The organism is Alistipes sp. (genome assembly GCF_048465575.1).
In the GTDB taxonomy this organism is placed as follows: domain Bacteria; phylum Bacteroidota; class Bacteroidia; order Bacteroidales; family Rikenellaceae; genus Alistipes.
Genome location: NZ_DBFWLG010000009.1, coordinates 115,344 through 171,566 on the forward strand (window position 1 = coordinate 115,344; position 56,223 = coordinate 171,566).

General features: G+C 59.2%; 54 protein-coding genes (2 of these 54 running past the window's edge). 23 read left to right on the top strand and 31 right to left on the bottom strand.

All coding sequences use genetic code 11. The features are described 5' to 3' along the window. The 3 genes from uvrA (ACMQ11_RS03200) to ACMQ11_RS03210 all read left to right on the top strand — a co-directional run. Positions 1 to 274 carry the end of an excinuclease ABC subunit UvrA gene (gene uvrA / locus ACMQ11_RS03200; RefSeq protein ID WP_418991226.1) on the top strand. Its footprint begins 2,549 nt before the window's first position, so the window shows 274 of its 2,823 coding nt (coding positions 2,550-2,823); the start codon falls outside the window, past its left edge; its stop codon occupies positions 272 to 274. Positions 275 to 549: 275 nt separating this feature from the next. After that, positions 550 to 1,092 (top strand): DUF4251 domain-containing protein, encoded by a 543-nt coding sequence (locus ACMQ11_RS03205; RefSeq protein ID WP_418991227.1) that lies wholly within the window; start codon positions 550 to 552, stop codon positions 1,090 to 1,092. 11 nt (positions 1,093 to 1,103) lie between these two features. Beyond that, a complete protein-coding gene (locus tag ACMQ11_RS03210; protein ID WP_418991229.1) occupies positions 1,104 to 1,871 on the top strand; it encodes a hypothetical protein in 768 nt (255 codons plus the stop codon). A 137-nt stretch (positions 1,872 to 2,008) separates the two neighbouring features. Here ACMQ11_RS03210 and ispF read toward each other — a convergent pair whose 3' ends face one another. Beyond that, complete coding sequence (gene ispF / locus ACMQ11_RS03215; protein ID WP_418991230.1) at positions 2,009 to 2,503, bottom strand: 2-C-methyl-D-erythritol 2,4-cyclodiphosphate synthase; 495 nt, start codon at positions 2,501 to 2,503, stop codon at positions 2,009 to 2,011. 66 nt (positions 2,504 to 2,569) lie between these two features. Here ispF and ACMQ11_RS03220 point away from each other — a divergent pair, with 66 nt between their 5' ends. Next, positions 2,570 to 4,021 carry an aminoacyl-histidine dipeptidase gene (locus tag ACMQ11_RS03220; RefSeq protein WP_418991231.1) on the top strand — a complete coding sequence of 484 codons (1,452 nt, stop codon included), beginning with the start codon at positions 2,570 to 2,572 and terminating at the stop codon, positions 4,019 to 4,021. A gap of 38 nt (positions 4,022 to 4,059) precedes the next feature. On the opposite strand, the gene ACMQ11_RS03225 is transcribed toward ACMQ11_RS03220, so the two are convergent. Next, on the bottom strand, positions 4,060 to 6,495 hold the full coding sequence (locus ACMQ11_RS03225; protein ID WP_418991232.1) for a TonB-dependent receptor domain-containing protein: 2,436 nt from the start codon (positions 6,493 to 6,495) through the stop codon (positions 4,060 to 4,062). Positions 6,496 to 6,661: 166 nt separating this feature from the next. Here ACMQ11_RS03225 and ACMQ11_RS03230 point away from each other — a divergent pair, with 166 nt between their 5' ends. The 5 genes from ACMQ11_RS03230 (at position 6,662) to obgE (ending at position 12,471) form a co-directional block, all read left to right on the top strand. Next, entirely contained in the window at positions 6,662 to 9,079 is a 2,418-nt protein-coding gene (locus ACMQ11_RS03230; RefSeq protein WP_418991233.1) for a TonB-dependent receptor, read from the top strand. Positions 9,080 to 9,169: 90 nt separating this feature from the next. After that, positions 9,170 to 10,276 (top strand): alanine dehydrogenase, encoded by a 1,107-nt coding sequence (gene ald, locus ACMQ11_RS03235; protein ID WP_418991234.1) that lies wholly within the window; start codon positions 9,170 to 9,172, stop codon positions 10,274 to 10,276. Between the two features lie 68 nt (positions 10,277 to 10,344). Continuing rightward, positions 10,345 to 10,665: a hypothetical protein gene (locus tag ACMQ11_RS03240; protein WP_418991235.1), complete on the top strand. Its 321-nt coding sequence runs from the start codon at positions 10,345 to 10,347 to the stop codon at positions 10,663 to 10,665. Beyond that, entirely contained in the window at positions 10,652 to 11,317 is a 666-nt protein-coding gene (locus ACMQ11_RS03245; protein ID WP_418991236.1) for an ATP-binding cassette domain-containing protein, read from the top strand. Before ACMQ11_RS03240 ends, ACMQ11_RS03245 begins: the two co-directional genes overlap by 14 nt. A 143-nt stretch (positions 11,318 to 11,460) precedes the next feature. Beyond that, a complete protein-coding gene (gene obgE, locus ACMQ11_RS03250) occupies positions 11,461 to 12,471 on the top strand; it encodes a GTPase ObgE (protein WP_418991237.1) in 1,011 nt (336 codons plus the stop codon). Here the strand turns inward: obgE and ACMQ11_RS03255 are convergent. Genes ACMQ11_RS03255 through serB form a run of 3 tightly spaced genes read right to left on the bottom strand, consistent with a single transcriptional unit; the run spans position 12,440 to position 15,200 of the window. Further along, positions 12,440 to 13,234 (bottom strand): DUF5689 domain-containing protein, encoded by a 795-nt coding sequence (locus tag ACMQ11_RS03255; RefSeq protein ID WP_418991239.1) that lies wholly within the window; start codon positions 13,232 to 13,234, stop codon positions 12,440 to 12,442. The two genes, obgE and ACMQ11_RS03255, sit on opposite strands and share 32 nt — an antisense overlap. Continuing rightward, positions 13,212 to 13,976: a DUF5689 domain-containing protein gene (locus ACMQ11_RS03260; protein WP_418991240.1), complete on the bottom strand. Its 765-nt coding sequence runs from the start codon at positions 13,974 to 13,976 to the stop codon at positions 13,212 to 13,214. The genes ACMQ11_RS03255 and ACMQ11_RS03260 overlap by 23 nt, the downstream gene beginning before the upstream one ends. Next, positions 13,977 to 15,200 carry a phosphoserine phosphatase SerB gene (serB, locus tag ACMQ11_RS03265; protein WP_418991241.1) on the bottom strand — a complete coding sequence of 408 codons (1,224 nt, stop codon included), beginning with the start codon at positions 15,198 to 15,200 and terminating at the stop codon, positions 13,977 to 13,979. It abuts the gene before it with no gap. 99 nt (positions 15,201 to 15,299) lie between these two features. Here serB and ACMQ11_RS03270 point away from each other — a divergent pair, with 99 nt between their 5' ends. The 5 genes from ACMQ11_RS03270 to ACMQ11_RS03290 all read left to right on the top strand — a co-directional run bounded on the left by ACMQ11_RS03270 (position 15,300) and on the right by ACMQ11_RS03290 (position 18,456). Then, the gene (locus ACMQ11_RS03270; protein WP_418991242.1) at positions 15,300 to 16,211 is read left to right on the top strand and encodes a mechanosensitive ion channel family protein; all 912 of its coding nucleotides are present in this window, start codon (positions 15,300 to 15,302) and stop codon (positions 16,209 to 16,211) included. A gap of 4 nt (positions 16,212 to 16,215) precedes the next feature. Next, positions 16,216 to 16,962 carry a hypothetical protein gene (locus tag ACMQ11_RS03275; protein ID WP_418991243.1) on the top strand — a complete coding sequence of 249 codons (747 nt, stop codon included), beginning with the start codon at positions 16,216 to 16,218 and terminating at the stop codon, positions 16,960 to 16,962. Between the two features lie 31 nt (positions 16,963 to 16,993). Further along, positions 16,994 to 17,425: a hypothetical protein gene (locus ACMQ11_RS03280; RefSeq protein ID WP_418991244.1), complete on the top strand. Its 432-nt coding sequence runs from the start codon at positions 16,994 to 16,996 to the stop codon at positions 17,423 to 17,425. A 9-nt stretch (positions 17,426 to 17,434) separates the two neighbouring features. Further along, a complete protein-coding gene (locus tag ACMQ11_RS03285) occupies positions 17,435 to 17,839 on the top strand; it encodes a DUF5606 domain-containing protein (protein ID WP_418991245.1) in 405 nt (134 codons plus the stop codon). Positions 17,840 to 17,970: 131 nt separating this feature from the next. Further along, on the top strand, positions 17,971 to 18,456 hold the full coding sequence (locus tag ACMQ11_RS03290) for a methylglyoxal synthase (RefSeq protein WP_418991247.1): 486 nt from the start codon (positions 17,971 to 17,973) through the stop codon (positions 18,454 to 18,456). Between the two features lie 36 nt (positions 18,457 to 18,492). On the opposite strand, the gene dusB is transcribed toward ACMQ11_RS03290, so the two are convergent. After that, positions 18,493 to 19,515 carry a tRNA dihydrouridine synthase DusB gene (dusB, locus tag ACMQ11_RS03295; RefSeq protein WP_418991248.1) on the bottom strand — a complete coding sequence of 341 codons (1,023 nt, stop codon included), beginning with the start codon at positions 19,513 to 19,515 and terminating at the stop codon, positions 18,493 to 18,495. Next, entirely contained in the window at positions 19,512 to 20,780 is a 1,269-nt protein-coding gene (locus tag ACMQ11_RS03300) for a hemolysin family protein (protein WP_418991249.1), read from the bottom strand. Before ACMQ11_RS03300 ends, dusB begins: the two co-directional genes overlap by 4 nt. Before the next feature lie 115 nt (positions 20,781 to 20,895). On the opposite strand from ACMQ11_RS03300, the gene argS reads away from it, so the two are divergent. Next, positions 20,896 to 22,677 carry an arginine--tRNA ligase gene (gene argS / locus ACMQ11_RS03305; protein ID WP_418991250.1) on the top strand — a complete coding sequence of 594 codons (1,782 nt, stop codon included), beginning with the start codon at positions 20,896 to 20,898 and terminating at the stop codon, positions 22,675 to 22,677. A 65-nt stretch (positions 22,678 to 22,742) separates the two neighbouring features. Here argS and ACMQ11_RS03310 read toward each other — a convergent pair whose 3' ends face one another. Then, a complete protein-coding gene (locus ACMQ11_RS03310; RefSeq protein ID WP_418991251.1) occupies positions 22,743 to 23,594 on the bottom strand; it encodes a GIY-YIG nuclease family protein in 852 nt (283 codons plus the stop codon). Positions 23,595 to 23,730: 136 nt separating this feature from the next. On the opposite strand from ACMQ11_RS03310, the gene ACMQ11_RS03315 reads away from it, so the two are divergent. Both ACMQ11_RS03315 and ACMQ11_RS03320 read left to right on the top strand, forming a co-directional pair. Continuing rightward, a complete protein-coding gene (locus ACMQ11_RS03315; protein ID WP_418991252.1) occupies positions 23,731 to 24,750 on the top strand; it encodes a hypothetical protein in 1,020 nt (339 codons plus the stop codon). 134 nt (positions 24,751 to 24,884) lie between these two features. Further along, the gene (locus ACMQ11_RS03320) at positions 24,885 to 25,172 is read left to right on the top strand and encodes a hypothetical protein (RefSeq protein ID WP_418991253.1); all 288 of its coding nucleotides are present in this window, start codon (positions 24,885 to 24,887) and stop codon (positions 25,170 to 25,172) included. Positions 25,173 to 25,282: 110 nt separating this feature from the next. On the opposite strand, the gene ACMQ11_RS03325 is transcribed toward ACMQ11_RS03320, so the two are convergent. The 13 genes from ACMQ11_RS03325 to dnaA all read right to left on the bottom strand — a co-directional run bounded on the left by ACMQ11_RS03325 (position 25,283) and on the right by dnaA (position 37,162). Then, positions 25,283 to 26,053, bottom strand: coding sequence for a metal ABC transporter ATP-binding protein (locus ACMQ11_RS03325; RefSeq protein WP_418991254.1), 771 nt, complete (start codon positions 26,051 to 26,053; stop codon positions 25,283 to 25,285). Next, positions 26,050 to 26,901: a metal ABC transporter solute-binding protein, Zn/Mn family gene (locus tag ACMQ11_RS03330; RefSeq protein ID WP_418991256.1), complete on the bottom strand. Its 852-nt coding sequence runs from the start codon at positions 26,899 to 26,901 to the stop codon at positions 26,050 to 26,052. Before ACMQ11_RS03330 ends, ACMQ11_RS03325 begins: the two co-directional genes overlap by 4 nt. Positions 26,902 to 27,351: 450 nt before the next feature. Continuing rightward, positions 27,352 to 27,807, bottom strand: a complete 456-nt coding sequence (locus tag ACMQ11_RS03335; protein WP_418991258.1) for a helix-turn-helix domain-containing protein — start codon at positions 27,805 to 27,807, stop codon at positions 27,352 to 27,354. Positions 27,808 to 28,461: 654 nt separating this feature from the next. Next, the gene (locus ACMQ11_RS03340; RefSeq protein WP_418991260.1) at positions 28,462 to 28,848 is read right to left on the bottom strand and encodes an HIT family protein; all 387 of its coding nucleotides are present in this window, start codon (positions 28,846 to 28,848) and stop codon (positions 28,462 to 28,464) included. A gap of 227 nt (positions 28,849 to 29,075) precedes the next feature. Then, a complete protein-coding gene (locus tag ACMQ11_RS03345) occupies positions 29,076 to 29,561 on the bottom strand; it encodes a hypothetical protein (protein WP_418991262.1) in 486 nt (161 codons plus the stop codon). A 4-nt stretch (positions 29,562 to 29,565) separates the two neighbouring features. Further along, entirely contained in the window at positions 29,566 to 31,785 is a 2,220-nt protein-coding gene (locus tag ACMQ11_RS03350; protein WP_418991264.1) for a RelA/SpoT family protein, read from the bottom strand. Between the two features lie 3 nt (positions 31,786 to 31,788). Continuing rightward, positions 31,789 to 32,802: a recombinase RecA gene (recA, locus tag ACMQ11_RS03355; RefSeq protein WP_418991266.1), complete on the bottom strand. Its 1,014-nt coding sequence runs from the start codon at positions 32,800 to 32,802 to the stop codon at positions 31,789 to 31,791. A gap of 36 nt (positions 32,803 to 32,838) precedes the next feature. Next, positions 32,839 to 33,285 (bottom strand): hypothetical protein, encoded by a 447-nt coding sequence (locus ACMQ11_RS03360; protein ID WP_418991268.1) that lies wholly within the window; start codon positions 33,283 to 33,285, stop codon positions 32,839 to 32,841. Between the two features lie 3 nt (positions 33,286 to 33,288). Next, positions 33,289 to 33,756, bottom strand: coding sequence for a thioredoxin-dependent thiol peroxidase (gene bcp / locus ACMQ11_RS03365; RefSeq protein WP_418991483.1), 468 nt, complete (start codon positions 33,754 to 33,756; stop codon positions 33,289 to 33,291). A gap of 83 nt (positions 33,757 to 33,839) precedes the next feature. After that, complete coding sequence (locus ACMQ11_RS03370) at positions 33,840 to 34,052, bottom strand: hypothetical protein (protein ID WP_418991270.1); 213 nt, start codon at positions 34,050 to 34,052, stop codon at positions 33,840 to 33,842. A 71-nt stretch (positions 34,053 to 34,123) separates the two neighbouring features. Then, positions 34,124 to 35,017, bottom strand: a complete 894-nt coding sequence (locus ACMQ11_RS03375) for a helix-turn-helix transcriptional regulator (RefSeq protein WP_418991272.1) — start codon at positions 35,015 to 35,017, stop codon at positions 34,124 to 34,126. Between the two features lie 3 nt (positions 35,018 to 35,020). Then, positions 35,021 to 35,566, bottom strand: a complete 546-nt coding sequence (locus tag ACMQ11_RS03380; protein ID WP_418991274.1) for an STM3941 family protein — start codon at positions 35,564 to 35,566, stop codon at positions 35,021 to 35,023. A 186-nt stretch (positions 35,567 to 35,752) separates the two neighbouring features. Beyond that, positions 35,753 to 37,162, bottom strand: a complete 1,410-nt coding sequence (gene dnaA, locus ACMQ11_RS03385) for a chromosomal replication initiator protein DnaA (RefSeq protein ID WP_418991276.1) — start codon at positions 37,160 to 37,162, stop codon at positions 35,753 to 35,755. A gap of 227 nt (positions 37,163 to 37,389) precedes the next feature. On the opposite strand from dnaA, the gene ACMQ11_RS03390 reads away from it, so the two are divergent. Further along, positions 37,390 to 39,132 (top strand): phospho-sugar mutase, encoded by a 1,743-nt coding sequence (locus ACMQ11_RS03390; RefSeq protein WP_418991277.1) that lies wholly within the window; start codon positions 37,390 to 37,392, stop codon positions 39,130 to 39,132. Positions 39,133 to 39,207: 75 nt separating this feature from the next. Here the strand turns inward: ACMQ11_RS03390 and ACMQ11_RS03395 are convergent, their stop codons facing one another. From ACMQ11_RS03395 to dapB, 8 genes are all read right to left on the bottom strand, one after another. Next, positions 39,208 to 39,540 carry a nucleotide pyrophosphohydrolase gene (locus tag ACMQ11_RS03395; protein WP_418991279.1) on the bottom strand — a complete coding sequence of 111 codons (333 nt, stop codon included), beginning with the start codon at positions 39,538 to 39,540 and terminating at the stop codon, positions 39,208 to 39,210. Next, positions 39,541 to 40,188: an O-methyltransferase gene (locus ACMQ11_RS03400; RefSeq protein WP_418991280.1), complete on the bottom strand. Its 648-nt coding sequence runs from the start codon at positions 40,186 to 40,188 to the stop codon at positions 39,541 to 39,543. It abuts the gene before it with no gap. Positions 40,189 to 40,191: 3 nt separating this feature from the next. Next, positions 40,192 to 40,785: a type 1 glutamine amidotransferase family protein gene (locus ACMQ11_RS03405; protein ID WP_418991281.1), complete on the bottom strand. Its 594-nt coding sequence runs from the start codon at positions 40,783 to 40,785 to the stop codon at positions 40,192 to 40,194. A gap of 3 nt (positions 40,786 to 40,788) precedes the next feature. Further along, positions 40,789 to 42,009 (bottom strand): M16 family metallopeptidase, encoded by a 1,221-nt coding sequence (locus ACMQ11_RS03410; protein WP_418991282.1) that lies wholly within the window; start codon positions 42,007 to 42,009, stop codon positions 40,789 to 40,791. Between the two features lie 64 nt (positions 42,010 to 42,073). Next, a complete protein-coding gene (uvrA, locus tag ACMQ11_RS03415) occupies positions 42,074 to 44,866 on the bottom strand; it encodes an excinuclease ABC subunit UvrA (protein ID WP_418991283.1) in 2,793 nt (930 codons plus the stop codon). A gap of 39 nt (positions 44,867 to 44,905) precedes the next feature. Then, positions 44,906 to 45,559: an IMPACT family protein gene (locus ACMQ11_RS03420; protein WP_418991284.1), complete on the bottom strand. Its 654-nt coding sequence runs from the start codon at positions 45,557 to 45,559 to the stop codon at positions 44,906 to 44,908. 1 nt (position 45,560) lies between these two features. Then, positions 45,561 to 46,913: a signal peptidase I gene (gene lepB, locus ACMQ11_RS03425; RefSeq protein ID WP_418991285.1), complete on the bottom strand. Its 1,353-nt coding sequence runs from the start codon at positions 46,911 to 46,913 to the stop codon at positions 45,561 to 45,563. Positions 46,914 to 46,948: 35 nt separating this feature from the next. Then, complete coding sequence (gene dapB / locus ACMQ11_RS03430) at positions 46,949 to 47,713, bottom strand: 4-hydroxy-tetrahydrodipicolinate reductase (RefSeq protein WP_418991287.1); 765 nt, start codon at positions 47,711 to 47,713, stop codon at positions 46,949 to 46,951. A gap of 213 nt (positions 47,714 to 47,926) precedes the next feature. Between dapB and ACMQ11_RS03435 the strand changes: the two genes are divergently transcribed. The 4 genes from ACMQ11_RS03435 (at position 47,927) to ACMQ11_RS03450 (ending at position 52,494) form a co-directional block, all read left to right on the top strand. Next, positions 47,927 to 49,357 carry an aspartate ammonia-lyase gene (locus ACMQ11_RS03435; protein WP_418991289.1) on the top strand — a complete coding sequence of 477 codons (1,431 nt, stop codon included), beginning with the start codon at positions 47,927 to 47,929 and terminating at the stop codon, positions 49,355 to 49,357. A gap of 23 nt (positions 49,358 to 49,380) precedes the next feature. Continuing rightward, positions 49,381 to 50,148: a tRNA pseudouridine(38-40) synthase TruA gene (gene truA / locus ACMQ11_RS03440; RefSeq protein WP_418991290.1), complete on the top strand. Its 768-nt coding sequence runs from the start codon at positions 49,381 to 49,383 to the stop codon at positions 50,146 to 50,148. A gap of 19 nt (positions 50,149 to 50,167) precedes the next feature. Further along, the gene (locus tag ACMQ11_RS03445) at positions 50,168 to 50,356 is read left to right on the top strand and encodes a PLDc N-terminal domain-containing protein (RefSeq protein WP_418991291.1); all 189 of its coding nucleotides are present in this window, start codon (positions 50,168 to 50,170) and stop codon (positions 50,354 to 50,356) included. A 104-nt stretch (positions 50,357 to 50,460) separates the two neighbouring features. Next, entirely contained in the window at positions 50,461 to 52,494 is a 2,034-nt protein-coding gene (locus ACMQ11_RS03450) for an ATP-binding protein (protein ID WP_418991292.1), read from the top strand. Positions 52,495 to 52,582: 88 nt separating this feature from the next. On the opposite strand, the gene lpdA is transcribed toward ACMQ11_RS03450, so the two are convergent. Both lpdA and ACMQ11_RS03460 read right to left on the bottom strand, forming a co-directional pair. Beyond that, positions 52,583 to 53,959 carry a dihydrolipoyl dehydrogenase gene (lpdA, locus tag ACMQ11_RS03455; RefSeq protein ID WP_418991293.1) on the bottom strand — a complete coding sequence of 459 codons (1,377 nt, stop codon included), beginning with the start codon at positions 53,957 to 53,959 and terminating at the stop codon, positions 52,583 to 52,585. A gap of 2 nt (positions 53,960 to 53,961) precedes the next feature. Next, positions 53,962 to 55,623: a C69 family dipeptidase gene (locus ACMQ11_RS03460; RefSeq protein ID WP_418991294.1), complete on the bottom strand. Its 1,662-nt coding sequence runs from the start codon at positions 55,621 to 55,623 to the stop codon at positions 53,962 to 53,964. A gap of 91 nt (positions 55,624 to 55,714) precedes the next feature. Between ACMQ11_RS03460 and ACMQ11_RS03465 the strand changes: the two genes are divergently transcribed. After that, positions 55,715 to 56,223, top strand: the start of a protein-coding gene (locus ACMQ11_RS03465; RefSeq protein WP_418991295.1) for a WD40-like domain containing protein. The gene runs 742 nt beyond the window's last position; only the first 509 of its 1,251 coding nucleotides appear in the window; its start codon is at positions 55,715 to 55,717; its stop codon lies beyond the right edge, outside the window.

Sequence of the window (56,223 nt, forward strand, 5' to 3'; positions counted from 1 at the left end):
GCTCTACATCCTCGACGAACCGACCACGGGGCTTCATTTCGAGGACATCCGCCTGCTTCTGGAGGTGCTCAACAAACTGGCCGATCGTGGCAATACGGTCATCGTCATCGAACACAACCTCGACGTAATCAAGGTCGCCGACCACCTGATCGACATCGGACCCGAGGGCGGTCGTGCGGGCGGCGAGATCGTCGCTACCGGTACGCCCCGCGAGGTGGCCCGCTGCGAACGCAGCTATACGGGGCAGTTTCTCGCAAAATCAGCCGATTTTTAAAACTACACCCCTTAAATCGCAACATGCAGCCGGGAGCGGGATCGCTTTCGATCGCCCCTGAATCCGGCTCTTAGTCAGGAACAGAGAACCGGTTTAGGAGCAGAATTGCGTTCGCCCCTCTCCTGAACCCCGCTCTTATCCGGGAGCGGGGGAGTGTTTGAGGAGCGGGGAACCGGATGAGGAGCGGAATTGCGTTCGACGGCCCCAAACCTGGCTCTTAGCCGGCCGGGCGGCATGGTTCTTGCTTTTCGTAGCCGTAACAAACCTTATGTGCTATGAAAAAAACAGTTATCATTCTTGCGGGGCTGCTCGTGTGTGCCGCCGCCGTTACCGTGATCGGTCAGAAAAAGGTCTTGTCTCCCAAGGAGGAGCGGCGCGAGGTGCGTGAAAAGCGGCGTGCCGAGCGGATCGCCAACTACGAGAAATTCATGGATTCGCTGGTCCTCTCGCGCAATTTCCAGTTCAACCCCCAGACCATGCAGCGTCAGCCGGCAGGTCCCATGCGTCAGATCATGAACCCTGCTTTCAACGTCGGCATCTGGGACGGTACGGCCGACATCACGCTGCCTTATATCAAGGGCTACGTGCCGCCTTACTACGTCACGATCATCAACTATACGGTCTCCGACCTGCAAGGCTATACCACCGAGCAGACGCACGAGGGCTGGATGGTCACTTTCTCCACGTCGCTCTTCTCGGCCTCGACCTACACGTTCACGTTCGAAATTTTCTCCCGCACGGGCGGCGCCAACCTCACGATCACCAATCCGTGGTACAACCCCGTGGAGTATACCGGTTCCATCTCGCAATTATATTAATGATTCAGGATATGAATTCCCACGCTTTCCGGGACCGCACCCCGCGGCACGACGCCGAACCCGCGGCCCAAGTCCTCAATAAAACCCCCGCTTCGGCGGGGGCTTTTGTCCGTCAGCGTGCGGCCGCGCGGATCGCCGCCGCCTGCTGTGCCCTCTTGGTCGCCTGCGCTGCCGTGGCCCAATCTCCGCAGCCGTCCGAGCAGTACGTTCTGGGAACCTCCGGTGCCGACAGCGTGCCGCAGACCACGGTGGTTCCCGTGCAGCAGCAGCCTGTCCAGGTGGTAGAGCACACAACCGTCTACGAGGACCCGACGCGCGGCATGGACCGCCGTGAACGGCGCGCCTACAAGGCTCGCCTCTACGCTGCCAAAATCGACTCGCTGGTGCAGTCGCGCGATTATATGTTCTTCCCCAACTCGATGCAGGAACTGCCCGGCGGGCTGATCCGTTCGATCTATGCCGACTATTTCTTCTTCGGCATGTTCGTGGATCACGTCGAGGTGCACCTGCCCACGGAGCGAGGCGTCACGCAATACGTCGAAATCCTGAATTTCGACTCCATGTCGATCCACGACTACCGCCTTTCGCGCATGCAGTGGGGGTGGTGCGTATCGCTCGACATTGCGGACGGCGACACCTCCTACCACGCCGAACTGGCCGTCTCGACCTCCACGGGCGAGACCGTCCTTACGCTCATCACCCCCAAGCTGACCATGCGCTACGTCGGCTGGCTGTGGAACAAGCGGGTGAACGACCCGCGGTACCACAGAATGAATTAAAAATTAAGAATTAAAAATTAGAATTAGGGCGGAGATGCTGGTTTGCAGACAAATTCTGCATATTGTACTGCCCGTGTGGCAGAATGGTATCGTGTTTGTATCTTGTAGATAGAATTTTTAATTCTTAATTATTCATTTTAATTATTCCCGCCCTCGGGCCGGAAAATCAACGCCACCGCGGAGACCGAAACCCCCTCTTCGCGCCCCTCGAAACCAAGATGCTCTGTGGTCGTAGCTTTGACCGATACCCGGTCATCGCCTACACCCATTGCATCGGCCATCGCCCGGCGCATGGCGTCGATATAAGGTCTTAGCTTGGGCCGCTGCATCCGGATGGTGCAGTCCACATTCCCGATTTCATACCCCCGTTTGCGCACCAACTCCGCCACGCGGCGAAGCAGCCGCCGCGAGTCGACGCCCCGGAACTCGTCCGCCGTGTCGGGAAAATGCAGTCCGATGTCGCCTGCCGCCGCGGCACCTAACAGGGCGTCGCACACGGCGTGGATCGCCACATCGCCGTCCGAGTGGGCCACGAAACCGTGTGTATGAGGTATCTCCACCCCGCCCAATACCAGGGGCAGGCCCTCGGCCAGAGCATGTACGTCGTATCCGTGTCCTATTCTGAAATCCATGATTTGGGGTTGTTTATCTTGCCAAAGTTAGGAAAAAAACGTAACTTTGCAAAAATGCAATAGCCTATGTCAGAGATTACCTCCCTCGAACCCCGCATCGTCTGGGAACAGTTCGATGCCATCACGCGCGTGCCGCGCCCCTCGAAAAAGGAGGGCCGGATCATCGACTTTCTGGTCGAGTTCGCAAAAAAGCACAATATAGAGTACAAGAAAGACGCCATCGGCAACGTGGTGATGCGCAAGCCCGCGACGCCCGGCTTCGAGCAGCGGCCCGCGGTCATCCTCCAATCGCACATGGACATGGTCTGCGAGAAGAACTCCGACGTGGAGTTCGATTTCGACAACGACCCTGTCCGCACGCGCATCGACGGCGAGTGGGTGCGTGCCGAGGGCACCACGCTGGGCGCCGACTGCGGCATCGGCATGGCGGCTGCGCTGGCCGTGCTGATCGACCCGGCGGTGGAGCACGGACCTCTCGAGGCGCTCTTCACGGTCGACGAGGAGACGGGACTGACGGGCGCGTTCGAACTGGGCGAGGGGATGCTCCGGGGCAAATACCTCGTCAACCTTGATTCGGAGGACGAGGGCGAGATCTTCATCGGCTGCGCCGGCGGCATCGACACCATCGCCACGTTCCACTATACGATGGAACCCGCGCCGCGAAACTACTCGTTTTTCCGCGTCGACGTCTCCGACCTCCTGGGCGGTCACTCGGGCGACGACATCGACAAGGGCCGCGTCAATTCGAACAAGACCGTCGCCCGCCTGATCTGGGACGGGATGCAGTCCTTCGAGATGAAGCTGAGCTATTTCTCGGGCGGCAACCTGCGCAACGCCATACCGCGCGAGGCCTACGTCATTTTCGGCGTGCCGACCCGCTTCAAGGAAGAGTTCCTGAAGCGTTACCGCCTTTTCGCCGCCGATCTCGAGGCCGAGTTCCGCTTCCGCGAGCCCAATTTCAAGATCACGCTCAACGAAATGCCCGAGGTGGACGAGGTGCTCGACGTGAAAACGCAGTTCGCGCTGATCTATTCGCTCGTGGGCGTTCCCAACGGGGTGATCGCCATGTCGTTCGCCATGCCGGGGCTGGTCGAGACCTCGACCAACCTGGCGTCGGTCAAATTCGAGGAGGGCAACCGCATCGTCGTCACCTCGTCGCAGCGCTCCTCGGTCGAGAGCGCCAAGACCTACGTGATGCAGATGGTCGAATCGGTCTTCGCCCTGGCCGGGGCCGACGTGGCCCACTCCGACGGCTACCCGGGCTGGGCGCCCGACCCGGCGTCGAAACTGTTGGAAACCACGGTCGAGAGCTACAAGCGGCTGTTCGGCATGGAACCCAAAGTGCGGGCCATCCATGCCGGACTGGAGTGCGGCCTTTTCCTGGAGAAATACCCCGATCTGGAGATGGTCTCGTTCGGACCGACGCTGCGCGGCGTGCATTCGCCCGACGAGCGGCTCGAAATCGCCACGGTGCCCAAGTTCTGGGACCTGCTGCTGGAGTTGCTCAAAACGATCTGATATACCGAAAAGGCCCGCTCTCGATGAGCGGGCCTTATTCAGGGTTGCTGCTGCCCGCCGTTCTGCTTGTCTCCGCCCGCTATGTCGTCGTTTTCGATGGAGCGGGCAGTCTCCTTGACGCGCACGTTCTGTCTGCCGAACCGCCACACGATCCGAAAACCCAGACTGCGGGATGCGTACCTCGAACTGCTCCAACCCTGGTAGGTGGGGGTATCGAAAAGGCTTTTGTGTTCCTGGTATTTGTTCAGCGGATTGCTTACGGAGATGCTCGCGTCCAGTTTCTTGTTGCAGAACTGCTGTTTGAGCCCCATGTAATAGTAATAGTAGTACTGTGTACGGCTTCCGAGCGCACTGCGGCCCGTGCCGTAACTCTCGCCCAGGAGCACGTGGCCCCCGCGCCATACCTGGATGTCGAGATTCAGACTTTCGCTGAACGAAAAGTCGCTGTTGTGGATGCGCATGGCGTCGAAATCGTACCGGGCGTAGTCGCCGCTGCAACTCAGCGAGAGGTTGAACTTTTCGCTCGGACGCCAGGATACGGAGCCGCTGAAGCCGTACGAGCGCGTGCGGACGTCGTTGCTGAAAGTAGTGTTCAGCACGCCCTCCGCATCCGAAAAGCTGTATGCCGACATGTTGTTGTTCGAGAAAAACGATTTCAGCGCCAGCGTCATGCTCCATTTGGCGGCGTAATGACCGTATTGGAGGGAGAGGGTGTGGTAGACGGCCGCCTCCAGGTCGGGATTGCCGTAGGATTTCTTCAGCGGCGAGGTGATGTTCTCGGCGGGAGAGAGCATGCTGAGTCCGGGCCGTTGGAGCCGCTGCGTGTAGGCGAGCGAGAGGTTGTGCGACGGGGCCGGAACGAGGGTCAGGCTGACGTAGGGCACCAGGTTGAACTGGCGGTTGGCGAAAGCGTAGCTGCCGTGCTCCGTGTCGTTCACCTCGGCGTCGTTCCACGTGCGCTCCATGCGTGCGCCCAGGCGTCCCGACCACTTGCCGAATGTGAATCCGTAGCCTGCATAGATGCCCAAGATATGTTGGCGGTAATCCATCCTGGTGAATTCCGCTTCCTCTTCCGCAGAGGGGTGTTGTTCGTTGGTGTCGAGCGACGTACGGTTGTTGCGGTAGATGTGTTTGAGTCCCGCCTCGATATTGTGGTGTTCGTTCAAGGGGTCGACATAATCGATTTGAACGGTGTTGCTCACCACGCGGTTGTCCTCGATCTGCCGGCTGGCGTAGGCGTAATCCTGCTCGTAGACGTGGTTGGTGCGGCCGCGGTCGGGGTCGATCTCCACCTCGTCCGAGAGGGTCAGCGTGTGTCCCTCCTTGCCGAACGTGTGCTCGTAGTTCAGGGCCACGCTCCCGCCGGTGTAGAGCCAGCGCTCCCGGCCGCGGTCGCCGAACCGGAGGACGGGCCGATGATCGGCGTCTTCGACGCTGCTCGTCGACAGCGATTTGAAGGAGCTGCGGCCCGACCACAACCATCCGCTCAGCGTCACCAGGTCGAGCGTGTCGGGCTGGTAGCTCATGTCCACGTTCACTCCGGCATTCCAGCCATCGAACGACTGCGTGCCCGTCGAGCGGTTGTAGCGGTTCTCCGAATCGTAATTCTCCTGCCACGATTCCTGTTCGGAGGGGGTGCGGCCGCGGTCGTACCGGTTGCCGTAGCCCATGACCTGCGCCGCGAATTTCCCGGCCTCGACCGAGATCGTGGCGTTGCCGTAGTAGCCGGTATTTTCCAGGACCTCCACGCCTGCCGATAGGTTTCCGCTGTACCCGTGCCGGTCGCGTTTGCGCTGGGTGATGAAATTGATGATGCCGCCCACGCCCTCGGCTTCGTATTTGGTCGATGGGTTGGTGATGACCTCGATCCGGCTGAACTGCGAAGCCGGCATGCTGCGGACGATCTCCTTGAAATTGCTCGTCAGCGTCGAGGCGCTGCGGCCGTTGACCAGAATTTTGAAATCGCTCTGGCCGTTGAGCCTCAGGTTGCCGTCGCTGTCGAGCGTGAGCTGCGGGACCTTGCGGATGATCTCCTCGAGGGTCGAGGTCGCGGCCTGCGGATCGTCCTCGACCGAGTAGGTCTGCTTCTCGGCGTCGCTTATTACGAGCGGTTTCTGTACCGCCACCACCACGTCCTCGACCTCCACGCCCGGCAGGAGCCGGATCGTGTCCAGTTCCTTTCCGGCGGCCGGAATCTCCACGGTTTCTGCGTGGCGTGCGTAGCCTACCATCGAGACCGATAAGGTATATCGGCCCGCTTGGGCGACCTTCAGTTCGAAGCGGCCGCCGGCGTCGGTCGCTGCGGCATGTACCGCCGTCGAATCCCGCAGGAGAGCCACGGTGGCATAGCCGACCGGAGCGCCCGAAGCGGCGTCCGCGACGCTGCCCGTGAGGAACCCCGGACGTTGGGCCCGGAGGGGTTGTGCGTATAACGTCAATGCCGTCAGCAGCACCGTAAAGGTGAATCGGATCATGGCTCCGGGTTTTATCTTACAAAGTTGTCTTTTATTTCCCGTTTTTCCAAATGCGGAGGCATCGCTCCAAGGAGCGGCTCCGTCAAAACACGAATGATTTTAACCGCCGGGGTATGTGTAAATAACAAAAACAGTTATATTTGTATTCCGAAAAGTTTTCGAACGAATGCGCAAATTCCTCTCCTGTCTGCTGCTTTGGCTGTTTGTCCCGGGCTGTGCCGCAGCGCAGGAACTCGACGAATACTATCCCTATGCCGAACCGGAGGAGCAACTGCCGGTGCTGACTACCGATTCCGCACTCTTCTATCGGGCCGTGCAGCATGCTCCGGACCTCTATTCCGTCCAGACCGCTTTCAACCTGCCGCAAGTTCCCGTCCGCCGCCGCGGGCAGCACTTCCGCGACGAGACGGCCCTGCTGTGGGGCCTGGAGGTGCCGTACCGCACTTTCGCAGCCCTGCGTGGACTGGGCGCCGGGGAACGGCTTTACGCTGGGCCGGTCACGGAGTCGGTCTCTGTGCAAAGACGGGGCGGCATGAGGGAGTTTCGTTTCACGGACGACGTGCCGCTCCAGCCTTACCGGGCTTCGGTGCGTTTCGCGGACCGCAACTACCTCGCCGGCGCTCGATTCTCGGCCGACCTCGAAACCCGCGGCGGATGGCGGCTTGCAGCGACTGCCGATGTCCGCACGGGCCGCGATCTGCATGTCGAGGGCGTCTTCACCAACTCCCTGACCGCGGCGTTCCGCGCGGCCCGACGCTTCGGCGGCAAAAACCGCCTGGCGCTTGTCGCCGTGCTTCCGTTCTCGGTCCGTGGTACGCGCCTCTCCTCGACCGGCGAGGCGTTCACGCTGACAGGCGACCGGCTTTACAACCCCGCCTGGGGTTATCAGAACGGCAAGGTCCGCAACTCGCGGGTGCGGCGTGAAAACACCCCCTTTCTCGCAGCGGCCTATGAACGGAAGCTCTCTTCCGCCACTACCTTTACGGCGGCGCTGGGCGCCGAAACCGGAGTCAGGCGATACAGCGCGCTGGGGTGGTACGATGCCCGGACGCCCATGCCCGACAACTACCGTTACCTGCCGTCGTTTGCGGATGATCCCGAGACGGAACTGGCCTGGCGCACCGACGACACCCGCTTCACCCAGATCGACTGGGACGAGCTGATCGCCCAGAACCGCATGGCGGGCGGCCGGGCTGTCTACGCCCTCGAAGAGCGCTCGGAGCGCCTTTTCGACCTCGGATTCGATGCGTCGTTCACGACGCGGCTTGGCCCGTACCTGACACTCGGCTACGGGTTTTTCTGCCGCCGTGAGGATTCGCGCTGCTACAAGCGGATGCGCGACCTGCTGGGAGCCGATCATACGGTGGACATCGACCAGTACCTGGTGGACGACGACACCTATGGCACCTTGTTGCAGAACGACCTGCGCCATCCCGACCGGATCATTCGCCGTGGCGATCGTTTCGGATACGACTATTCGCTCGTGCGCCGTCAAGCGGGCGTGCGGCTGGATGCGCTCTGGCAGGCCGACCGGCTGCGGGCCGGGGTCGGAATTTCGCTGCGCGATGCAGTCGTGTTCCGCCGCGGGCACTACGAAAAAGAGCTGTTTCCCGGAGCGCAGTCCTATGGCCGCTCGCGGCGCCTGCGATTCCGCCCCTACACCGTCGCGGCCCATGCCGGCTGGGCTTTCTCGCCGCGCTCCTACCTCCAGATTGCGGCGATGGTCGGAGCTGCCGTGCCCGAAGCTGAAAATCTCTTCTTTCAGCCTCTCTACAACAACCGCACGGTGGACGATCCCGCTTGCGAACGCTTCCTCTCGGCCGAAGCGGGCTACCGCCGCACCGGAGCCGTCCTCGATTTGGAGGTGACGGCATTCGTTACGACAACTTTCGACAATGTGGAGACGCGCCGCTATTTCGACGATATGGCAAGTGTCTATTGCGACATGGCCGTAGCGGGTATCGGACGCATTGCATACGGTATCGAGGCGGCTGCCGACCTGCGGCTCGCATACCGGTGGCGTCTGTCGCTGGCCGTCTCGGCGGGTCGTTACAAATACATCCGCAATCCGCGCGTGACGGTGCTTTCCGACGTGGACAACACGGTCGTCGACTTGCGCGCCGAGAGCCACATGGGCGGCTGCACGACGGGTGGAGCTCCGCAGTTGACCTGTTGCGCCGGGGTGAATTATTATGGTCCGAAAGGGTGGGGCTGCCGCATGTCGGCAGGGTATGCCGGTTCACGCTATGTCGAACCGATGCCTCTGCGCCGCACCGCCCGCATCGCGGGGCAGGGCGGCGTGACGCCCGAAGCGTTCGCCGCTTTCACCCGGCAGGAGCGGCTGGAGGATGCCGCCACGCTCGACGCTTCGCTCTTCAAGACGTTCTATTTCGAGCGCTCGCGGCTCACCCTGTCGCTCATGCTTCGGAACCTGACGGGCGGCGATCCGGTATACAGCGGCTACGAAGCGTTGCGCGTTCGCCGGGTGCAGAGCGGCGACCGGACGTTCCGCGAACCGCACGCAACGCGCTATACCTATGCCTATCCGCGGTCGTTCTTCCTTACGGTTTCGTACCGTTTTTGACTTGTTTTGTGAAAATCGTCCGATTTTTTTGGATTTCGGAGTAAAATTCGTAATTTGTTGGGGCAAATGGACCTTTAAAACTCAAAATTCATGATTATCGGTATTCCAAAAGAGATCAAGAACAACGAGAACCGCGTTGCTCTCACCCCTGCGGGCGCTCAAGAGCTCATCAAACGGGGACACCAGGTGTACGTGCAGGCCACGGCCGGCGTGAACAGCGGCTTTGCCGACGACGCCTATACGGCCGTCGGCGCCGAGATGCTGCCCACCATCGAGGAGGTCTATGCCCGATCGGAGATGATCGTCAAGGTCAAGGAACCGATCGCCCCCGAGTACGGCCTCATCCGCCGCGACCAGCTGGTTTTCACCTATTTCCATTTTGCCAGCAGCGAACCCCTCACGCGGGCGATGATCGACAGCGGGGCGGTATGCTGCGCCTACGAGACGGTCGAGCGCGCCGACCGTTCGCTGCCGCTGCTGACCCCCATGTCCGAGGTCGCGGGCCGCATGGCCACGCAAGAGGGACGCTTTTTTCTCGAAAAGCCCCGCGGCGGCAAGGGCAAACTGCTGGGCGGCGTGCCGGGCGTGAAGCCCGCCCGGGTCTTCGTCATCGGCGCCGGCGTGGTCGGCACGGCGGCGGCCCGCACGGCGGCCGGTACGGGCGCCGACGTGACGATCTGCGACATTTCGCTGCAACGGCTGACCTACCTGGCGGACGTAATGCCCAAGAACGTCAAGACATTGATGTCCTCGGAATACAACATCCGTCAGGAGCTCAAGACGGCCGACCTGGTGATCGGCTCGGTGCTGATCCCGGGCGCCAAGGCTCCCAAGCTCGTCACGCGCGACATGCTCCGCGAGATGGAACCCGGTTCGGTGATGGTCGATGTGGCCATCGACCAGGGCGGCTGCTTCGAAACCTCGCGTCCCACAACGCACGAAGACCCGGTCTATTACGTGGACGGCATCCTGCACTACTGCGTGGCCAACATTCCGGGTGCGGTGCCCTACTCCTCGACGCTCGCGCTCACCAACGCCACGCTGCCCTACGTCGTGCAACTGGCCGACAAGGGATGGCGCCGCGCCTGCCGCGAGAACCGCGAACTGGAGACGGGTCTCAACATCGTCCAGGGCAGGGTAGTCTACCGCCCCGTAGCCGAAGCCTGGGGGCTGGAGTACGAGCCGCTGACCCTTTGACCGGCAAACGTGCCGGAAAGAGGCGGAAAAACGATCCGTTTTCCGCCTCTTTTGCCTATCTTTGTCCCATGTTGCACAAGTTGATGCTCATCCTCCGATTTTACTACTCGACCATGTTCTTTTTCTGCACGGTCGTGAGCATCGGATTCGCCTGGGTGGTTCGAAACAACGGACCGGCGGCAGTCGGTTGGTGCATGCTGGGTAAGATGGCGATCTATCCGTTGTACCTCTTTGTCTGGATCGTCCAGTGTTACGGCGACGAATTCTTCTACTACCGCAACCTCGGCGTCCGCCGCCGCGAACTGCTGAGCCTGAGTTGTGCGGCGGATATGATTATCTGTTATGTGCTGTTGAAACTGTCGGCAGCATTTCTCTATGAACCCCTCTGAAAAACATCTTCTGGAGATCGATTCCGTCGAGTTGTCTTTCGGCGAGCGGCGCATTCTTTCCGGCGTCTACCTCGCGGTCGAAACGGGCGGCGTAACAGCCGTATTGGGGCGCAACGGCTGCGGCAAAAGCTGTCTGATGAAGATACTTTGCGGTTCGCTGCGCGCCGATTTTCGGTCGATGCGCATCGACGGCCTGTGGCATGAACGTTTCCGGGCGGACGAGGTGCGCTATCTGGCGCAGCAGGGTTTTACGCCCGGTTGGCTGAGCGTCGACCGGGTATTGCGCGATTTCGGTCTTATGTGGGATGACCTGCTGGCGTGGTTTCCGCTCTTCGACCGCCTGCGCGACACGAAGATCCGCGAAATGTCGGGCGGCGAACGGCGCTTGCTCGAATGCTACCTGATTCTCCGCAGCCGGACGCAGTTCGTCCTGCTCGACGAGCCCTTTTCACAAGTTGCACCGCTGCACGTCGAAACCCTCAAGGAGCTGATCCGCAGGGAAAAATCCTCGAAAGGAATCCTGCTGACCGACCACATGCACCGGCACGTTACCGACATCGCCGACCGTCTCTACGTGATGGCCAACGGCCAGACCTACCTCGCGCACGGTGACGAGGATTTGATCCGGTACGGTTACCTGGCGCACCTCTGAGCGGCTGTTTCGCCGTTTGCCGTTTTTGTACTATCTTTGCCCGCGGATAATCCTCCGCTTGGATAGGCGGTACCTCGGCAGAGGCAAGAAAATTTGCCTCTGCGTTGGTCATGCACTATCTTTGCAACCTAAATATAGACGATATGGCTGGTTCCAATTTCGTAGATTACGTCAAGATATTCGCACGCTCGGGTCACGGCGGCGGCGGTTCGGCCCATTTCCGGCGCGAGAAATTCGTGGCTTTCGGCGGTCCGGACGGCGGCGACGGCGGCAAGGGCGGCAGCATCGTCCTCGTGGGCGACAGCCAGTACTGGACGCTGATCCACCTCAAATACCAGCGCCACCAGTTCGCCGGGGACGGGCAGAACGGCTCCGGCGCCCGCTCCACGGGCCGCGATGCCAAAGACATCGTGATCCCCGTGCCGCTGGGCACGGTGGCCAAGCGCCTGGTTGAGTGCGAGGACGGCACCACGACCGAAAGGGTAGTGGGCGAGGTTACGGCGGACGGCGAGCGGCTGGTGCTGCTCAAGGGCGGCCGCGGCGGATTGGGCAACTGGCATTTCAAGAGCGCTACCAACCAGACGCCGCGCTATGCCCAGCCGGGAGAGGAGGGCGAGGAGGGTACGTTCATCCTCGAACTGAAAGTCCTGGCCGACGTGGGGCTGGTGGGTTTCCCCAATGCGGGCAAATCGACGCTCCTTTCGGCCGTCTCGGCGGCCCGGCCCAAGATCGCCGACTATGCTTTCACCACGCTCGAACCCAACCTCGGAATTGTCGAGGTGCGCGACCACCGCTCGTTCGTCATGGCCGATATTCCGGGGATCATCGAGGGGGCGCACGAGGGCCGCGGGCTGGGCACCCGGTTCCTGCGCCATATCGAGCGCAACTCGGTTCTGCTGTTCCTGATCCCGGCCGACAGCGACGACATCCGACGCGATTACGAGGTGCTGCTGGGCGAATTGACGCAGTACAATCCCGAACTGCTGGACAAGAAGCGGCTGCTGGCCATCTCCAAATGCGACATGCTCGACGAGGAGTTGATCCGCGAAATGCGGACTCAGCTGCCCGAGGGTATTCCGTCGCTCTTCATCTCGTCGGTTTCGGGGTTGAATATCCCGCAGCTCAAGGACATGCTTTGGGAGGCGTTGCAGTAGGAGCGAACACCACCTCGCGGTTGACCACGCGCAGCGAGTAGCGTCCGTTGAAACAGTCGACAATTCCGCTCAAAGAGCCCGTGCCGCTCGGTACGGGCTCTTTTGCATAGATGCACGACCCGAGCGTCCGCACGCGGAACGCGTTTTTTGCGCCATCCTCAACTGTTCTTTCGGTGGTAATGGTTCGGTGGGTCAGCGGGTCGGTATCGCACCAGGCAGCCAGCTCGGTAAACCGTACTCCCTCCAGTCGCACGTAGGTATCTACCTGGGACTGGCCGATCTGCGGAATCGTCGTCACGACCGGAATCGGGTCGGCGATCCGTCCCGTGCGGCGCAGGTAGCGTTCCAGCTCCGTGCGCGGAATGCGCCCCGCACCCGAGTCGTCGACCGGTGCGGTTCCGAGTTGCACCTTGCCGCCGTATTCGCAAAGCACCAGCCCGTTGCACCGGATCGTGAGTTCGTCTCCGACCGAATAGTCGAGGAAAAGTTCCGGATGGTCCGCCGCGATGGCAATGCCGCCACTTGGGTCCTGAATCACGAGCGTCTTGTAAAATTCGCCGAAGCAGTCGTTGGCCGTCACGAAGCCGCGCAGGGTGATGTCCTGTGTGACGGTTACGCAGTCGCCCTCGCACAGCGATTTGAGATGGGCAATGGTGCGAATCTCGTCCGGGTTACCTCCTAACAGCAGTTCGGACGAGCGATCGCAGGCTGTCAGTCCGGCCAGAGCGAGGAAGAGCAATTCAATGCAGGCAATCGCTCTCATCGCGCAGTTTGAGGATATAGCGACCGTTGCTTGCCGGGTCGTATTGCAGGATTCCCGTGAGTGAGCAGGTTCCGACCGGCACCTCTTTCGCAGCAAAGCCGGCGTACGTGCGCACATAGGTGTAGATGGCCTCACCGCCTGCGTCGGTGAACCGCTTGTACCCGGCCCATGTGCCGTTCGTGAGGTCTTCGGGCGTGTAGCGCAGGGCGTCGATGCGTACGAGGGTGCCGCACAATTCGGACCTCAGCCCCCGGATGGTACGCAGGGCCGGCTCCACTGACTGCAAGGGGGCATCGCTGCGCACGATAACCCCGGCCAGCGCGGGCCGCTGCCCGATGTAGTCCGTGGCGAAACCGCTTCCCGCGGCGGGCATGCGCCCCAGTTGCAGCACGCCGCGGCTCTCTCCCAGCGCGAATCCCCTGAGCCGTACGCTCAGAAGCGCACCCTCGGGATAGTCGTTGTGCAGGTGGTCCGTCCCGGCCATGATCTCCATTCCGGCGCCGTCCTGCTCGATGCAGAACGAGCGGTAGAAATTTCCTCCCTCGTCCGTGGCCGTGACACGGCCCGAAACCACGATGTCGCCCGTTACGGGAAAGGTCTGCCCGGCATAGCGTGCCCTGAGCTCCCGGATGCTGCTCGTCTCAAGAGGCACAGGTCCGTTGGTCCGGGTGCCGAACGATGAATCGTAGCACCCTGCAAGCAGCAGTGCGGCCAGACAAGGGAGCAAGGGCAACCGCATCATCTACTGTTCTATTCGGGAATCTTTCAGTCCCAGGAAATAGAGAATACCGTCCAGCCCGATGGTCGAAATCGACTGCCGGGCCGTGGCCTTCACCTTGGGCTTGGCGTGGAACGCGATGCCCAGGCCCGCCAGGTTGAGCATCGGCAGGTCGTTGGCGCCGTCGCCCACGGCGACCGACTGGGCAATGTTGATCTCCTCGAACTGGCACAGGAGGCGCAGCAACTCGGCCTTGCGGCGTCCGTCCACCACTTCGCCGACGTAGCGGCCCGTCAGGCGGCCGTTTTCGATCTCCAGTTCGTTGGCATATACGTAATCGAATCCGTATTTCTGGCGCAGGTAGTTGCCGAAATAGGTAAATCCGCCCGAGAGAATGGCCGTCTTGTACCCTACGCGCTTGAGAATGGTCATCATGCGCTCCAGCCCCTCGGTGATCGGGAGCGAGCGGGCGATCTCCTCCATGACCGAGATGTCGAGCCCCTTGAGCAGTGCAACCCGCTGCGTGAAACTTTCGCGGAAGTCGATCTCGCCGCGCATGGCGCTTGCGGTGATCTCGCGCACTTGCTCGCCGACGCCCGCGCGCTCGGCCAGTTCGTCGATCACTTCGGTTTCGATGAGCGTCGAATCCATGTCGAAGCAGATCAGGCGGCGGCTGCGGCGGTAGATATCGTCCTTCTGGAACGAGACGTCGAGCCCGATTTCCGAGAGGTTCATGAAACTCTCCTGCATGGTGCAGCGCTCCTCGTCCGTAAGCGATCCGCGCACCGAGAGTTCGATGCACGCCTTGGCGGCCCGGTCCTCCTTGCACAGGGGCATGCGACCCGTGAGGCGCTTGATTGCGTCGATGTTGAGCCCGTGTTCCGCGACGGCCTTGGTGACCTCGGCGATGTGGCGCGCGGTCACGGTGCGTCCCAGTAGCGTGATGATGTAGCGGTTCTTGCCCTGCCGGGCCACCCAGGCGTTGTATTTCTCCTCGGCGATGGGAGTGAAGCGGATCATCACGCCCAGTTCCGAGGCTTTGAACAGCAACTCTTTCATGATGCTGCCCGACTTGTCGGCCGTGGTCTTGATCAGCATGCCCAGCGTGAGCGACTGGTGGATATTGGCCTGGCCGATGTCGAGGATGAAAGCGTCGTAGCGGGCGAGTATCTCCGTCAGAGAGGAGGTCATGCCGGGCTTGTCCTCGCCCGAAATGTTTATCTGGATGATTTCGACGTCGTTTATCATGGTTGCTTCCGGTTTGCTTTTCGGTAAATTCGTAGACAAAGTTAATAAAGTTCTCCTTTTTTTGGTTAATTTTGTCGCCATAATACAAAAAATAGCATTATGGGAATGTTTTTTGCCCAGGCGGATGCGGCTCCGCTGATGCTGCCGGACAGCATCCAGAAAGCCCATTTCGCGCAAACGGTCGAGAAGATCGTCAACATGGATTTCAGCGAGGTGTTTTCGAGCCTGCTCTCCGAGTCGGTCTGGATACTCATCAAGATCGCCATCGCGCTGGCCATCTATTTCATCGGCCGCTGGATCGTGCGGCGTATCCTGCGTTTGCTCGACGCCGCTTTCGAACGCCGCAAGGTGGACGTTTCGCTGCGCTCGTTCATGCACAACACCATCAGCGTGGTCTTCTCGCTGATCCTCATCATGATCGTCGTGCAGACCCTCGGGGTCAACGTCACCTCCTTGATCGCCGTCTTCTCGGCCGCCACCCTGGCCATCGGTATGGCCTTGAGCGGTACGGCCCAGAACTTTGCCGGCGGCGTGATGATCCTGCTGATGAAGCCTTACCGCGTGGGCGACTACATCTCGGCCCAGGGCCAGTCTGGCACGGTGCGCGAGATCAAGCTCTTCTCGACGGTCATCTGCACGGTCGACAACCAGACAATTTACATTCCGAACAATGCCATCGCCACCGCCATTATCGACAATTATTCCACGGCCGACGATCGCCGCGTAGACTGGACCGTCAGCATCGCATACGGCGACGATGTGGATGTGGCGCGCAAGGCGATTCTTTCGATCCTTGCCGAAGACACCCGCGTGTACCGGGAACCAGCCCCCGTGGTTTGGGTCTCGGCGCTCGCCGACAGTTCGGTGAATCTGGTCGTGCGTGTCTGGACCAAAAACAGCGACTACTGGGACGTCTTTTTCGAAAACAACGAGAAATTCTACAAGCAGCTGCCCCTGCACGGGATCAATTTCCCGTTCCCGCAGATGGACGTACATGTAAAAAAGGAGTAGACGGATGGGCAAAATGTTTCTGAGCCTGCTCGTTGCGATGATGCTCGGCGCCTGCGGCACGGATAAACACGATCCGGTTCCCATGCCGCCCGAGTTCTCCGAGGTAACATGCTCTCCGGCCGAACCTGCTGCGGGGGAGGAGGTGACGGTCCGGGTCGCGGTCGGATGCCCGGACGGCCTGGAGCGGGTCTCTCTCCACTATTTCACACGGTACAAGGAGATGCTTTCCGGCTCGATTGCGGGAGAGCGCCTTTTCACCGAGGCACCCGCAACGTACGATTTTGAAGCCCATATTCCGGGTCAGCAGGCCGGCACGACCGTCTATTTCTACGTTGCGGCCCGGTCGGTAAACGGCCTCGAACGGACGACCCGCACGATGCAATATGCCCTGCCCGGCGGAGGTTCCGACCCAGGTCTGGGACCGGAATATACGACCCGTCCGGAGTTCGGCCCCCTGACGTTCACACCGGACGAACCCGGTGATCGTGAGATCGTGACTGTTCGGGTGCCCGTATCGTGCGAATACGGGCTGGAACGGATTTACATCCACTATTTCCACGACGGGGCACAGGAGGGTACGATCGTGGGGGAGCGTCGCTTTGCCGACGATCGTCCCACCTCTTACGACTACGAGGGGAAGATTCCCGGAGCCCGTGCCGGTTCGGTTATCCGATTCGTGGTCTTTGCCCGCAGCGGTTACGGGGTGGGCAATGCGACCGAAATGATGGAATACGGCGTGCGGAACGAATGATCTTCGAACCGCCCGCGAAAATACGCTTGTGATGAAAAAACTGATTTCGATAATTTTTGCTGCGGCGTCGCTCGCCGCCTGCAACGACAAAACGGAGCTCGGTCCCGAACACAGGGCCGAGGTAAAAATCGACAAGATCGCATACTCCGCCCCCATTCCGGACACGGATGTGGAGGTCACCTGCGACTTGAGCTGTGAGTACGGAATTTACAGTGCCTGGATCGACTACCAGATCGACGACGACCCCGAGGTGCAACAAACGGGAGCCAAGTTGTACGACGGAAGCGACAAGAGGAACGTTACCTGGCACTATTCGGCTACCATCCCCGGGCAGCCTGCCGGGACGAAGATTTCGTTCCGTATTTTCTCCTATACGCCCTACGGCAAACTGACGATCGGCTCGATCGTCGTTTATACGGTGTCGGAAACCGAACCGGCTGAAATATCCTTACCTAATAAATAATACGGAAATATGGAACTGAAAGAGATTCTGGCCATCTCGGGCCAACCCGGACTTTATAAATACGTGGCGCAGTCGGCCCGCGGCGTGATCGTCGAATCGCTCGCGGACGGCAAGCGCATGAACGCCGCTGCTTCGGCCAAGGTGAGTGCGCTGACCGAAATTTCAATGTTCACCGAGGGCGACGACATTCCGCTTGCCGAGGTCTTCACGAAGATTTACGCCCAAACGGGCGGCAAGGAGGCAATCAGCCCCAAGGAGACGCCCGAGAAACTGAAAGCCGCTTTCGCCGAGGCGCTTCCCGAATACGACCGCGAGCGGGTCCACGTTTCGGACATCAAGAAATGCTTCGCCTGGTATAATGCCCTGGTACGGGCGGGCTTTACGGAGTTCAACCTCCCGTCCGAAGAGGAGTAAAGCAGTGTCCCGGCTTTAGGTCGGGACATTTTCTTTATGTTACGTTTGGATTAAATTTCTAAATTATTTTAAAAATATCCCTCTCTTTGTATTATCTTTACACCCGGACGAAAAATATAGAAAGGATGCTTATGAACAAGATGACGAAGATGCTGGCGCTGGTCGCGCACGACAACATGAAGCACGACCTGGCCGAGTGGGTAGACTGGAATAGCCGGAAGCTGAGCTGCCACCACCTGATCTGCACGGGCACGACGGGTAAGATGGTCGAAAAGACGCTGCGCGACCACAAGGAGGAGAACGAGGAGGACGAACCCAAACCCGAACTGCGGATTACGCTTCTCAAGTCGGGTCCGCTGGGCGGTGACCAGCAGTTGGGATCGCTGATCGCCGATGGCCGGATCAGTGCGCTGATCTTTTTCTGGGACCCCATGTCCGCCCAGCCGCACGACGTGGACGTCAAGGCGCTGCTGCGTCTGGCCACCCTGTACAACGTGCCGACGGCGATCAACCGTTCGACGGCCGATTTTCTGATCTCTTCGCCCTTGTACGAGGACGACGACTACGAACCCGTGGTCAAGGATTACCGGGCATACGTCGAGCGGGTGCTGAAATAGAGAAAAGAGCTGCGAAAACAGCTCTTTTTTCTTGTGTCAGATGTCGTGCGAGAGCGGCGCCGGCACCGCGCCGCTCAGGTCGTAGCCGCCCCAGCGGTCGGCAATTTCGTCGAGCGTTTGCAGCAGGCACTCCACGTCGAGCGTCGTAACCAGCCGCAGCCGCGTAGCCTTGAAATCGGGCAGCCCCTTGAAATAGTTGGTCAGGTGGCGGCGCATCTCCAGTATGCCCACAAGACCGCCCTTTATTTCCAGCGATTTGAGGAGATGCTCCCGGGCGATCGCTACCCGCTCTGCAACCGACGGCTGGGGCAGCACCTCGCCCGTTGCGAGAAAATGCTTCACCTCGCGGAATATCCACGGCCGGCCGTAGGTCGCGCGGCCGATCATCACGCCGTCCACCCCGTAGCGGTCGAACATCTCGGCCGCCTTGGGCCCCGAATCCACATCGCCGTTGCCGATGATCGGAATGCGTATCTGCGGATTGTTCTTCACCCGTCCGATCAGCGTCCAGTCCGCCTCGCCGCGGTACATCTGCGCCCGCGTGCGGCCGTGGATCGTGAGAGCCGCGATCCCCGCGTCCTGCAACCGCAGGGCGATCTCCTCGATATTCTTCGACTCCTCGTCCCAGCCCAGACGGGTCTTGACCGTGACGGGCAGGTTCACCGCATCGACGATCCGCCGCGTCATCTCGACCATCAGCGGCACGTCGCGCATCATGCCCGACCCGGCTCCGCGGCCCGCGATCTTCTTCACGGGGCAGCCGAAATTGATGTCGATCACGTTGGGCCCCGCGGCCTCGGCCATGCGTGCCGCCTCGACCATCGGTTCGACGAGGTGCCCGTAGAGTTGGATGCCCACCGGCCTTTCGGCCTCGTCGATTTCGAGTTTTTTGAGCGATTTGGCCGCATCGCGGATCAGTCCGTCCGAAGAGATGAACTCGGTGTACACCATGTCGGCCCCGAACCGTTTGCACATGTAGCGGAACGACGGGTCGGTCACGTCCTCCATCGGAGCCAGCAGCAGGGGCTTCTGGCCAAGGTCTATCTCTGCGATTTTCATTTTGTTTGTGTTGTCACCAGTATTTTGTCGATCCGGGCGCCGTCCATGTCCACGATCTCGATCCGCAAGCCGTTCCAGACGAGCTCTTCGCCCGTGGCTGGGATGTGTTCAAGCCGATCGAGAATCAGCCCGCTGATGGTGTTGTAGGCGGTATGGTCGTGGAGCTCCTCCACACCGAAATGGATCAGAAAGTCGTAGAACGGGCACTGCCCGTCCACAAGGCAGCTGCCGTCCGCGCGCTGCACGATATGGGGTTCTTCGTGCTCGCCGGGAATTTCGCCAACAAGGGCCTCGAAAATATCCCGCAGGGTGAAGATGCCCCGCGTAACGCCGAACTCGTCGCAGACGATGCCGTAGCCCAGTTGTTCGTTGCGCAGCTGCTCCAGCGCTCCGTACACCTCGAATCCCTCGTGGAAGAATTTGGCCGGCGCAAGGTGGCTGCGCAGATCGAATCCGGGTTCGTCCAAGTGGCGGAACAACTCCTTGAGGTAGACCACGCCGATCAGCCGGTCGAGGCTGCCATCGCCCACGGGGTAGCGGTTGTGCGGCTCGCGGTCGACCAGTTCGCGGATCTGCTCCGCGCTCATCGAAATGTCGATCCAGGCCAGTTCGCTGCGGTAGGTCATCACCGACTCCACCGTCCGGTCCCCGAGCGAAAAGACGCGGCCGACGATCCGCTGCTCCACTTGCTGCACCTCGCCGTCCTCCATGCCCTCGCGGACAATGGCCCGTATCTCCTCCTCTGTCACCTTGCTTTCGCCCTTTTCGAGTCCCAGCAGACGCGTTATAGCCGAGGTGCTGCGTGAAAGCAGCCAGACGAACGGCGATGCCGCAAGCGTCAAGAGCCGCATGGGCCGGGCCACGAGCATGGCGGTCTTCTCTGCAGCCTGCATGCCGATCCGCTTGGGTACCAGCTCGCCGAAAATCAGGGTCAGATAGGTCACCGCAATGACGATCACCGCCTGCGCCGTCACGGTCGCCGTGCCGAGCGGAATGCCCAATCGGGCCAGTTCACCGCCGAACCGGGTTGCGAGCGCATCGCCCGAGTAAATACCCGTCAAGATGCCGATCAGGGTGATGCCGATCTGTATGGCCGACAGGAATTTATCGGGCTGTTCGATGATTTTCTGTGCCTGACGAGCCCCTGCATGGCCCTGACGGGCTTTCAATTCGAGGTTCGAACGGCGTGCCGAGATCAGTGCGATCTCCGACATGGCGAAAAGTCCGTTCAGCAGGATGAGCACGAGGATGATGACTATCTCCATAAATCCGTTGCGGGTTTTCGGAGCAAAGATAAGCCAATGTTTTCGGAATATCGTAACACGGAATTGATTTATTCGCCGAAAAACAGTAAATTTGCAGGCTAATCAGTTTATGGAGATGAATATCGAAAACTTTGTTTCGGATGCGGTCCTCCGTTCGGTGGAGGCGCTTTACGGGCCGTTGGACGGCGAGCAGCTGCAAATTCAGAAGACCCGCAGGGAGTTCGAGGGCGACTATACCCTCGTGACGTTCCCGCTGCTCCGACGTAGCCGCAAGTCCCCCGAGGCCACCGCGACCGAGATCGGAGAATATATGACGGCTCACATACCGGAAATCAAGGCGTTCAACGTTATCAAGGGCTTTCTCAACCTCTCGCTCGACAGCGCTTTCTGGTCGGACCGCTTCGCCGAAATAGTCGCCGACGTACAGTTCGGCCAGGCGTCGCCTACGGGGCGCACGGTAATGATCGAATACTCGTCTCCCAACACCAACAAGCCCCTGCATTTGGGGCACGTCCGCAACAACCTCCTGGGCTACTCCGTGGCGCAAATACTCAAAGCCAACGGCCATACGGTCATCAAGGCCAACCTGGTGAACGACCGCGGTATCCACATCTGCAAGTCCATGCTGGCGTGGCAGCTCTACGGCAATGGCGAGACCCCCGCTTCGTCGGGCATGAAAGGCGATCACCTCGTCGGCAAATACTACGTCGAGTTCGACAAGCACTACAAGGCGCAGATCAAGGAGTTGACGGCGGCAGGGCAGTCGGAGGAGGACGCCAAAAAGAACGCCCCGATCCTGCTTCAGGCGCAGGAGATGCTGCGCCGCTGGGAGGCCAAAGACCCCGAGGTCTACGGACTGTGGGAGAAGATGAACGGCTGGGTGTATGAGGGTTTCGACGTAACATATAAAGCCCTTGGCGTCGATTTCGACAAGGTTTACTACGAATCCCAAACCTACCTCTTGGGCAAATCGCTCGTCGAAGAGGGGCTGAAAAAGGGCGTCTTTTACCGGCGCGAGGACAACTCGGTGTGGATCGATCTCAGGGAGGACGGACTGGATGAAAAGCTGCTGCTGCGCGGCGACGGCACGTCGGTCTACATGACGCAGGACCTCGGCACGGCCTACCGTCGTTTCGAGGAGAACCGCCTCGACGACATGATCTACGTGGTCGGGAACGAGCAGAACTACCATTTCCAGGTGTTGAAGCTGGTGCTGAAAAAACTGGGCTATGCCGACTGGAGCGACCACATTACCCACCTTTCGTACGGCATGGTGGAGCTACCCGAGGGCAAGATGAAATCGCGCGAGGGGACGGTGGTCGACGCCGACGACCTGATCGCGGGCATGGTTACGACGGCCCGCGAAATGTCGGACGAACTGGGCAAGCTGGACGGCTGCTCGGAGGAGGAAGCCGCCGCCGTTTCGACGATGGTCGGGCTGGGCGCGCTCAAATATTTCATCCTCAAGGTGGACCCCCGCAAGACCATGCTTTTCGATCCGCGCGAGTCGATCGATTTCAACGGCAATACCGGACCGTTCATTCAGTACACCCATGCGCGCATCCGTTCCGTGCTGCGCAAGGCCGCCGAGGCGGGCATCGACTTTGCCGGCCCGGCACAGGCCGACTATTTGCCCGAGGAGATCGACCTGGTCAAGTCGCTGACCGAATACCCCTCGGTGGTGGCTGCCGCGGGCGAGAGTTTCGCCCCCTCGCTGATCGCAGCCTACGTCTACGAACTGGCCAAGCAGTTCAACGGCTACTACCACGACCATTCGATTCTCAAGGAGGAGTGTGGCGAAACGCGCCGGATGCGTCTCCAATTGACCGCTCAGGTGGCTCGCGTCATCCGCAGCGGCATGTCGCTGTTGGGCATCGAGGTTCCGGAACGCATGTAACCCCAGCGATAAAATGCAAAAGGGCTGCCCCGGTTCCGGGGCAGCCCTTTTGCTGTTGTTTACTCTTATTCGCTATCCAAGGCTTTGAGAATCCGTCCGTCTTTGGTTTTCCATTCGGACAAACCGTTTGCGCAACGACCCATGATGATGCTTGCCGCCGTGGAGGGGCTGGAAAAGAGAAAGTCTTTGGTAAATCGAAGCCCTTGCTCGCTTGGGACCACAATCTTATCCGTGAGCAATTTATCCCGCAAAAGCTGGTATTTTTCGGTGAAAGAGCGGATTACGGAGGACGCCATGATGGAGTTTTTCAATACGATAAAACCATCCGCACTTTTGACTCCCTGGCCGTCTGCACCTCGCACTGCCTGTATGTAAAATGTTTCCCTTTGCTGTGGATTTTTCTTAGAAATAAGCGGTTCGAAAATTTTGTATCCTAATGTTCCGATCAGCAATTTGATCTGTGCAATGAACTCCTCCATCTCCGCCGTATCCGGTTCGGAAATGGTCGGTCGGGTAGGGGTGTTCGAGTTTTCCAGTTGATAGCGTCCTATTTCTCTTGCCGCTTCATAAAGGCTGTTTTCTATATATTTTATATGGGCTTTGTTCAGGTTCGAATCTTTGCTGATGAACACGATCGCATCGTTCCAGAAATCCTTTTGCTCCACGTGTTGCAGCAGCCGTTTGCGGATGCCGTCCGCTTCGCCGATATAAGCCAGCCCCTCATTGTCTACGGTATCCGATCGGCCGAATAAAATATATACGCCCGGATTGTCCAATTCGGGTCTGTCCGAACACTCCCGAATGCTGGATTTCGGAAGACGGTATGCTTTTCCGTTCCAGTTCGAGAGTTCGCAACTGATGCGTCCCTCCGGGCTTCCGTCCATCAGGAACAAGGTTATTTTCTTGGCAAAGGGCATGCTTGTAAATATTATCTTTTAAAGATATATATTTTTTATTTAATATCAGCATTCGGGCATTCAAAAAATCGTCCTGTCACACCGTGGTACGAACTTTGCGAGAGGGAAATGCAGCAATAACTAACACTATTTAAGCGTGAAAACAATCTTTACAACATTCGCTCTTTCTCTTGCGTTGTGTGCCGCTGCCGGAGCGACGGCCCAGACCAGGAGCACGGTGCAGGTACCTGCGGCCGATACCGTGATACTGTCGGAGACGACCGACGGCGACTACATCGTGCGCAGGGTTCTGGTCAAGCGTCAGGGCGATAGCGATTATTCGATCCGCTACCTTATCAACCTGGCCACGCTCAACGCCACGCTCAACGGCAACCAGAAAGAGTTGGGCGATCTGAACAATTTTGTCGAGAACATGATGCGCGATACGACGACCAAAGTTTCGTCCGTCTCCATCACGGGTTACTCTTCGCCCGACGGTCCCCGGCAGTTCAACGAGACGCTGGCCCGCAACCGAGCCCGCAATTTCAAGAATTACGTCGATCGGAAATACAACTTTTCGAAAAAATACGACGTCAAGGTGTCGTCCGTAGCCGAAGATTGGGAAATGTGCCGCACGCTGGTGGCCCAGTCGTCCATGCCCGAACGCGATGCCGTGCTGCGGATTATCGACGACAGCCAGTCTTCGGAAGCCAAGGAGCAGGCGTTGAAGAAGATGCCTTCGGCCTGGGAGTATATGGCCCGGAACATTCTGCCGCCGCTGCGCCGCGTCGAGCTGGTGATCGATTACGGTCAGGGGCAGGTCGTCGAGCAAAGGGTGATGATTCCCCGGCCCGAGCCGGTCGTCGAGGTGATCGAGGAGCAGGTGACTGTTTGCGAACCGTGCTGTGAGGTCGTAGACGATTCGATCAACGGGATCCTCGTTGAAATGCCCGAACCGGGCGTCGATTTCGGCGACGGAGTCAGCCCCGAACCCATGTCCATGCGTCAGGACGTCCGCGATGCCGACCGGATCGCACGCCGCGAGGCCCGCGAAGCCGACCGGATTGCCCGTACGCAGCTGAGGGCTGAGAAGAAGATCGCCCGCAAAGAGTACAAGGCTGCCCGCAAGGCCGAAAAGGCAGCGGCCAAATCGGCACGGGATTTACAGAGAATGTAACATTCGCTCCCGATACGCAAGGGCCCCGGATTGTTCCGGGGCCTTTTGCATGCCGAGAGGGTAGGGCGGGAAATTGTTTGATAATCCGAAACGTTTTATTACCTTTGTCGGAGCTAATTCCAAAAACAGATAATATGGCAAATTTAAGAGACCTGAAAAAAGAGATCGACTACCGTCTCGAAGAGGTAGTTTTCGATTGTGATATGGCCATGTGCTTCCAGCCTAAGAAAGAGGAGGAGATATTCGCCATCATGCAGGAGGCTGTCGGCGTACGCAACGACCTGTTCGCAAAGGCGATGAATCCCGCCGAGCCGCACAACCGGTCGCTCGTTCGCAAGCATTACGCCGCTTTGCGGAGCGAAATGGTCGCCGCTTTCGATGCGCTGTTCGAGAAGCTGAGTGCACTGAACGGCTCCAAGTAATTGGATGGTTGCGGACCACTTACCGCACCTCGATCCGATCCCCGAATGGGACGTACGATAAGTACAACCCATTCGGGGATTTAGATGCAGGGCGTTGTGCCTGATGCGGGTCAGTCGTGGTCGCAGCAGCAGTCGCCCGGATGGTGCTCCAGCACCGTGTGGGGAACATGACCGTGCGAGAGGAGTTGAATAGGGCAGTCGTAGTTGCGTAATTGCTCCTGGGTCAGAATGTTGGAATGATGGCGGTGGACGCGGCGATTGACGCAGACGATCTCTTTCACCACGCTGGTGATGGTGCCGATGTCGTGCGATACCATCACAATAGCCATGCGTTCGTTCAGTTCGCGCAGCGTGCGGTAGAGCTCCTTTTCAAACTGGTTGTCCACGAAATTCGCCGGCTCGTCGAGAATCAACAGTTTGGGTTCCGAAATAACGGCCCGAGCGAGCAGCGCCCGCTGCATTTGGCCGCCCGAGACCTCTCCGATGGGGTTGCGTGCCGTTTCCCCGATGCCAGCCATGCCGAGCAGCCCGAGCGCTTTTTGCCGGTCTTCGGCGGTGTAGCGCGTACGGAATCCGCGATGCCCCTGCAACCCCGATAGCACGACCTCCAGCACCGAAATGGGGAATGCGCGATCGAAATCGGTGATTTGGGGCATGTAACCGATCAGCCGTTCCCGACCGCGAAACAACTCCGGAGCCAACCTGATTTCGCCCGTATGGGGCACGGTGCCCAAAATCGCCTTTACGAGCGTTGTTTTACCGCCGCCGTTGGGCCCGATTACCCCCAGAAAATCGTCCTGAGCAATTTCCAGATCGACATGCTGCAACGCCTCGTAACCGTTGTACGAAACGCCGACGTTGCGTAAACTGACCAGGTTCATTGAGCTGTAATTAAATCGGTTATCGTGTCGATACCGGCAATCGCATCCTCCGGCAGCGGGTCGAACTCGACGCTCGCAGCATCGATGTCACGGGCGATGATCTCTACTGTTGACGCGGGAAACTGACTCTGGTAGAGAATCGTGCGCACGCCGTCCTCACGGGCCTGGCGGATGAGGGCGCTCAACTGACGAGCCGATGGCTCTTTGCCGTCGGTCTCTATTGCCACCTGCCTCAAACCGTAGTCGCGTGCATAATAGGTGAGAGCGGGGTGGTAGACGATGAAAGACTCCACTCCGCTGCGTGCGATTTTTTCTGCTGTCCGCGTATCCAACTCTAGCAGCTGTCCGAGGAGCCGTTCGTAGTTGGCCTCGTATTCCACCGAGTCGGGATAGGCATTTCGAATGGCCTCGTAAGCATTCGCAGCCATTTGTTGCAGCGCTTTCGGCGAGGTCCAGACATGCGGATCGACGCCGTGCGAGTGATCTTGGTCGTGGTGCTTGTGCGAACAACTGCCCGCGATCAAAGGTATGTTTCTGCTCAGAACGACGACTTTCGTTCGGTCCTCCATCTTGTCGAGAAGCGCGGTTTCGAAATCGATAAGTCCGACGTTGAAGATCAGCCGCGCATTGTTCAGCCCGACGAACTGCCGTGCCGTCGGCTCGAATGTCTCGGGACTCGCTCCCGGCGGTACGAGGACCCGAATCTCGAAATCATCCCCGACAATTCCCTGCACGATGCTTTTCAGCGGCAGTATGGAAACATACAATGTGGTCTCGACCGGCTGTTTTTGCGCAGAACAACCCGCGAAAATTGCCGGTAAGATCGCCCAAAGAAATATTTTGTACATGCTATCGATGCGTTTTTACCGCACAAAGGTACGAAAAAATGTATCATTATATGCCGGTTGAAATGGAGCAAACTATTTCGCAACATCTATTATTTAACATAATAGCAATATTACACCAATCTTACTCTATATATATTAACGCATCATTTTAATATAGGTGTAGCCGTTTTGTTTCCGATAAACCTTGCAACTCTTGTTCCTAATGATTAATACTGCAACAATATCTTGCGCACCCGACTTTATAGAGGAATGAGAGCAATTCCGCATAGTCGAAAGAGACTCAAAAGAATGTTCATTCTTCTTTCTCTGAAAATTCGAGCTAAGGCGGAGGGCAATAAAAAAACACGCTGGAGAGCGTGTTTTCTTTCATACGAATTATTTCCTGGGAAATCGCCAGAAATTACCCGTCCGAGAATTCAATATTTTCGTGTGATAAAATCGGAAAAGGATTTAGCGCACAGTCGGCGTGAAACTCTCGAATGTCTGGTCGTCGTACAAAACGATGATGCGTTTGATATTCGATGCACCGGTCAGATTGGGTGGAAGAGATGACACTCCGAAACTTTCGGTTTGCGGAGTTGCATTTTTCGGAATCGAATTTTCATCCGCAGAGTCCGGGAGCACAGATCCGAAGAGATCCTTGCCAGCGGAAGAGTTCTGACCGGCAGCAGGTGCAATCGAATTGGTGTCGATTTGATTGCGATACATTTTATCGGAGTCGAGCAGCAGCCAGTCCGGATTGACCTGCGGAAACCTGCGAAGAATTTTCTGAAGCAGATCGAACCCCGGTTTATTGCGTCCGGCGAGTATATGTGAGATTCCCGCAGGATTGACCTCGAGCATTTCTGCGAACTGTGTTGGACGCAATCCTTCGCATTTCATCAAATCAAGCAATTTTTCCCTCATCGACGTAATTTTTTACAAATATAAATACTTTTCATTTGTAAAACAAGAGAAATCTACATTTGTAAAATGTTAATTGTTGTTGATAAAATTTACAAGTGTAAACAATAGAATATGGTTAAAAAGCGGCCTGTTCATTCATATCAACTTATCTTAAATATAAAGTAATGTAATCTTATGATAAACATAGTATAATACCTTTAATCATAGATTCGGAAGGCTCTACTATATTTCGAAGCATTAACTGACGATAAACTATTTCGCATGAATGTTATATAAATGATCTATTTTGTTGGTTTTTAATTTATTATGTTTGTATGTTTAACGCTTTAACTTATGCAAGAATCAAAAGATTTACGATATTTCCATCGAACCATTGCACTTTACAAATGTATAAATTTGTCTGTATTGGTCGCCTTGCGGTGATTACAAATGTGACTATATATTCAGCTTTACATTTGTGTGTGGTTTTACAAATGTAATAAATCTACCCTTTCACGACCTATGTGAGTCGATTTTCAGCTATTCCCAATCACTAATGAATGAATTTTTTAGCGGCAATTTATCTTCCATTCATTATGTTAAATGGAAAAGCGGATAGTGTTGACAATCCACTATCCGCTTCTATAACAGTTAATTATATTTGTGCAAAAGCTCTTATTCGGACAACTTGGCTGCAATGATTTCAAACTCTTCCGGGGATAATTTGAGCTTTTCCCGGTGAAAATCGACGTCTTTTTCGCTTTTGATGGGGATCAGATGGATGTGTGCATGGGGAATTTCCAGCCCTAATACGACGACTGCTACCCTTGCACAGTCTATTTCGCGTTTGATTTTCGCAGCTACCTGCTTGGCGAAAACCATCATCCCTGCCAGTGTGGAGTTGTCGAGGTCGAAAATGTAGTCCACTTCTTTTTTCGGTACGACCAGCGTGTGGCCTTTGGTCAGCGGATTGATGTCGAGAAATGCGTAGTAGTCCTCGTTTTCGGCTACTTTGTACGATGGGATCTCCCCTGCGATGATGCGTGAAAAAACAGTTGCCATATATTTTGGGTTTAAAATATTCGAATGTTTCGCGTCTGCCACCCCCTGCTACAAACCTCCTCTTACGATCGTGTTCCTTGAAGAGATTGACTGCTCGGGAGACACTGACATGCCGACTCCCCCATCCGATACCTCCATTCGAGCAGGAGGCGTTGCATTTCGAGGTTGCGGCGGATCATAGGCACTTGCCCGCCGGCGTGAACCATCGGTTGCTTATGACCGCAGTATCAACGATCTTCCTCGAACTTGGGTTTCAGGATTTCCGAGTAGATAATTGCTTGCCGCAGGTTGAACTCCTCGGACAAGGCCGTTGCTGCCGATTCGTGCGCATCGTTCGTCAGGGAGTTAGCGGCAATTTCATCCGTTTCGACCATCTGTGTGAACCGGTTGGCAGCCTGAGGCCTCGAATGCTTCGAGGCGGCGGTTTTCGGCTCCGTAAACTCGGGTGTATATTCCTGGGCGGGAATCTCCTCCAGAGTCACGTATTCGCCCGGGAAATCAGGTGTAACGGGCTGGTATTCGGAACGCATCGCATGTCCGGGAGCGGATTCGGGTGTCTGGAACGTGGATGAGGGCCAGGCCTCCTCCCGTTCGGGATGGCCCGACGGATGTTTGGCTGCTTTTCCGGCCCGTTTGCGGGCTTTGGTGACGCCGCTGTACACCATGGATGCCACGATGAGCAGTACCCATGTGATGGGAGCATAATCTTCCATAAGGTCAGTTCAGTGTTCGTTTGACGCTTTCGATACCTTTTATCTTGCGCAGCTTGTCCATCACGGCATGCAGGCTCTCGGCGTCCTTGACGTAGAGACTCAGGGTGCCTTCGAAGATACCGTCGTGGCTGTGGATGCTGATTTCGCGGATGTTGATGCTGAAATCGCCGCTGATGACCCGTGCCAGGTCCAGCAGAATGCCCATGCGGTCGATCCCTCGCAATTCGGCCGTTACCAGATAGGACATGGCCTTGTGTTGCGACCACTTGATCTCCTCCTTGACGATGTTGCGTCCGTATTGGGCTGCCAGGCGGTTCAGCTCGTCGCACGTGGCTTTGTGGACGATGATGTTGTGTGAGACGGGATCGCGGTAGCCGACCACTTTGTCGCCCGGAATGGGCTTGCAACACTCCGCGATTTCGAACTGCGGTTCGGCGGGCGGTGTCCCATCCCCTGCCGGTGCAATATCCCCCGCGGCCGCCTCGTCGCCCTCCTCGTCCTCCTTGTGCGGGATGAAAAGGGTCCAGAACTTGAGAATTTTGCTTTTCGAATTGACTTTGAGCACCTTTTCCAAATCGTCGAGCGAGACGATTCCCGCGCCGATCTTGCTGTACAGCTCCTCCTTGTTGGTGCTCTCGTAAACGGGCATGATCTTGCGCAATACGCGGCCGCTGAGCTTGATATTGAGCTGCTTCATCTTCTCGTCGAGCAGCTGCATTCCGCGCTCGATGTTGTTCTGACGCTCGCGTTTGAGGAAACTCTTGATCGACTGCTTGGCCTTTCCCGTGGTCACGACCTCGAGCCACTCGGGTTTGGGCCGCGCGTTGTCGGCCGTGATGATCTCGACCTGGTCGCCGCTGTTGATCTGCGTGGTGATCGGTTCGAGCTTGTGGTTGATCTTGGCGCTGATGGCGCTGTTGCCGATCTTGGAGTGGATGTCGTAGGCGAAATCGAGTGCGGTGGCTCCGTAGGGCAGTTTGCGGGGCTCGCCCTTGGGTGTAAACACTACGATTTCAGATGTGTACAGCGATAACTTAAAGTTGTCCAGAAAGTCCACCGCATTCTCCGTCGGGCTGTTCAACGCCGCTCGGATCTGCTTGAGCCAGCGGTCGAACTCGTCCTCGTCCTGCGAGATGGTGGCGTGTTTGTATTTCCAGTGCGCCGCGAATCCCCGCTCGGCGATGTCCTCCATGCGCTGCGTGCGGATCTGCACCTCCACCCATACCCCGTCGGGCCCCATCACGGTCGAGTGCAGCGCCTCGTACCCGTTGGCCTTGGGCATCGAAATCCAGTCCCGCAACCGGTCGGGTTTGGGGGTATAGATGTCGGTGATGGTGGAGTAAATCTGCCAGCATTGGGTCTTTTCCGAGGGAAACGGCAGGGGTTTGAAGACGATCCGGATGGCGAACAGGTCGTATATCTCCTCGAACGAAATCTGTTTGCGCTGCATCTTGCTCCAGATCGAGTAGACGCTCTTGACGCGGCCCGAAATCTCGTAGTTGAAATTGTCGCGGTTGAGCGCCGCGATGATCGGGGCGTTGAACTTGTCGATGAACTCCCGGCGCGAGGCTTCGCTCTCCTGGAGTTTCTGCGTGATCTCGGCGTACTGCTGCGGGAAGCGGTATTTCATGCAGAGGTCCTCCAACTCGCTCTTGATCGAGTAGAGCCCCAGCCGGTAAGCCAGCGGCGCGAAGAGGTAGATCGTCTCGCCCGTGATCTTGATTTGCTTGTTCATCGGCATGGCCCCCAACGTGCGCATGTTGTGAAGGCGGTCGGCGATCTTGATGAGTATCACCCGCACGTCGTCCGAGAGCGTGAGCAGCACCTTGCGGAAATATTCGGCCTGCTCCGAGGTATCGGCGTTGAACACGCCCGACATTTTCGTCAGTCCGTCCACCATCGAAGCGATCTTCTGCCCGAAGATGCGCTCCATGTCCTCGACGGTGTACTCAGTGTCCTCCACCACGTCGTGCAGCAGCGCTGCCACGACCGATTTCACGCCCAGACCGATCTCCTCGATGACGATCTTGGCTACTGCAATAGGATGCAGGAGGTATGGCTCGCCGGAGCGGCGCCGTACCCCCTGATGGGCCTCTTTGGCCAGGAAAAATGCCCGTTTGATGAAATTCCAGTCCTCGTCGTTCTTGCAAATCTTGGTACACGACAGCAGGAGATCATCCCATTTTTCCTTAATGATTACCTCATCCTCGGCAGTATAATCCATACCTTACTGTTTAGGGTTCTTCATGGCCTCGCGGACCTTGGCCTCGATCTCGGCGGCCAGCGCTTCGTCCTTTTTCAGCAGTTCCTTGACCGCGTCGCGGCCCTGGCCGATCTTGCGGTCGCCGTACGAGAACCACGATCCGGCTTTTTTGAGCACGCCGTAATCCACACCCAGGTCAATAATCTCGCCGATCTTCGAAATTCCCTCGCCGAACATGATGTCGAACTCCGCACGCTTGAACGGCGGCGCCACCTTGTTCTTCACCACCTTGACCTTGGTCCGGGTGCCCAGCTGGTCCTCGCCGTCCTTGATGACCGACATGCGGCGGATGTCGATGCGCACCGAAGCGTAGAATTTCAGCGCGTTGCCGCCCGTGGTGGTCTCGGGGTTGCCGTATACCACGCCGATCTTGTCGCGCAGCTGGTTGATGAAGATGCAGACGGTCTTGGTTTTCGAGATGCTCGACGTGAGTTTGCGCAGCGCCTGCGACATGAGCCGCGCCTGCAACCCCATCTTCGATTCGCCCATGTCGCCCTCGATCTCGGCCTTGGGTGTGAGGGCCGCTACCGAGTCGATGACGATGATGTCGATGGCGCTCGACCGGATCAGCGAGTCGGCGATTTCGAGCGCCTGCTCGCCGTTGTCGGGCTGCGAGATCAGCAGATTGTCCACGTCCACGCCCAGCTTCTGGGCGTAGAAACTGTCGAATGCGTGCTCGGCGTCGATGAACGCCGCGATGCCGCCGGCCTTCTGCGCTTCGGCGATGGCGTGAATCGCCAGCGTGGTTTTACCCGACGATTCGGGGCCGTAAATCTCGACCACGCGCCCTTTGGGGTAGCCGCCCACGCCGAGGGCCATGTCCAGGGTGATCGACCCCGTCGGAATCACCGGCACGTCGTTGACCTCCGTGCTGTTCATCCGCATGATCGACCCCTTGCCGAAATCCTTTTCTATCTTTTCCATCACCGCGTTCAAGACCTTGAGCTTGTCCGGGTTTGCCTGTGCTTTTTCTGCCATTTTTTTATGTGCTTGTTTATTATCTCTATTTTTCGTTCATTTTCCGCCCCGCATTTTGTCCAGGGCCTTTTGCTGTTCGGTCCGCTTGTCCGCCCGCATGTCGCGCGGCAGCGGAAAACGGATGATCCTCGCGTCCAGTTCCCGATCCGGATACGGGCTCCTGTTTCCCGGCGGGGTATTGCCGATTTGCAGGCGCCACAACCCGTCGTTCCGGTCGGCCTCCGCCTGGCTGCGTGCCGCGGGGTACTCCCCGACCGACTGCCGGGCCCGCTGCTCCATCAGACTGCGGATCTGCCTCCGTTCCCGCTGGATCGGATCGAGCCACTCCTTGAGCCAACCCGTCGGGAAGCGGGCGGGCGGCCCGACGAGCAGCTCCCACGCCGCCGAATCCGCCTTGGCGCGCAACCTCCTGTCCTCCTGTGCCTGGAGCGGGATGGTTGCCAGCGAGCAGAGTGCGAGCAGTATGAGTTGCGTGCGGCGCATCGGTTACTCTTTTTTGTATGCCTCCACGATCTGCTGGTAGTGGTTCTTCGTGTCCACCTTGTCGAATATCTTTTCGATGCGTCCCTCGGCGTCCAGCACGAACGTTGTGCGTACGATACCCATGTATTTGCGGCCGTACATCGATTTTTCGGCCCATACCCCGAACGCCTCCGCTACCGAGTGGTCGGTGTCCGCAAGGAGCGTGAAATTCAACTCGTGCTTCGAGCAGAAATTGTGGTGCGACCGCTCGCTGTCGGGGCTGACGCCCACGATCCGGAACCCCATCCGCGCCAGTTCGGCCTTGCCGTCCCTGAGGCTCTTGGCTTCGAGCGTGCAGCCCGAGGTGTTGTCCTTGGGGTAGAAATAGAGGATCGTGCGCTGTCCCCTGAGGTCGGCGAGCGTCAGCGGTTCGCCCTCCTGGGTCGTGGATCGGAAATCGGGGGCCTCATCCCCGGGCTGTAACTTGGTCATGTCGTTCGAAAAGGTGTATTTGTCTTTCAAAGTTATAAAAATTCCGCGTAAATCCATGCGTTCGTGCCCGATTTTTTTGGGCTTCAGTCCCACACGTAGGTCACCTCGACCTGCTCGTTGAACTCCTGCTGCGTGGCGTTGAGTCTCTTTCGGCACGCCGGGCAGCGGATGGCCGTCTCGGTTTCGACGTATTCGCCGCACCCCACGCATAGCGGCATGACGCCGTAACCGGGCTGCATGTAGTGTTCGAACTGCGCTCCGCAGTGCTTGCACCGGATTTTGTAAGCTGTTCCCATGATCGTATCTTTTAGGTTTATGGTACAAAGGAACGGCACTTTTGTGTCAACTTATGACACAGGATAGAAAATTATGCGAATTTTTGCAGGTATTGCGTCAGATGGGTTTTCAATTCGGGTGCATCGACGATGCGAATGTCGTCCAGCAGCCCGACCACGAAGCGCCCCACGCCGGCCATTCCGGCCACCTCGGTATCCAGCAGCCAGCGGCCGTCGCCGAGCGCTGCGAGGTCGCGTTCGGCCAGCGGGTACTCTTCGCACAGCAGGTTGTAGGCCAGCATGCCGAGCTGCAGCTGCACGCGGAAACGCCGCTCGCCGTGCATGCGGAAGGCGTCGATAAACCCCTCGCGGTGTTCCGCCGCGTACTGCCACTCCTCCTCGGCAAGCGTTACCGACGCGATGCGCGAGGTCTTGAAGAGTTTGCACACCCCGTCCCCGGGGTCGTAGCACCACACCTGCACGTAGTTGGTCGTGAAGGCGAATGGCTCTACCCTGCGGTCGCGGACCTTGGCGCCGTGGGCCGACTGGTATCCGTGAAGGATGGCCTGGCGGTGCTGTTCGATGGCCTCGATCAGCGTGCGGATATTGGGTGCATTTTTGCCCCGGACCACCGTGTCGGCCAGTGTCTTGCTGTCGTACACGGAGTAGAGTTTGCGTTTGAGGTTCTGCTTCAAGAGGTTCGTGTCGTCGATATTTTCGATGGCGCTCTTGAGGATCACGGCCTCCTCCTCGGTGAAATGGACCAGCTGCGTGATGTCGCGGAAATGGGGCGACTCCTTGTCCAGGCGGATGCAGTCGCCCGTTTTCTTGATGACGAACCCCGCTTCACGGAACGTGTCGATGTAGCGGTAGACCGTGCGGCGCGACATGTCGAGCCGCTCGGCCAACTGGTCGATGCTGTATGTGGTGTTGGCCGTCAAGAGCTTCATCAGCCTGAGAAGCCGTTCCAGTTTGGGTTGATCCATGCGTTATAGTCTGCCTTCCGTCTCCGACGCCGGCGATCCGTATTTCTCAAGGTACGCGACCAGGGTTGTTACCAGTTCGTCGGGGTCGCAGCGAAGTGAATTAGTACTGATGCTGTATGGCGAACCGTCATACAGGGTATTGAGTTTCATTACGCTGCGCCACAGCGGGTTGTGCTCGCGTGCGATGCGCGGCGCGGGCGTGCGCAACTGCGGGATGACGAAATGCTGCCCTTTGATGTATCGCTCTGTGAAACCGACTATTTCGGTCCATTGAATCTGTGTCTGCTCCTCTCTTCCGGGGTGACGGAGGGTCATCGCTTCCGGCGTGAGAATCAGCGCCGTGCTGTCGCGCACCATGCGCGGTAGGTTGACGAGTCCCAAGAGAAACGTCCCTCCGAAGAAGAGGATGCACGGCACCGAAACGAGCCATATCGTCACGCTGTCGGGGCGTAGCACGAGGAGCCGTATGCCGACGGCCACGAAAGCCGGAGCGGCCACCAACAGCAGCAGCGCCAGCCTCACGACCCGGTAATGGTAGACCTTTCGCATGGCGCAAAGATACGAAAAAGCCGCGACAATCGTGTCGCGGCCGCCTGTTTGTCGTGCGGTATGCGGCCCTTGCGGGCAAACGCTTGTTTTTTCCCTGGCCTTATGGCTCTGTTGCTCCGCCTTTTTCTCTTCCGCGGTCCCTGCCCCGCCCGTGGCTTCGGCCTTTGGGGTCTTCTTGCTCCCTCACTATTGAGCGAGCACTTTCTTCTCGATCTCCTCGACCTGACGGCGGAACGCCTTGTCGGTTTCCATCAGGTTCGACACGGCCTTGCACGAATGGAGCACCGTGGCGTGGTTGCGGCCGCCGATGGCCGCGCCGATGGTCGTGAGCGGCGCCTTGGTGTGCTGCTTTGCCAGATACATGGCGATCTGCCGCGCCTGGGCGATTTCGCGCGTGCGCTCGGTGGAGTTGAAGCGTGCGAAATCCAGATTGAGGTATTCGCAAACCACCTCGATGATGTGGTCCAGGGTGATCTCTTTCTGGTAGAGCTTCACATAGACCTTGAGAATCTCCTTGGCCAGCGACGTGGTGATCTTGCGACCGAGGAACGACGCGTTGGCCACCAGCGACGAGATGGCGCCCTCTATTTCGCGCACGTTGGCCGAGATGTTGTCCGCCAGGTAAGCCACCACCTCGTCCGAGATCTGCGCACCGAGCTTCTGCGCTTTGGCGCGGATGATCTTGACTTTCGTTTCGTAGTCCGGCTGGTTGATCTGCGCAGACAAACCCCACTTGAAACGGGTCAGCAGCCGCTGCTCGATGTCCTTGAGCTCCACGGGCGGCTTGTCCGAGGTGAGGATCAACTGCTTCCCGGCCAGTTGCAGGTGGTTGAAGATGTTGAAAAATGCGTTCTGCGTACCGGTCTTTCCCGTCAGTTCCTGAATATCGTCGATAATCAGTACGTCGATCATCTGGTAGAAATGGATGAAATCGGGAATTTCGCCGTTCTTGTAAGCCGTCTGGAACTGCGCCTGAAATTTGTTCATCGAGACGTAGAGCACCTGCAACTCGGGATGCCGCTGGCGCACCTCGTGGCCCACCGACTGCACGATGTGCGTCTTGCCCAACCCCGAGTCACCATATATATATAGGGGGTTGAACGGGTTGTTTCCCGGATTCACTGCCACGGACATGCCCGCCGAGCGCGCCAGCCGGTTGCATTCGCCCTCGATGAAAGTGGCGAACGTGAGGCCCGGATTGAGCTGCGGGTCGATAATTATCTTCTTGAGTCCCGGAATGACAAAGGGATTCTTTATATTTGCGGTGTTGGTCTGCGTGTTGAACCGCGAGATGGCCGTCGTATCGGCGTCCGCCGCCACGGGGACCGGGGCTGCGGAGCGGGGTACGGCATAGTGCAGACGGGTCTGCTGTCCGTAGAGTTGCGAAATGATGGGTCTCAGGAACGGAATGTAATTCTTCTCGATCTGGCGGACATAACTCTCGTTGGGAACCCGCAGGCGCAGCGTCGTGCCGTCGAATTCAAGCGGTACGATGGGCTGGAACCATTTCTCGAACTCCTCGGCGGAGGTCTCGGCCTTGATGCGGTCAAGGCAGTTCTGCCACATATCGCTATATGTCTGCGCGTTGTTCAACATGACGGGGGTTGCACTGTTTTTGATGAGACAAAGTTGTGAATAATTTCGCAAAAAGATTCTCGGAAATCTGTTGCAATTATCCTTTTTTTATATATAGAAAAACAACGGTTTCCAGAGGCTCATTTTTAACTCCCTGATATTGAATTATCGAATTTTATTTCTTATATTTGCATATAAAATTTTTGGGATACTCTAAAATCATACTATAAATAAAACCAATAAAACTTATGGCAAACGAATTGGAACAAATGGTTCTCGCCAAGGCGCAAACCTGGCTCGACGGCCACTACGACGAACAGACCAAACAGCAGGTCAAGTATCTGATGCAGAACGACATGAAAGAGCTGGTCGAGAGTTTCTACAAGGACCTCGAATTCGGTACGGGCGGCCTGCGGGGCATTATGGGCGCGGGCTCGAACCGCATGAATGTCTACACCGTGGGGGCCGCCACGCAGGGCCTTGCCAACTACCTGAAGAAGAATTTCGAGGGGGAGCAAATCCGCGTTGCGATCGGCCACGACAGCCGCAACAATTCGCGCATGTTCGCCGAGCGCGTGGCCGACATTTTCGCCTCCAACGGCTTCACCGTTTTCCTCTTCGATGCGCTGCGTCCCACCCCCGAGTTGAGTTTCGCCATCCGCGAGTTGAAATGCCACTCGGGCGTCGTGGTCACCGCTTCGCACAACCCCAAGGAGTACAACGGTTACAAGGCCTACTGGACCGACGGCGCGCAGGTCACCGAGCCGCACGACAAGAACATCATCGCCGAGGTGGCCAAGATCACCGACGTCGACATGATCCTCACGGGCCGCAATGCGGAGAACATCACCATCCTCGACGAGCGGTTCGACGAGATCTATCTGAACAGGGTGCACGAACTGTCGCTCTCGCCCGAGTGTGTGCGCAAACACCGCGACATGAAGATCGTCTATACGCCCATCCACGGCTCGGGCGTACGGCTGGTTCCGGAGTCGCTCCGAAAATTCGGCTTCACCAACGTGATGCTCGTTCCCGAGCAGGCCGTTGTCGACGGCAATTTCCCCACCGTCGAATCGCCCAACCCCGAGGAGCGCAAAACCATGTCGATGGCGATCGACCTGGCGGCCCGCGAGGGCGCCGACCTGGTGCTGGCCACCGACCCCGACGCCGACCGCATCGGCGTGGCCCTGCGCAACAAGAAAGGCGAATACGTGCTTTTGAACGGTAACCAGACCCTGGTGCTGCTGATGAGCTACCAGCTCACGCGCTGGGCTGAACTCGGGAAATTGGACGGCAAGGAGTACGTCGTCAAGACCATCGTCACCTCGCAGATGGCCAATGCCGTGGCGGACCATTTCAAGGTCAAGTGTTACGACTGCCTAACGGGCTTCAAGTACATCGCCAAGATCATCCGCGAAAACGAGGGAAAGACCAAGTATATCGGCGGCGGCGAAGAGTCGTTCGGCTACCTGGCGGGTGACTACGTGCGCGACAAGGACGCCGTCTCGGCCTGCTCGCTGGCGGCCGAAGCCGCCGCGTGGGCCATGGACACGATGGGGCTGACGCTCTTCGAGTGGTTGCAGGAGCTCTACGTGAAATACGGTTTCTACCGCGAGGGGCTCGTCTCGGTGGTCCGCAAGGGCAAGGAGGGCGCCGAGCTGATCCAGAAGATGATGGTCGATTTCCGCGCCAATCCGCCCAAGACGATTCTCGGATCGCCCGTGGTGAAGATCAACGACTACCTGACGCTCGAAACTACCTGTGTCGCAACGGGCGCCAAAACGCCGATCGAGCAGGACAAGAGCAACGTGTTGCAGTGGTTCACCGAGGACGGCACGCTGGTTTCGGTCCGTCCGTCGGGTACCGAACCCAAGATCAAGTTCTATTTCGGGGTCAAGGCTCCGCTGGCTTCGGTGGCCGACTACGACCGCGTGCTCGCCGAACTGGACGCCAAGATCGAAGGCATCAAGAAAGACCTCAAACTCGAGTAGGGACTACCCTTTTCCGCAAAACGGGCGGTGTGTGCGCACACACCGCCCGTTTTGCATAATTTGATTGCGCCGCCCTTACCTCAGTTTGCTGTTGTTGCGGTGGCGATCCCGGTCGCGGGCGGTTTTCTTGGCGAAATTGGCTTCGAGAGCCGCCGTAAGGTCCACTCCGGTCTGGTTTGCCAGACAAACGAGCACCCACATGACATCGGCCATTTCGTCTGCCAGGTCCTGCAATTCGCACTTTTCGCCCTCCTTGAACGACTGGTCGCCATATCTCCGCGCCATGATGCGGGCCAACTCCCCCACCTCCTCGGTCAGGCAGGCCATGTTCGTCAGTTCCGAAAAATAGCGCACGCCGTACTCCCGGACCCAGGCGTCTACCTTTTGCTGCAACTCTTTTATTTCCATCTATTTAATGTAAATCAGATTCAATCCGTCCCTGAGCGGCACAAGGACGTTTACGACTCGCTCGTCTTCGACCACCATGCGGTTAAACTCCACGAGTGCCTGCGTGTGCCGGTCGTTGTGCGCGACGGGTTCCGCGACTTTTCCCGACCAGAGCACATTGTCTGCAATGAGTACGGAACCGTTCTTAACCAATGCTTTGCCTCCGTCGTCACCCATCAGCATCCGGTAATAGGCGGGATATTCGCGCTTGTCGCCGTCGATGAAGACCAGGTCGTACACCGCGCCCAGCGTCGGCGCCACCGCGAGTGCCGAGCCGATATGCAGGCGGATTTTGCACCCGTGGGGGCTGCGGTCGAAGAACGACTGCGCCGTCTCCTCCAGTTCGTCGTCCACCTCGATGGTGTCGAGCACGGCGTCCTCCGCGAGCCCGGCGGCCATCGAGAGCGCCGAATAACCGGTGAACGTGCCGATTTCGAGCACGCGCCGCGGCCGCTGCATCCGCACGAGCATCTCCAGCAGCCGGCCCTGGAGGTGGCCCGAAAGCATGCGCGGCGCCACGGTCCGCTGGTGGGTCAGGCGGTCGAGTTCGCCCAGAAGCGCCTCCTCGGGCGAGGTGTGTGCGTGTATGTATCGTTCGAGCGGGTCCATGAACTACTCCTTGCAGAAACCCTGTTTGTTGAAAGCGTACGAAGCGGCGACGGCCTCCGGGGTGTCGGCTTCGAGGGCGAGGAGGCACTCGCGGGTGAATTCGAGGTAACCCGTGCCGTTGGCCGTCACCCAAAGGCCGTCGCGCACGGCCTGCCGCTCCTCGTAGAGCCGTTCGCCGGTGTATGCCGCACCGCCCCATGCCCGGAGCATGTCGAGTGTATTGCCCGTGTGGCGGCGGTCGTTGAGATACCCGTGTGCCGCCAGAAACGACACGGCGTTGCAGATGGCACCCACGAGGATGCTGCGTCGGAGCGCCTCTTCGACGAGCGGCACGACGGCGGCGGCCTGGGGTGTCTGCCAGCTCATCCCGCCCACGAGGATCAGCCCCGCGCAGTCGGCGGGCAGCTGCTCGAGGCCGCAGTCGGGCTGCACCCGAAGGCCGCCGATCGAACGGACCGGGCGGCCGTCGGGAGCGGCGAACGTCACACGGTATTTTCCGGGGTGGCCCGGCATGACGCCCTCGCGCAGGGCCGGAGCCAGAAAGGCGGCTTCCCAGTCGGCGAAGCGGTCGAGCAGAACGAATTGTACGGTTTTCATAGGTTATTTGTAGATTAGACGGGAAAGGTCCGAAAAGGTTTCGGCGGCCACCTCCATCAGGTCCGAGGCCGTGAGCGAACGGACCTTGGCGTAGACCTCCTGCATGGTGTCCATGCCGTCGTGGGTCACGAGGCTCTTGCCTGCGCCGAGCATGTAGCTCTCGTTGCTTTCGCCCGAAATGGCCAGTTGGGCGATAAACTGTTTTTTGGCCATCGAGAGCCGCCGGGCCGAGAGCGGTGCGGTGCGCAGCCGATCCAACTGGGCTTCGATCAGTGAGATGCACTCTTCGGCATGGCCGTGGTCGGAACTGAAATAGATCGTCACGATGCCCGTTTCGGCGTAGGGCGTGTAGCTGGCTTCGATGTTGTACGTCAGGCCGTGCTTCTCGCGCACCTCGACGTTGAGCAGCGAATTGGCGCACGGACCGCCCAGGATGTTCGTCACCAGCGCCAGCGGCAGGCGGCGCTCGTCCTGAATACCGCAGGCGCGCCCGCCGAGGATGCAGTGCGTCTGGTGGGTATGGCGCGATACCGTCTTGTCGAAACGGGCGCCCGGGCCCGGCGCTACCCTTTCGTAGCCCCGCGCGGAGGCCGGATGATCGGCGAAACAGCGCATGGCCACCGCCTCGGCTGTCCGGGCCGAGAAATTGCCGATCGACGAGAAGACCATCTGGTCGGTAGTGTGCGTGCGCGAAATGAACGACCGGATGGCCCGGCCGTCGTAGCGCATCAGTGCGGCCTTGCGTCCCAGGATGTTGTGGCCCAGTTCGGAACCCGCGAACAGCAGGTCCTCGAACGTGTCGTAGATCATCTCGGAGGGCGAATCCTTGTAGGTGTTGATCTCGTCGACGATGACCTCCTTTTCGCGCTCCAGCTCCCGCTCGGGAAAGGTCGAGCGGAAAGCGATGTCGGCGATCAGCTCGGCGGCCTTGCGAAAGTCGCCTCGCAGCGTGGTGGCATGGATGGTGGTGTCCTCCTTGGTGGTAAAGGCGTTCAGCTCGCCGCCCAGGTTCTCCAGCCGGCAGTTGACCTGCCAGGCGCGCCGCCGCGCGGTGCCCTTGAAAAAGGCGTGCTCGGTAAAGTGAGCCAGCCCGTATTCGTCGGGGTGTTCGTCCCGGCTGCCCGCGCCGATCACCAGCGCGCAGTGGGCCACGGAGCCTTTTACCTGGCGGTGGACGCCGCGGATGCCGTTGGGCAGGACATATGTGGAAAATTCAGAATTCATATTCACAATTCATAATTTGTAGTTTCGAATAATCCATATCTGTTATATAATCGTGAATTTTGAATTATGAATTTTGAATTATTTTGGAGCGCTGCTTCAAAAACCGCCCCGTGTAGCTCTCCGGACATTTCTCCAGTTCGCGGGGCGTCCCCTCGAAGACGACTCTTCCTCCTCCGGTGCCCGCCTCGGGACCGAGGTCCACGACCCAGTCGGCGCACTTGATGACGTCCATGTTGTGCTCGACGATGACGATGGTGTGGCCCCGCTCGATCAGGGCGTCGAATGCCGCCAGGAGTTTCGAAATATCGTGGAAATGGAGCCCCGTCGTGGGTTCGTCGAAGATGAACAGCACGCCGCCGTCGGCGCTGTCCTTGGTCAGGAACGAGGCCAGTTTCACGCGCTGGCTCTCGCCGCCCGAGAGCGTCGAGGAGGATTGCCCCAACTTGACGTAGCCCAGTCCCACGTCCTGCAACGGTTTGAGCCGTTCGACGATACGGCGGCAGGTCGTGTTCTTTTTGTCCTCGCCGAAGAATGCCACGGCGTCGTCCACGGTCATCTCCAGCACGTCGAAGATCGACTTGTCGCGGTATTTGACCTCCAGCACCTCGTCGCGGAAACGCTTGCCTCCGCACGCTTCGCAGACCAGTTCGACGTCTGCCATGAACTGCATCGAGACCTTGATGACCCCCTCGCCCTGGCACTCTTCGCAGCGGCCGCCGGCGATGTTGAACGAGAACGACGAAGCCCCCAGACCCGTGTGCTTTGCGTAGGGCTGGTCGGCGTAAAGACGCCTGATCTCGTCGTAGGCCTTGATATAGGTCACGGGGTTCGAGCGCGAGGACTTGCCGATGGGGTTCTGATCGACCATCTCGACCGAGCGGAGCAGCTTCACGTCGCCCTCGATGCCGTCGAAATCGCCCGGCTTGGCGCCCGTGTCGAAAAGCATGCGCCTCAGCGCCGGATAGAGGATGCCCTTGGCAAGCGATGACTTGCCCGAGCCGCTCACGCCCGTGATGCAGGTCATCACGCCGAGCGGAATCCGCACGTCGATATTCCGGAGGTTGTTTTCGCGGGCGCCCCGGATCGTGATCGCATGGGACCAGCCCCGCTCCGACGGGGGCGGCGCGATGGTCCGCCGCCCGGTGAGGTAGTCGGCCGTGAGGCTCTTTTTGCATTTCAGCAGCGCGGGGATCGTGCCGCTGAAAACCACCTCGCCGCCGTGGTAACCCGCCTTGGGACCGATGTCGACGATCCAGTCGGCGGCGCGGATCACCTCCTCCTCGTGTTCGACGACGATGACCGTATTGCCCAAGTCGCGCAGCTGGTCGAGCACCTTGATAAGGCGGTTCGTGTCGCGCGGATGAAGCCCGATCGAGGGTTCGTCGAGGATGTAGAGCGAGCCGGTGAGGTTGCTTCCGAGCGACGTGGAGAGGTTGATGCGCTGGCTCTCGCCGCCCGAGAGGGTCGACGAGAGGCGGTCGAGCGTGAGGTAGCCCAGCCCCACGTCCGAGAGGTATTGCAACCGGTTGCGAATCTCGACCAGGATGCGGGCGGCGGTTTTCGCGTCGTGCTCGTCGAGTTGGAGGGAGTTGAAGAACGGGATCAGTTCGTCGACGGGCAGGGTGACCAGCTCGCCGATGTGTTTCCCGCCCACGCGGACATAGAGCGCCTCTTTTCTCAGGCGGGCGCCCCCGCACTCGGGACAGACGGTTTTGCCCGTGTAGCGGGCTTTCATCACGCGGAACTGGATCTTGTGCCGTTCGCGGTCGATGTAGGAGAAAAAGTCGTCCAGCCCGTCGAACCACTCGTTGCCCGTCCACAGCAGGCGCTTCTGGGCCGCGGTGAGCGCATGGAACGGCGTGTGGATCGGAAAGTCGAATTTCGAGGCGTTCTCCACCAGTTGCTCTTTCCAGCGGCGCATGGTCTCTCCGCGCCAGCAGGCGATGGCGTCTTCGTAGATGGTCCGGCTCTTGTCGGGAATCACCAAATCCTCGTCGATGCCGATCACCTTGCCGTAGCCCTCGCAGCGGGGACAGGCGCCCAGCGGGTTGTTGAAGCTGAAGAGGTGTTCCGATAGCGGTTCGAACTCGATACCGTCCGCCTCGAAGCGCGAGGAGAACTCCGCCGTGCCCGCGTCGGTGATGACCTCGCAGAGGCCGTTGCCGTAGGAGAAAGCCCGCGCCACGGAGTCGCGGATGCGGGTCTGCGTGTCGTCGTCATGCGACACGCGCAGGCGGTCGACGACCACGCGGATGGTTTCGGGGTCGGTGTCGGGCCCCAGACCGGGCAGCACGTCCTCGATGAGCTGCGTGCGCCCGTCCATGTAGACCCGCATCAGGCCGTCGGAGAGGAGCAGCGTCAGCTTTTCGATAAGTCCCTGACCGGGTGCGAGCAGGAGCGGCGCGGCGATCACCGCACGGCTGTCGTCGCCCAGGCCGAGGATGTAGGCCGCCACGTCGTCCACGCTGTAACAGAGCACCTCCTGCCCCGAAACGGGTGAAAAGGTGCGCCCGATGCGGGCGAAGAGCAGCTTGAGGTAGTCGTATATTTCGGTCGTGGTGCCGACGGTCGAACGGGGGTTGCGTGTGTTGACCTTTTGTTCGATGGCGATTGCGGGGGCGATGCCCGAGATGATGTCCACGTCGGGCTTGTTGATCTTCCCCAGAAACTGGCGCGCATAGGCCGAAAGGCTCTCCACATAGCGGCGCTGCCCCTCGGCGAAGATGGTGTCGAAAGCCAACGTCGATTTTCCCGAGCCCGAAAGCCCTGTGATGACGACCAGTTTGTCGTGCGGAATCTCGACCTCGATGTTGCGGAGGTTGTGGACCCGCGCGCCTTTTATATAGATGGAATTCATAATTCAGAATTCATAATTCACAATTAACTAATATTTTCACTAAAGAGTCAGGGCAATTCGGCATTCATCCAAATTATGAATTTTGAATTTTGAATTGTCCTCTTCGACGCTCCCGCCCGCTTTTTTCAGCTTTTCGATCAGGACGCCGGCGCGGCTCTCGCGGATCGAGAGTTCGATCGTGCAGAGGTTGTCGAACCGCTGGGTGCGGATCACGGGCTGCTCCTCCTTGAGGACGCGCATGATGCCGTTCATGGCCACATAGGGAAAGTCGACCCGCATGAAGCGGTCTACCGTGCGCTCCACGATCCGTGCCGCTGCGATGGCCTCGGCGGCCGCCTCGCGGTAGGCGGCGATCAGACCGGGAACTCCCAGTTTCGTGCCGCCGAAATAGCGGACCACGACTACCAGGCAATCCGTTAGTTCGTTGGACAGCAGCTGTCCGAGAATCGGCTTTCCGGCCGTGCCTGCGGGCTCTCCGTCGTCGCTCGAGCGGAACCGTTCGCCCCGGGGACCCAGCCGCCAGGCGTAGCAGTGGTGCGTGGCATCGAAATAGCGCTTGCGCAGCGTATCGAGAATCGCGCGTATCTCCTCCTCGGAGGAGACAGGGTGGATGTAGGAGCGGAATTTGCTGCTCCGCTCCCGCGATACCGCCTCGGCAGGCGCTTCGATCGTCAGAAAACTGTCGCTGTCCACCCTACTGCACTTTCCGGAAAAGACGCTCCCAGCGGATGTTGTCGGGGAACTTTTTGGATGCGTCGAGCGACAGCCACACGAACGACGCCTTGCCGACGATGTGGTCCTCGGGAACGAAGCCCCAGAAACGCGAGTCGGCCGAGTTGTGACGGTTGTCGCCCATCATCCAGTAGTAGTCCATTCCGAACGTGTACTCGGTGGCTGGTGCGCCGTCGATGAGAATTTCATCCCCGCGAACCTCCAGCGTGTGTCCCTCGTAGGTCTCGATGATGCGGCGGTAGAGGGGCAGGTTCCCGACGGTAAGCGGTACGGCGGCGCCCTTTTTCGGTACCCAGATCGGACCGTAGTTATCCTGGCTCCAGCGCGCGTCGTCCCATTGCGGGAAGACGTCGGTGTTGGGCGCGAAGATGTAGCGGCGCAGGGAGACGACGTTCTCCAGCTTTTCGAGCCGGGCCGCGGCCTCGTCCGTGGCGCGCAACTCGTAGGCCGTGCCGTTGCCGCTGTATTCGGTGATGCCCAGGTTGTCCAGGGCGTACTGCGTGAGCGGCCGGGAGGTCTGCACAAGGTAGGTGTGCTGCAAGCCCTGGATGGGCTCCTGGGGCGCACCGTTGACCAGTACCTGCCCGTTGCGCACCTCGAGCGTATCGCCCGGGATGGCCACGCAGCGCTTGATGTAATTTTCGCGCTTGTCCACCGGACGGCTGATGACGGTGTATTTCTCGGCCAGCCGTTTGCGGCCCTCCCCTTTGCCGAACGACTCCTCGTAGCCGCGCAGCACGTCGTAGTAGGTGACGGCCTGGTTCTGGAGCAGCACCGTGTCGCCCGCCGGGAAATTGAATACGACCACATCGTTGCGGCGGATCTTGCGCAGCCCTTTCAGCCGGTGGTAGGGCCACTTGACCGCTTCGGAGAACGACTTGCGGGTCTCCGAAAAGGGCATGGTGTGGTGGACGAACGGGAACGAGAGCGGCGTGTTGGGCATTTGGGGCCCGTAGGTCACCTTGCTCACGTAGAGGTAATCCCCCACCAGCAGCGATTTCTCCATCGACGAGGTGGGGATGACGTACATCTGGAAGACGAAGATGTGGACCAGCGAGGCCACGACTGTGGCGAAGACGATGGCGTTGACCCACTCGTAGACCGTCTTGTAGCTCTTGCTCCGCTGGCACATGCGGACGTTGTGGCGCCAGACATAGCGGTAGAAGAGCCGCGAAATGTAGAGGTCGTAGAGGATCGGAATGCCCAGCAGCAGCCAGAGATTGCCCGTCCAGACGACGAACCAGAGGGTGTAGAGGATCGTGGCGAGCGCGAAGCCCACCCACCGGTTGCGTAAAAACGTTTTTATCTTATTCATCGGTCTGAATTCGATTATGAATTAGGAATTTCGAATTATGAATTGGCCAGCAGGTCGTCCATGCCATATACGCCCCGTTTGCCGCAGAGGAACTCGGCCGCCACGACGGCTCCGAGGGCCAGCGTGCGTCGGTTCTTGATCGTATGACGCAGTTCGAGCAGTTCGTCCGCGGATTCGTAACTGACGGAGTGGATGCCCGGGACCGCGCCTTCGCGTACGGATTCGATCACGATCCGGTCCGCGCCGGCCTCTTCGGGCGTCTCGACGCGGTTGGTCGCATGGGACAGGCCGGGGGCGTAATTGACCCAGCCGCGGCGGCCGGGCAGCCCGGCGATGACCTCCTCGGCCAGGGTGATGGCCGTACCGCTCGGGGCATCCATCTTTTGGGTGTGGTGCACCTCGCGGATGCGCACCTCGCAGGCGGGGTCGAGCCGGCCGACGAGTGCGGCCAGTTCGCGGTTGAGGCGGAACAGCAGGTTGACGCCCAGCGAGTAGTTCGAGGCGTAGAAGAACGCGCCGTTCCGCTCGCGGCACAACTGTTTCAGTTCCGCAAGCCGCTCGGTCCAGCCCGTCGTGCCGCTGAGGACCGCCGTGCCGTTTTCCAGGCAGGTGCGGATGTTGGCGTAGGCCGTGGCTGGCGTGGTGAACTCCAGGGCTACGTCTATGCCGGAAAGGTGCCTGGCATCGAGGTCCGCGGCGTTGTCCGTGTCGATGACAAGGGCCGCCTCGTGCCCCCGCTCGGCGAGAATGCGTTCGATTTCGCGCCCCATTTTGCCGTATCCGATGATTGCTGCTTTCATTTTCTGTTTTGGCGTGCGGTAAATTCGTACAAAGATAATATAAGCGCGGCGCACTGCCAAATTTATTTGGCTCCGGCGGATGGCTGCCGCGTACCGGACCGATATTTTTGCCGTTTCGTTTTGGAAATGAGAAATAATCGTTACCTTTACATGTGTATTGGATTGCAATTTGAAATGCAAACGAAAACAAACAGTTGAATATTGTAACCGGTTATGGAAAACAAGGGAATGAAAACGCGCACCGAATGCGACCTGTTGGGATGTGTCGAGGTGCCCGAAGATGTGCTTTACGGCGTGCAGACCGTGCGCGGGTTGGAGAATTTCGCCATCAGCAAGTTCCGCCTGTCGGAGTACCCGCTCTTCATCCGCGGGCTAGCCGTCGTCAAGCTGGGTGCCGCCATTGCGAATCACGACATGGGACTGCTTTCCGACGAACTCTTTGCAGCCATTTCGCAGGCCTGCCGCGAGATCATGGAGGGAAAATTCCACGACTGTTTCCCGGTGGACATGATCCAGGGCGGCGCGGGCACCACGACCAACATGAACGCCAACGAGGTGATCGCCAACCGTGCGCTGGAGATCATGGGGCACCGCCGCGGTGAGTACCAGTACTGCTCTCCCAACGACCACGTGAACTGCTCGCAGTCGACCAACGACGCCTATCCGTCAGCCATCCACCTGGGGCTGTATGCCACGCACCTCTGCCTCAGGGAGCATTTCCTGGCGCTCATCGACGCTTTCGCGCGCAAGGGCGAGGAGTTCGCCCACGTGCTCAAGATGGGCCGCACGCAGCTCCAGGATGCCGTACCGATGACCCTCGGGCAGACGTTCCACGGCTTTGCGAGCGTGCTGCGGGGAGAGGTCGAGAGCCTCGACCATGCCGCTGCGGAGTTCCTGACGATCAACATGGGCGCCACGGCTATCGGCACGGGCATCTGCGCCGAGCCGGGCTACGCCGAGCGCTGCACGGCGGCGATCCGCGAGATCACGGGCTGGGACGTGAAGCTGGCCGAGGACCTCGTGGGTGCCACCTCGGACACGGTCTGCATGGTCGGCTATTCGTCGGCCATGAAGCGTATCGCCTCGAAGATGAACAAGATATGCAACGACCTGCGCCTGCTCTCGTCGGGACCGCGCTGCGGCCTGGGCGAGTTCAACCTCCCGGCCCGGCAGCCCGGCTCGTCGATCATGCCCGGCAAGGTCAACCCGGTGATTCCCGAGGTGATGAACCAGATCGCGTTCAAAGTGATCGGCAACGAGTTCTGCGTGACGATGGCCGACGAGGCCGCGCAGATGGAGCTGAACGCGATGGAACCGGTCATGGCCCAGTGCTGCTTCGAGTCGGCCGAACTGCTCATCCACGGGTTCGACACGCTGCGCATCCGCTGCGTGGACGGCATTACGGCCAACGAGGAGCGGTGCCGCCAATACGTACACAACAGCATCGGCGTGGTGACGGCGCTCAACCCCATCATCGGCTACAAAAACTCTACGAAAATCGCCAAGGAGGCGCTCGAAACCGGCCGCGGGGTCTACGAACTGGTGCTCGAGCACGGCATCCTCTCGCGCGAGGAGCTGGACGAGGTGCTCCGACCCGAGAACATGATCCGGCCCGTGAAGCTGAAAATCAAACCGCGGCGCTGATTTTTTCGTATCTTTGCCTGCGGATGAAGCGCTATTTTCTCGAACTGAGCTACCACGGTGCCGCCTACTGCGGCTGGCAGCGGCAGCCCGACATGCCGTCGGTGCAGCAGACGCTGGAGACAGCGCTCGGAACGCTGCTGCGCGAGCCGGTCGCCGTGACCGGTGCCGGACGCACGGACACGGGGGTGAACGCATCGTACTATGTGGCGCATTTCGACCTCGCGGGCGAGGTCGTCGACCCGGCACAAACGCTCTACAAACTCAATTTCCTGCTTCCCGGCGACATTGCCGCCGGCAGCCTGACACCGGTGGCGGACGACGCCCACGCCCGGTTCGGAGCCCTCGAGCGCGAATACCGCTACTACATCGAGCCGCGCAAGAATCCCTTTACGCGGCACACGACCTGGCAGTATTACGTGCCGCTGGACGTGGAGCGGATGAACGAGGCGGCGGCGATGCTCCTCGAATACGACGATTTCACCTCGTTCGCCAAGCTCAATTCGAACAACCGAACCAATATTTGCCACGTGCGGCACGCCCGGTGGACGGTCGACGAGCAAGGCGTCTTGTGCTTCACGATCCGTGCCGACCGCTTTCTGCGCAACATGGTGCGGGCGATCGTCGGTACGCTGGTCGACGTGGGACGCGGGCGCCATACCCCCGATGCGTTTCGCCGGATCGTCGGGAGCCGCGATCTGTCGCTTTCGAGCGGCGGTGCTCCGGCGCAGGGGCTTTTCCTGAGCGACGTGCGCTACCCCGCCGGCCTGTTCGAACGAAAAATGAAAGGATAACCATTAAAATAAAACGAATATGATCGGAACTGTAATTTGGTTGATCGGTGTTGTATGCACGATCTGGTGTGTACTGGACATTTTCAAGAAGCGTATTTCTACGGGCGGCAAGGTCATCGCTTCGGTGGTGGTGCTGCTGACCAGTTGGGTGGGGCTTGTCGTCTACTGGTTCTACGGCCGCGAGCACCTGGAGGAGTGGTTCAGGTAGGCAGTCGCAAGCTATTTGAAAAAGAGGGAGATGCTGTAAAGCACTCCTTTTTTATTTTGAGATGGGAAAATAAATGCCTACATTTGGTAACCAATTCCTGATCTATGAAGAAAATCCTGTGGATGCTGCTTTGCGCCGGATGGATCGCCCCCGCGTCGACACTTGCCAGGCCGCATCCGGCCGATTCGCTCAAAAGTGCACTGAAGAGCGAAACCGATCCGCAGCGCCGTGTCGATCTGCTGCTGAACCTCAAGGACCTGCACGAATCGACGGACGAGGACCTTGCGTACAGCCGCAAGCTCTTCGAGGAGGCCGTTGCGGCCGAAGACGGGTTTGCTGCCGGAGCGGCCCTCGGGTCGCTGGCTGCACACCAGATCGCTGCACCCGAAGCCGGGGATTCGCTTGAAATTCTGCTCGAACGTGTGGAACCCCTCTTGCCGGGCACCGGCATGGACGGGCTTGGCACCTATTACCGGATGGTGGCGCTGGCGCGTCGCATCCAGGTCGCGGGCACCGAGGAGTCGGTGCGTCTCTGCCGCGGATATGTCGATTCGGTCGCTACCCTGCCGCCGGGCGACGTCTACACCCAGGCGGCGCGCCTCTTTCTGCGGGGCGTGGCCGCTTACCGACTGGTTTCGGCCGACGGCAATTTGCAGATGGAACGCGGGCTGCCCTACTGGACGGACGAGGTGGCGCTGCTTGGGCGGATGCAGCCTACGGCACGACGGAATTTCCATGCCAACCTGGTCACCTGCCTGATCGCGGCCTATACCGAGCAGAAAAATGCCGCAGGGCTGATGCGTGCCGCCGATACCTACCTTTCGATGCTCGATGACTTCTATCGTGATCCGCAGATCGTGCGCCGCAGACCCTTTATTTCCAAGGATATGCCCTACCTGGTCTGCTACTATTCGATGTGCACCTCGTCGCTGCTCGACGAGCGGCAGGCGCGGAGTTACTACGAGCGTTACCGTCGTTTTGTCAACTCTGCGGCGGCCGATGCGGCCAATATTCTGACCAACAAACAGGGATATTATTCGATCAGTGCTGCGTATTACGATCGCCGTGGGGATTATGCCCGAGCGTTGGCTTTTACCGACTCGCTGATAATGCTCCAGCGGCCCAACGGCGTCACGGCTCAGTTGGCCGCATTGTACGGCAGCCGGGCGCGGTTCTACGAACGCATGGGCCGTTACCGCGAGGCATGCGGTGTTTACAACGAGGTTATTGCACTGCGGGATTCGCTCTCTTCGCACAAATATGCCGAAAAGGTCGGTGAACTGGAGGTGCAGTACGGGCTGGACAAGGCCGAACGCGACAAGGCGCTGCTGTTGGCTCAGAAGCGGCAGAACACGCTCTATTTCGCGCTCGTCATCCTGTTGCTGGCCATCGGCGCCGTAGTGTATCTGTGGCGGAACCTGCGCCGCATCGAACGCTTGCAGCGCAAACTGGCCGTCGAATCGCAGCGGGCGCAGGAGAGCGAGCGGCTCAAGCAGGATTTCCTCGGTTCGATGAGCCACGAGATCCGCACGCCGCTCAATGCCATCAACGGATTTGCGGAACTGATCGCCGAGGGAAATCTGACCCGCGGGGAGCAGGCGGAATTCGCCCAGATCATCCGCGAAAATTCCCAGCTCTTCACCACGCTGATAAACGACATGCTGGAGGTGGCGCAGCTGGACAACACGCTCTCCGAGCTGCCCCGCAAGCCGCTGGATATTTGCGCCGTCATCCGTTCGGAAATGGAGCATCTGCCGCAAAAGGAGGGGGTCGAATACCGGTTGCTGCTTGCCGAACCGGAGATCGTCTTCCCCTTGCACCGGGGGTATGTGTCGATGCTCGTGCGCGAACTTTTGAAAAATGCCGTCAAATTCACCGACCGCGGATATGTGGAGGTGGAGTGCACGGCGGACGGAGATGCGCTGACCATTTCGGTGACCGACACGGGTTGCGGCATCGATCCCGCCCTCGCGGAGAAGGTATTCGAACGCTTCTACAAATGCGATCGGTTCGGGCAGGGTTTGGGCCTGGGGCTGAGTCTCTGCCGGCTGATCGCCGAAAAATCGGGCGGCACGATCCGGCTCGACACCACCCGGATCAAGGGAGCACGGTTCGTAGTGACGCTCCGGGGCGAATAATTCGGGCGTGCTTCGTCTCGATCCGGCAGCGCTGCAGTGTATGGAATTATTCGGCCCCTCCTTTCGAGAGGGGCCGAACTATTTTTCTTTAAAGGTGGATCGCCTTGCCCAAGGCCGCTTCGGCGGCTTCCATCACCCCCTCGTTCATGGTCGGGTGGGCGTGGATCGTGCGGGCGATCTCTTCGGCCGAGGCGCCCAGTTTTTTTGCCAGGGTCGGTTCGGCGAGCATCTCCGTGACGGAGGCACCGACCAGGTGGGCGCCCAGCAGGCGCTCCTCTTCATCGAAGAGCAGTTTCACGAAGCCGTCGCGGTCGCCGGCAGCCGTGGCCTTTCCCGAAGCGGTAAAGGGGAAGCGGCCCGTTTTATATGCAATACCCTGTTCCCGGGCCTGCTGCTCGGTCATGCCCACCGAGGCCACCTCGGGCTGGGTGAAGATGCACGAGGGAACGGTCGCGTAGTCTACCGGAGCCGGGTCGAGTCCGCAGATCGCCTCCACGCAGCAGATTCCCTCGGCCGAAGCCACGTGCGCCAGGGCAGGACCGGGTACGATGTCGCCGATGGCATATAGCCCCGGAACGTTGGTCCGGTAGTACGGATCGACCGCGATCTTATCGCGCTCGACGGCTACGCCCAACTCCTCGAGCCCGATCCCCTCGATATTCGACTGAATGCCAACGGCCGAGAGCACGACGTCCGCGGTCAGCGTTTCGGGACCTTTCTTGCCCTCGATCAACACCTCGCACAGCCCCTCTGCGTTGGTTTTCACCTCCTTGACGGTCGTGGAGGTGAGGACCGCGGCCCGCAGCCTGCGGAAAGCGCGCTCCATGGTTTTCGATACCTCCTCGTCTTCGAGCGGCATCAGGCGGGGCAGGTATTCGACGAGGGTCACGCGAACACCCAGCGTGGCGTAGAACCACGCGAACTCGCTGCCGATAGCACCCGAGCCGACGACGATCATCGACTGCGGCAGTTCGGCGAGGGCCAGCGCCTGACGCGAGTTGATGACATGTTTTCCGTCGACGGGCATGAAAGGCATTTCGCGCGGACGGGCGCCGGTTGCGAGGATGATGTGGTCGGCCTCGTACTGCGTGCCCTCCACGTCGAGCCGCCCCGGAGCCGTCAGGCGCCCGAAGCCGCTAATCAGGTCGATTCCGTTCTTTTTCAGCAGGAATCCGATACCCTTGGACATGGTCTCGGCCACGCCGCGCGAACGGGCGACGATCGCCGCAAGGTCTGGTTTCACCTCGCCCACGAGCGATACGCCGTAGTGTGCGGCCGCAGTGCAGTAGTTGTAGACCTGCGCGCTCTTGAGCAGCGCCTTGGTCGGGATGCAGCCCCAGTTGAGGCAGACGCCGCCCGGCTCGGCGCGCTCGACGAGCGCTACCCGGCGGCCCAGTTGTGCGGCGCGGATGGCGGCCACATAGCCGCCCGGGCCGCTGCCCACGACGATAATATCGTATTTCATGGCTATTTTACCACTTTGAGGATTTCACCGTTGTCCTTGGCCACAGCGCGTTTCCACTTTTCGTTGTAACCGGGGAACTGGATTTTGTCGGGGATTCCGCGTCCGTTGCCGTTGTCGAGGAACCGGCCCGGGGCGGTTTCGCTCTTGACATTGCCGTCGATGTATTTCACGAGCAGGTAGGCGTCCATCTGCTGCCAGATGTTGAAGAGCTGCTGCGCCATCATCGACGAGTAGTCGGTCAAGTAGCGGTGCCGCTCGGCGGGCTGCATCTTCCTGGCTTCGGCGTCCACCTTGCGGACGTTTGTGAGGCAGTCGTTCTCCCACTTGTCGATCACCTTTCTCAGGTCGTCCGACATCATGTCGTAGCGCAGGTAGGCGAAATTCGTGACGCGGTTGAAGAGCCAGAAAGCCGAGGTGGGCGAATATTCGAGCATCGAACCGTTCTCCTCGCTCAGGCACTCGGGCACCTCCTGCATCGAGCAATAGATAGGCGTAAGGCACGAGGTGGCGGCGTCGTCCACGCCGAACCAGAGAATGCCCATGTCGCGCGGCACGTCGGGCCGGGCCTGGGCCACGAACCAGAATCCGGTCTGCTGCGTGGCGGTGGCGCGCTCGTTGACGTAGGTCGCACCGTCGACCTCGAACTCCATCGGCCGCCAGCGGTAGGGGCAGTTGTGGCCCCCGGCTCCCAGGTCGCGCGTCATGTCCATCGGCGTGCCCTCGTAGTGGTCGCGCATGCAGTCGAAGACGGTTTTGGGCGAGATTTTCGTGCGCGGCTTGACCCACAGCGGCATCTTGTTCGCCTTGTTGTAGCCCATCGCATAATCCTCATAACGGTCCATGTCGTCGGCCACGGTGCGGAAGAAAGCCCAGACGCGGGCTTCGCAGCCGCGCAGGGCACCGAAATCGGCGGGACAATATGCGTCCGAGAAACTGAACTCCGCGTCCGGTCCGGTGTAGTAGCCCATTTGGCGCGCAAAGGAGATCACGTCGGGTGCGTAGAGGCAGTTCTCGGGGTCGTCGAGCGGGAAAGTTGTGATGCGGGCCTGGTTGGCGTGGGCCGAGACGTAACCGTCGGGGATGCGGCGGGCCGCCCAGACGATACCGCGGCGCGCATTGCCGCCTTGGCCGTCGTCCTCGAATCCCTTGCCGATGAGCTCCATGATCCACGCCTCTTCGGGATCGGCGATCGAAAACGACTCGCCCGAGGAGGCGTAGCCGTAGGTATTGGCCAGCTGGGCAATCGTATGGATGGCTTCGCGGGCCGTGCGGGCGCGCTGGAGCGTCAGGTAGATCAGCGAACCGTAGTCGATGCGGCCCGTGCTGTCGGCCAGCTCGGCGCGGCCTCCGTAGGTCGTCTCGCCGATGATGAGCGAATGCTCGTTCATGTTGCCCACCGTCGAATAGGTCTGTGCCGCCTGGGGAATATCGGTCAGGTAGCGGCCCGTATCCCACTCGTAGACGGGTATCATCGTGCCGGACGGGAACGTGCCGCCCGTCGTGTGGTAGAGGGCGCCGTAGAGAGCGTGGGAGTCGGCGGCATAGGAGACCATGGCCGAGCCGTCCGTCGAGGCGCCCCGGGTGACGATAAAATTGGTGCAGGCCGACGCCGTGCCGTATGCGAGCAGGGCCGCGGCCGCAAGAGGGATGGAGATGATTTTCATCGTTTTTTCGGGTTTTGATTTCAAATGTACGAAACAAATTCGAAACGGCAAAAAATTAGTATATTTGCAGAGAGATAAAATACTGTCGACCATGAAGAAACTGCTTGCATTGCTCCTTGCGGGAGTTTTCCTGTCCGGCTGCGTGACGGACGAAGAGCGGCAGCCGGCGTTCGTTACGGGAATCGAGCTGCCCGCCGAGGAGACCTTTGCGCCGGGCGACGAGGTGGCGGTCCGGGCCGAGGGGTTCGAAGAGAACGACGACATCATGTTGGACATTCGCTGGCCGCTTACCGGCAAGCCGATCCAGGAGGGATATGCCCGCGGCATTTATGCCGTAGTGACCGGGCGAACGGCATCCGGCATTTCGTTTCTGGCGCCGGGCGGCTACCCGGCTGCGACGGTCGAGGTGCTGCTTTTGAGACAAGGACGGATGCAGTCGTTGGGAAAGATCGCCGTGACGGACGGACAACCGCCCCGCAGGGCTTTATTATATGGTATCGTGAACTCGCCGACCGGGAGCGCCATCGAGCGGATCGACCCGGCGACGGGCACTGCGGTCCGAATCGCTGATTTGGGCCTGGAATACGACCTGCGGTGCGT

Bases quoted from the DNA above. Each gene is read 5' to 3' on its own strand.
- ACMQ11_RS03310 (WP_418991251.1), bottom strand. From the start codon at position 23,594: ATGCCCTTTGCCAAGAAAATAACCTTGTTCCTGATGGACGGAAGCCCG.
- ispF (WP_418991230.1), bottom strand. From the start codon at position 2,503: ATGGATTTCAGAATAGGACACGGATACGACGTACATGCTCTGGCCGAG.
- ACMQ11_RS03245 (WP_418991236.1), top strand. From the start codon at position 10,652: ATGAACCCCTCTGAAAAACATCTTCTGGAGATCGATTCCGTCGAGTTG.
- ACMQ11_RS03240 (WP_418991235.1), top strand. From the start codon at position 10,345: ATGTTGCACAAGTTGATGCTCATCCTCCGATTTTACTACTCGACCATG.
- ACMQ11_RS03330 (WP_418991256.1), bottom strand. From the start codon at position 26,901: ATGTACAAAATATTTCTTTGGGCGATCTTACCGGCAATTTTCGCGGGT.
- ACMQ11_RS03390 (WP_418991277.1), top strand. From the start codon at position 37,390: ATGGCAAACGAATTGGAACAAATGGTTCTCGCCAAGGCGCAAACCTGG.
- ACMQ11_RS03350 (WP_418991264.1), bottom strand. From the start codon at position 31,785: ATGGATTATACTGCCGAGGATGAGGTAATCATTAAGGAAAAATGGGAT.
- ACMQ11_RS03370 (WP_418991270.1), bottom strand. From the start codon at position 34,052: ATGGGAACAGCTTACAAAATCCGGTGCAAGCACTGCGGAGCGCAGTTC.
- argS (WP_418991250.1), top strand. From the start codon at position 20,896: ATGAATATCGAAAACTTTGTTTCGGATGCGGTCCTCCGTTCGGTGGAG.
- ACMQ11_RS03260 (WP_418991240.1), bottom strand. From the start codon at position 13,976: ATGATGCGGTTGCCCTTGCTCCCTTGTCTGGCCGCACTGCTGCTTGCA.
- ACMQ11_RS03450 (WP_418991292.1), top strand. From the start codon at position 50,461: ATGAAGAAAATCCTGTGGATGCTGCTTTGCGCCGGATGGATCGCCCCC.
- ACMQ11_RS03395 (WP_418991279.1), bottom strand. From the start codon at position 39,540: ATGGAAATAAAAGAGTTGCAGCAAAAGGTAGACGCCTGGGTCCGGGAG.
- ACMQ11_RS03400 (WP_418991280.1), bottom strand. From the start codon at position 40,188: ATGGACCCGCTCGAACGATACATACACGCACACACCTCGCCCGAGGAG.
- ACMQ11_RS03405 (WP_418991281.1), bottom strand. From the start codon at position 40,785: ATGAAAACCGTACAATTCGTTCTGCTCGACCGCTTCGCCGACTGGGAA.
- ACMQ11_RS03290 (WP_418991247.1), top strand. From the start codon at position 17,971: ATGAACAAGATGACGAAGATGCTGGCGCTGGTCGCGCACGACAACATG.
- recA (WP_418991266.1), bottom strand. From the start codon at position 32,802: ATGGCAGAAAAAGCACAGGCAAACCCGGACAAGCTCAAGGTCTTGAAC.
- ACMQ11_RS03380 (WP_418991274.1), bottom strand. From the start codon at position 35,566: ATGCGAAAGGTCTACCATTACCGGGTCGTGAGGCTGGCGCTGCTGCTG.
- uvrA (WP_418991283.1), bottom strand. From the start codon at position 44,866: ATGAATTCCATCTATATAAAAGGCGCGCGGGTCCACAACCTCCGCAAC.
- lpdA (WP_418991293.1), bottom strand. From the start codon at position 53,959: ATGAAATACGATATTATCGTCGTGGGCAGCGGCCCGGGCGGCTATGTG.
- dapB (WP_418991287.1), bottom strand. From the start codon at position 47,713: ATGAAAGCAGCAATCATCGGATACGGCAAAATGGGGCGCGAAATCGAA.
- ACMQ11_RS03285 (WP_418991245.1), top strand. From the start codon at position 17,435: ATGGAACTGAAAGAGATTCTGGCCATCTCGGGCCAACCCGGACTTTAT.
- ACMQ11_RS03325 (WP_418991254.1), bottom strand. From the start codon at position 26,053: ATGAACCTGGTCAGTTTACGCAACGTCGGCGTTTCGTACAACGGTTAC.
- ACMQ11_RS03410 (WP_418991282.1), bottom strand. From the start codon at position 42,009: ATGAATTCTGAATTTTCCACATATGTCCTGCCCAACGGCATCCGCGGC.
- ACMQ11_RS03340 (WP_418991260.1), bottom strand. From the start codon at position 28,848: ATGGCAACTGTTTTTTCACGCATCATCGCAGGGGAGATCCCATCGTAC.
- ACMQ11_RS03280 (WP_418991244.1), top strand. From the start codon at position 16,994: ATGAAAAAACTGATTTCGATAATTTTTGCTGCGGCGTCGCTCGCCGCC.
- ACMQ11_RS03270 (WP_418991242.1), top strand. From the start codon at position 15,300: ATGGGAATGTTTTTTGCCCAGGCGGATGCGGCTCCGCTGATGCTGCCG.
- ACMQ11_RS03300 (WP_418991249.1), bottom strand. From the start codon at position 20,780: ATGGAGATAGTCATCATCCTCGTGCTCATCCTGCTGAACGGACTTTTC.
- ald (WP_418991234.1), top strand. From the start codon at position 9,170: ATGATTATCGGTATTCCAAAAGAGATCAAGAACAACGAGAACCGCGTT.
- ACMQ11_RS03335 (WP_418991258.1), bottom strand. From the start codon at position 27,807: ATGAGGGAAAAATTGCTTGATTTGATGAAATGCGAAGGATTGCGTCCA.
- ACMQ11_RS03460 (WP_418991294.1), bottom strand. From the start codon at position 55,623: ATGAAAATCATCTCCATCCCTCTTGCGGCCGCGGCCCTGCTCGCATAC.
- ACMQ11_RS03205 (WP_418991227.1), top strand. From the start codon at position 550: ATGAAAAAAACAGTTATCATTCTTGCGGGGCTGCTCGTGTGTGCCGCC.
- dnaA (WP_418991276.1), bottom strand. From the start codon at position 37,162: ATGTTGAACAACGCGCAGACATATAGCGATATGTGGCAGAACTGCCTT.
- lepB (WP_418991285.1), bottom strand. From the start codon at position 46,913: ATGAATAAGATAAAAACGTTTTTACGCAACCGGTGGGTGGGCTTCGCG.
- ACMQ11_RS03230 (WP_418991233.1), top strand. From the start codon at position 6,662: ATGCGCAAATTCCTCTCCTGTCTGCTGCTTTGGCTGTTTGTCCCGGGC.
- ACMQ11_RS03375 (WP_418991272.1), bottom strand. From the start codon at position 35,017: ATGGATCAACCCAAACTGGAACGGCTTCTCAGGCTGATGAAGCTCTTG.
- ACMQ11_RS03225 (WP_418991232.1), bottom strand. From the start codon at position 6,495: ATGATCCGATTCACCTTTACGGTGCTGCTGACGGCATTGACGTTATAC.
- ACMQ11_RS03345 (WP_418991262.1), bottom strand. From the start codon at position 29,561: ATGGAAGATTATGCTCCCATCACATGGGTACTGCTCATCGTGGCATCC.
- ACMQ11_RS03320 (WP_418991253.1), top strand. From the start codon at position 24,885: ATGGCAAATTTAAGAGACCTGAAAAAAGAGATCGACTACCGTCTCGAA.
- dusB (WP_418991248.1), bottom strand. From the start codon at position 19,515: ATGAAAATCGCAGAGATAGACCTTGGCCAGAAGCCCCTGCTGCTGGCT.
- ACMQ11_RS03210 (WP_418991229.1), top strand. From the start codon at position 1,104: ATGAATTCCCACGCTTTCCGGGACCGCACCCCGCGGCACGACGCCGAA.
- ACMQ11_RS03255 (WP_418991239.1), bottom strand. From the start codon at position 13,234: ATGAGAGCGATTGCCTGCATTGAATTGCTCTTCCTCGCTCTGGCCGGA.
- ACMQ11_RS03445 (WP_418991291.1), top strand. From the start codon at position 50,168: ATGATCGGAACTGTAATTTGGTTGATCGGTGTTGTATGCACGATCTGG.
- serB (WP_418991241.1), bottom strand. From the start codon at position 15,200: ATGATAAACGACGTCGAAATCATCCAGATAAACATTTCGGGCGAGGAC.
- ACMQ11_RS03435 (WP_418991289.1), top strand. From the start codon at position 47,927: ATGGAAAACAAGGGAATGAAAACGCGCACCGAATGCGACCTGTTGGGA.
- obgE (WP_418991237.1), top strand. From the start codon at position 11,461: ATGGCTGGTTCCAATTTCGTAGATTACGTCAAGATATTCGCACGCTCG.
- ACMQ11_RS03360 (WP_418991268.1), bottom strand. From the start codon at position 33,285: ATGCGCCGCACGCAACTCATACTGCTCGCACTCTGCTCGCTGGCAACC.
- truA (WP_418991290.1), top strand. From the start codon at position 49,381: ATGAAGCGCTATTTTCTCGAACTGAGCTACCACGGTGCCGCCTACTGC.
- ACMQ11_RS03220 (WP_418991231.1), top strand. From the start codon at position 2,570: ATGTCAGAGATTACCTCCCTCGAACCCCGCATCGTCTGGGAACAGTTC.
- bcp (WP_418991483.1), bottom strand. From the start codon at position 33,756: ATGACCAAGTTACAGCCCGGGGATGAGGCCCCCGATTTCCGATCCACG.
- ACMQ11_RS03275 (WP_418991243.1), top strand. From the start codon at position 16,216: ATGGGCAAAATGTTTCTGAGCCTGCTCGTTGCGATGATGCTCGGCGCC.